Genomic DNA, 57671 nt, shown 5'->3' on the forward strand with positions numbered 1-57671 from the left:
CTTGGCCTCTGTGCCTGCGCCCCTGCGGCGATGCTGGATGATCGTGTGGTTGGCCGGATGGACGGCGTCCGGATGGACGCTCTCTTGGCGGAGGCGGGCGCATGAAGATTTATGTTCCCATGGACAGCGCCGCCAAGGCGCTAGGCGCTGAAGAGGTCGTGGCTGCGATTCGTGCCGCCGCACCTGCGGCCGAGATCATCCGCACCGGCACGCGCGGCATGATCTGGCTGGAGCCGTTGGTGGAAGTTGAGATTGACGGGGTGCGCCATGCCGTGTCTGCCACAACCCCGTGCTCCCATGCCGGAAAGGGCATGCTCTCGGCGGCGATGATGCCATTGAAATAGGCCGGATGCGGCTGGCCTGGGTCGAGCGTGGCAGTGGCTGGGTCGATATCAAGTTCCTCGGCGATCAGCATGGCCTGAGTCGAAGCGATGCCCTGTCCGACATCGGCGCGCGGCACGATCAGCGTGATACCCTGCGGCGTGATCTTGACGAAAGGGGTCAGCGCCGCCTCGCCCTCTGGTAGATCATTCAGCAGAGGGTTGGGCGTGGGGCGGGTGACGTAATACGCCCCAAAGGCGACTCCCCCGACAATGGCGGCGGACCCGATCAGGAAACTGCGGCGGGTGATTGTTCTGGCGCGTCCCAAGTCTCAGGCCTCCCGCATCGCGCGGGCCGCAGCGTGGACGGCGGCGCGGATGCGGGGATAGGTCCCGCAGCGGCACAAATTGCCCGACATCGCCGCGTGGATGTCGTCGTCGGTCGGCTTTGTGTTGCGGGACAAAAGGTCGGCTGCCTGCATGATCTGACCAGATTGGCAGTAGCCGCATTGCGCAACCTGGTGCTCGATCCAAGCGGCCTGAATAACATGCAAGGAATCGGGTGTCCCCAACCCCTCAATCGTTGTCACATCGTCCCAGACATCGCCCAAAGCCACCTGACAGGAGCGTACGGCATCGCCGCCAATATGGACCGTGCAAGCGCCGCATTGTGCGATGCCACAGCCGTACTTCACACTCGTTACGTTCAGCCCGTCCCGTAATACCCAAAGAAGGGGCATGTCGGATGGCAAGTCCACATCATGACTGGTGCCGTTTACCGTGAGTAGCATGTTTCGCTCCAGTCGGTTTGTGGACGTGGCGTGACACCGCGCGCGCTCAAAGAGTAAATCCATGGGTTCACCAGAGCGATATACATATGTGGTCAGTTGAATTCAGATTGGGTCAGTCGGCATTCAGAGTCTGGTTCTGCCCATCCACCCATGGCATTTAGGCAAGGTAGTTGAAAGCTTAGGTCCATGGTCAATTCACAGACATACTCCAATTTCATGGCGACGGATGTGGCATGCCGCATCCTTGGCGTTGATCCGCAGGTCATGCTCGAGACGGCAGGCCTTGGTGCGTTAGCTCGCAGTCGAACAGAGGTGCGTGTGACGGCGCAGCAGTATTTCGACTGCTGGAACACGATGGAGGTGCTGTCGCCGCGCCCCGACTATGTGCCCCACCTTGGTGTTGCGATATCCCGCGGGCCGGTGATCCCGGTCTTTTTCACGCTGTCCTGCGCGCCCGATATGGAAACTGGTCTGATACGTCTGGCGCAGTTCAAGTCGTTGCTCGGCCCGACGCTCATGCGAGTGTTCTGGGATGGCGGGCTGCTGCGATTGGAGTTCGACAGCGTCGATGCCCGCGTGCCCATGCCTCCGAGCCTTGGCGCCCTTCAACTTGTGGTCGCGGTGGAGAACATTCGCGGGGCTGCGGCCCATCTGGTATGCCCGGTTGCGGCGGGCTTCGATGGATCGGAGGAGGAGCGGCACATGATCGCCGGTCAATTGGGGATCATGCCGGAGCGGTCGCATGCCGCCTATCTGGCCTTCTCGCCCGAGGATGCGAAACGTCCGTTTATTTCCGAAAATCCCGCCCTCTGGGCTGATATCGAGGCCGACCTCAAGCTTCAGCTGGCAGCCCAGAACGACCGTTGGCCTGTCGCCGAGCGGGTGAGAGGCGCCTTGGTCGATCTGATGCCAGCAGGGCGGACGGGGGCCGAGGACGTAGCCCTTGCGCTTGGGATCAGCCGAAGCACACTGCAGCGGCGATTGCGCGAGGAAGGGACGTCATATCAGACGGTCCTCGACGTCACGCGGCACGACATAGCAACCCGGTATCTGACCAAGACCACCTTGCGCGTCGAAGAGATCGCAAGCGTGCTCGCCTACCGCGATGCCAACAGCTTTTCGAGAAGTTTCCGCAGGTGGACGGGACAAGCGCCAGTTGCCTTTCGTCAGGCCATGGCGCTTTCGAAGGGGCAGGTCGGAAAGCCGGAATGATTTCGAAGTCATTGCGGCGCGCGTATCGAATGAGGGCAGAACTTCGCACATCAGCTCCACGCCTTGAATTCGTTGATCACCTCGCGGCGGAAAAGTAGCCCGAGCGCCACGAGTTGCGCGGCCATGGCCAAACCGATCCCCAAATAGACTGTCGCTGCCGACGCCATCTCAACCGGCATAGGGCTGATCGCCTGCGTGATCAGGCCCTGCGAACAATCGAAGCCCCCCGGCATTTTAGGTAACAAGCACACCCCAGACTACCACGCTACGCCGCGTCCAGAAGAGGTAGAGCATTACCGGCAACATAAACCCGATGATTGTGTCGCCAAGCCATGGACCGAACCAGCCATTGGGGGCAATGCCGCCGAGCATCTGCACCTGCGGCAGGAACAGGATGGTTTGTGCGCGAAAAATCGTAATGCCCATCAGTGCGGCGATGGCTCATCGGGTGGCTGGTTTCATTAGGAACCCCCACTGCTATCGGCTTTGGCTTACTGAACCGGCGTGAAATCCGCAGGCTCGTCGAAGACGGTGAAGTCTTTGCAGATTTCCGGCCCCAGGCAATCCTCGGCATGAAGGCACTCCGCCGGGCTGGAACCAGTTGGAGCCGGGCAAGAGGTCCGGCCCACGGTTCGGCTCGGACAATTCCCAGTGCTGCATCCGCCCCTTCACGACCATAGCCCAATAGCAATGCGTGTGGGTATGCGGCAGGACTTCGTAGATGGCCGGGTCGAGCAGCGATGTCGTCGCTGTCGGCTGCCCAGTCCCAACCCCGCCGTAAAGCGCGGCGCTGCGAACGCCGGGGCGGGAAACGGGACGAAGACGACCTGATCTGCGGGACTGCGGATGCTCGTATCTGGCCCTTGCGGGGCTTGCGCTTGCGCTGCGGCACCGAGCCCTGTGACGAGCATGAGGGCAGGCGCCGCGTGCGTCATTAGATGGCGGATCGTCCGTGGCGTTGTTCTCGGATTTTCGTTCCTTGTTGCAGGGGGCAGAAGCACACGTCTCCGGCGCCTGAGGAAGGACATGGCCGTGGACAGAACGCCAGAGCGTACGTTTTCGGATTTGTTCAACAACTCGCGCGCGGCGTGAGCGACAACGGGATGCGGGCGATCACCGAGATGGGGCGTGCGCATCATTGCAGTCAGTGTGGCGGCGATGGGACGCTGAGGATCAGGCCGAGCCGCTTGAGCGCGACGCGCGCCAGATCAACGGGTTCAGGAGAAATGTCGAGCCCGTGCACGGCTGCCGCATGGGTAATGATCATCTCGATCACGCCGATATCGATCCCGAGGGTCACCGGTCCGGCGCCTTGGTCTGCACGCATCTTGCCGTAGTCGATCAGCTTCTGCCGATCGAGGTGACCGATCCGTTCCTTCCCAAGATCGCGCTTCAACGTGGTGAGTGTCGCGGCCTTGCTGCGACGCGGCGGTTTCCCTACCTCGCACATATCGGTTATATGAAGATCAATGAGGTCGCCAAAGGTCTGGAGGCGGGAGACGGACGACTTGTTCGGCGCCAGCCCCTGATCGACCCGGGTCTCAGCTTGGCGGGCCCAACGATGGGCGTCGTCGCGGCGGAGGAACGTCTCGCTCGCGTAGCGGCCCTTTCGTCTGATCTGGACCCGGTATGCACCGGAGGGGACCTTGGTGATGGAGGCCATTTTCGTGTGCGCTGTGTGTGCAATGAGTCGTCGTAGAGGGGCAAATTCGGGGATATTGGGGCGTATTCCTGCGTAGCAGCATCCGCCGCCAACAGTTTGAAGATACACAAAAAATGCAAATAAATCAACACGCTAGATTATCCACGGCCCCTATGATGGATTGTGGCGATTTTTACTTTATTTCAAGTGGTTGAGTGGTGCCGTGTGCAGCGTGTGTTCATGTTTCGATCGCGCCCGGTCGGGCTGTGTCGCACGAGTTGCGGTACTGCTTGTCCGGATGATCCTGAGGTTCCGGCCATCACTTCGTACGGGTTCACACTTCTTCCATCACCTTTCGGGCCACGCGAAAACACTCCAGCGCTTGCGGCACGCCGCAATAGATTCCAATCACGTGGATGATCGCGCGGATTTCATCCTGGGAAACTCCGTTGTTGATGGCGCCGCGGCAATGCGTTTCCCACTCATGCATTTTTCCCAAGGCCCCGATCATTGCCAGGTTCATCATGGAGCGTGTCTTGGGGTCGATCACGTCATCGCCCCAGCCAAAACCCCAGCACCAAGCTGTCATCGCCTCTTGGAACGGGCGGGTGAAATCGTCCGCGGCGGCGAGGTTCTTTTCGACATATTCCGCGCCCAGCGTGGCCTTGCGTTGTTCCAGACCTTTCAGGAAAAGATCTTCGTCGAATACGCTCATGTCAGTGTCCTCTCAGCCGGATCGCGATGTTCTTGGTTTGCACGTAGTTCCAAATTGCCTCGCGGCCCTTTTCGCGGCCATAGCCGGATTTGCCGTAGCCACCAAAGGGCGTTTCAACGCCGCCCGCATACCATTCGTTGACGAAGACTTGACCAGCCCGGAGTTGCCGCGCCGCGTGGGCGGCGCGATCCAGATCGGTGGTAAAGACACCCGCCACCAGCCCGTAGTCTGTGCCATTGGCGATCTCAATGGCCTTTGCGTCCTCGCGGAAGGACAGCACCGACAGGACAGGGCCAAAGACCTCTTGCTGCGCGATGTCCATATTCGGCGTCACACCTGACAACGCGGTTGGTTCAAGGAACGCACCGGGGCGATTGAGCTTGTGTCCGCCTGCGGCGACCTGCGCGCCCTGTTCTTCAGCGCGGGCGACCATGCTCAGGGCACGGTCGCGCTGGCCTTCGCTTACCATCGAGCCCATATTTGCACCAAATTCGGCACGCATGATACCGGGGCCGACGGACAGGGATTTGGCAACCTTTTTCGCCCGTTCGACCAGTTCGTCGTAGCGGCTTTCATGTACAATCACGCGCGACATGGCCGAACAGACCTGTCCCGCGTTGAAGAAAATGCCCCAGCGGATGTCATTCTCAAAAGCGTCGAGATCCGCGTCGTCATGGACGATGGCAGCCGACTTGCCGCCCAGTTCCAGCACACAGGGCACCACGTTCTGCGCGGCTGCGGTTGCGATCGCCACGCCGGTGGGCACAGAGCCCGTAAACACAATCTGGTTGACGTTCCGATGCGCAGCCAGCGCTGCGCCCGCGTCCCGCCCCAACCCGCAGAGCACGTTGACCGAGCCGGCAGGAAAGCCGGCTGCTTCGGCAGCGCGGGCCAGGTAAGCGTTGGTCAGGGGTGTCAGCTCGGGCGATTTGATCACGCAGGCATTGCCGGTGGCCAGAGCGGCAGAAAGCGACCGGGCGGTCATCTCGACCGGGTAGTTCCATGGGATGATTTGGGCGGAGACACCAAAAGGTTCGTATTCAGTCCAGTCCATGTAACCCGCGCCGAGTGGTATCGACCGGCCTTCGACTGTACTGGCCTGATTGCCGTAATATTCGAAATAAAGCGCGGCCCCTTCGACTTCGATCATCGACTCCCAAAGGGGTTTGCCCTGTTCAAGGGTCAGCACGCGGGCAATCTCGTCCTTGTGTTGCAGCAGATAGCGCCCCATCGCCTGTACCATCCGCCCCCGTTCGATTGGCCGCATCGCGGTAAGCGCGCCGGACTGATGGACGCGCTTGGCCACCTGAACGGCGCGGTCCACATCAGCGGCGTCGGCAAGCGCGTGCTCAGCGATCCGTTCTCCCGTAGCAGGGTCGGTCACGTCGATCCGGCCAGCACCGCCATCAACCCAAGCGCCGTCGATGAAATTCTGCCAGAAAGGTTTCACATCAACCATCAACGGCCTCTCGCATCCAGCGCTGCAAGTGTAGGATCGAGTGCTCGGAATTCACGCCGCAACCGGGATCGACGACCAGAGGCCCCGGCACGTACCCGCGTGATTTCAGCCCGCGCTGAACGGATTCAACAAGGTGGATGTCTTCCTCTACAGTGGTTGCGCGATCTTGTTGCGCCATGCGGCGAACCGTTTCGTCGTCGTAGCCTCCGACCGAATACCAACCGCGCCAGACCACCACGTGATCGGCATCCACCGCACGCCAATGGTAGGTGTTCAGAAGATTGCCCGGATAGACCTGGAAGGAGAACATTGGCCAGAGGAACCAGCTCGAATAGCGGTCGTTGTTCGCAAAGCCGCTCTGAATGTCGTAGGTCATCTGGCTGAGGTCATTGCATTGCGTGGTGTGGCGCAGGCAGAACCCCTGCGGCTGGATGTCATAGGTCTCCGGGCGGATCACCCCGGTGGCGAAGGTCGGATGGTTCAGCGTGCAGTGATAGCATTCGGAATAATTCTCAACCGAGACCTTCCAGTTGCAGTTCTCGGGGATTTCTACCCAGTCAAGCGGCTTCAACTCGGCCCAGTTGGGAACAAACTCTTCAAGTTCGGCCCGCACATTCGGAAACCATGTGTCCATCGGGTCCGCGTAGGGGTCAAGATTGACGAAAACGAAGCCAAGGAACACCTCGGTCCGCACTTCGGTCAGACAGATTTTCGAGGCGTCGAAGCCCGGCACTGATTTGGCATTGGGTGCCGCACGCAGCTTACCGGTCAGTTCGTAAGTCCATGCGTGATAGGGGCAAACCACGACGCGGGTGCTGCCCGCGCCGCTGACAAGCTGATGAGCGCGGTGCTGGCATACGTTGTAGAAGGTGCGGATTTGACAATCCCGGCCCTTTATGGCGAAAAGGCTTTCGTCGCCCAGATCGAACGCGACATAGTCGCCGGGGTTTTCCAATTGGCTCGCATGGCAAGCAAATTGCCATGTACGCGCGAGAAGTCCGGCTTTTTCGGCCTCGAAGACCTGCGGATCTGTGTAGTACCGCGCGTCAAGTGACCGCACGAGGCCTGTTTCATCCTTCATTCCGGCTCCTCCATATAGATGCCAAGCTGATGTCGGCGGCGGTGGAATTGCTCAACCCGATCGACGATCTCGTCGCTGGCCACGGCGATCACGAAGCTCAGCAGCGTCTCAAGCAGCGCGATGGTGGACACGGAAGACGGGAAAAACTGCGGTGTGTCGACGGCAACGACAAAGCCATGATCTGCGGCCCGGATGATCGGACTGGCGGGGCTGTCGCTGAGACCAATGATGGTCAGACCCTGTTCGCGGGCCACCTCGATGGCGGCGACGACTTCGGCGCGGTAGGGGCGCATCGACATGGCGATCAGGACATCGCGCTTGTCGGCCCAGGCCAGATCGTCCGTCGGGGTGGACCCTTCGCGCGGTATGGCGTGAAATTGCACCATGCCGGTGGATGCGAGGTAGGTAAAGTTGCGCGCATTGGCATTGTTCACGCCAACGCCCAGCGTAAAGACCTGACGGCTCGACCAAATCGCCTCGGCCGCGGCTTTAAGGGTGTCCGCATCGATACCGGCAAAGGTCTCTTCAAGATTGCGGATCGCGCCTTCGACCATGTCGGCATAGAGCCCGCCCAGATCGCCCGACTTGCGGATATCCTGCAGCCAACGCGCCCGGTCGGGAAAGCTGACGGCTCCCTTGCGGATCGCCTCGCGAAACGGGGCGCGGAAATCCTCGTAGCCTTCGAACCCCACCTGACGCGCCATGCGGACAAAGGTGTTGGGTTTCACATTCGCAGCTTCGGCGATTTCGCGCACAGTCGAAACGCCCACGTCATTGGGGTTTTCCAGCACATAGCGCGCGGCTTTCTGCGCCTCGGGGGTCAGGGCGTCCCATTCTTCGGTGAGGCGCTCCAAAACGTGAGATGATACATTTGTTCCATTCATATTTGACATTGGTACAAACATACACTTAGCCTGTCCACAAGTTTCGCGTCTCCCGAGCAAAGGAATCGACAATGTCGGACAATCAGTTTCCCAGCCACGCCCGCGTGGTCATCGTTGGCGGAGGTGTCATGGGGGTCGGCCTTGCCTACCACCTTGGGCATGAAGGTTGGGGAGCAGATACCGTGCTCTTGGAGAAGGCGGAATTGACCAGCGGTAGCACATGGCACGCTGCCGGTCAGATCACGCATTCCACGTCAAGTTTCTCATTGGGCAAATGCGTGGATTACAACATCGGCCTTTACTCGGGCGGGTTGGAGGCTGAGACCGGCCAGGCCGTGACATGGCACGGCTGCGGGTCATTCCGCCTTGCCTATACCGAGGACGAGATGGACTGGCTGCGCCACACGCTGTCGGTTGGCCGGTCGCTTGGGTTCAACATCGAATTGGTCGGACCGAAGCGGATTGCCGAACTGCACCCGTTCTACAATCTCGACGGTGTGCTAGGCGCGCTGCACACCCCCGATGACGGCCATGTCGATCCGACAAACGTGACCATGGCCATGGCGGCCGGAGCGCGGGCCAAGGGCGTGCGGATCATCCGACGGTGCCGCGCCACGAACATCACACAGCAGCCGTCAGGCGAATGGCTGGTGGAGACCGAACGGGGAGCGATCCTCTGTGAGCATGTGGTCAATGCTGGCGGCACCTATGCGCGGCAGATGGGGGAATGGTCAGGGCTGCAATTGCCGATGACGTCGATGACGCACCATTATTTCGTCACGGAAGAGGTGCCGGAATTCCGAGACCTTGAGCGCGAGTTGCCGGTGATCCGCGATGACCGCAAGGTGTCAGGCTACATCCGGATGGAGCAGAAAAAGGGCCTGATCGGGATCTACGAGAAAGCCAACCCCAACACGGTGTGGGAGGATCATTGCCCGTGGGAGGCCGAGAACGAGTTGTTCGCCGCCGACTATGACCGTGTCATGCCGTGGCTTGAGGAAAGCCTCAACCGGATGCCAATCTTTGCGGAGCTGGGTATCAGCCGTGACGTTCATGGTGCCATCAGCCATCCACCTGATGGCAACCCGCTGATCGGCCCCGCGCCGGGTGTGCGCAACTACTGGTGCTGTTGCGGCACGCAGATCGGTATTGGCTGGGGACCGGGTCTGACCCGCGAATTGGCGCGTTGGATGGTGCATGGGGCTGCGGATATCTCGATGCGGGACTACGATCCGCGGCGCTTCGGCTCTTACGCGACCAGGGATTGGCAGGTCATCAAAGCCAAGGAAGACTACTGCCTGCGCCACGAAATCCCGTTCCCGCATTTCAACCGTCTCGCTGGGCGCCCTATCAAACCGTCACCCTTGTATGACACGCTGAGGGCCAAGGGCGCAGTCTTTGAAGAGGTCTATGGGTTTGAGCGCCCGCGCTGGTTTGCGCGGGATGGCGTGGCGCAGAAAGATCACTATTCCTTCCGCCGCACCGTCGTCGACGACATGGTTGCAGCCGAGGTCAAGGCGGTGCGCGAGCGGGTCGGGATTATGGATGTGACTGCCTTCACCAAGGTAATTGTCGAGGGTCCAGATGCCTACGCGCTGCTGGGCCGCCTGACGGCGAACCGGATGCCGCAGAAGGTCGGGTCAATCACACTGACCCATATGCTCAACCATCGCGGACGGATCGAACTGGAAACAACCATCGTGCGGATGGCTGATGACCGGTTCTACCTCGTCTGTGCCGCTTTCTTTGAACAGCGTCTGTTGGATCATCTCGCTGCCCATCGCAACGGTGCGGACGTGACCGTCAGGGCGCTATCCGACAGTTGGGGCGCGCTGAGCCTGAACGGGCCAAAGTCTCGCGATGTTCTTGGCGCTTGTACCGAGGCGCGGCTCGACAATGCGGCGTTCCGCTGGCTGTCGGCGCAGGAGATCATGATTGCAGGACACAGCGTCTGGGCGTTCCGCATATCTTATGCGGGTGAGCTTGGATGGGAACTGCACATGCCATTTGCCGCCATGGAAGCGGTCTATAGCGCGCTCTGGCAGGCGGGTAAGCCACACGGCATCGCTGATTACGGCAGCTTCGCAATGAATGTGATGCGGATGGAAAAAGCCTTCAAGGGCGCAGGCGAGTTGACCAACGAGGTCACCCTTGCTGAGGCCGATGTGCTGCGCTTTGCCCGGACGGACAAGGAGTATCTGGGCCGCGATAAGACCCTGAATACCGACCTGCCCTGGATCTGCGCGTATCTCGAGATTGAACCGGACGGCGTCCGCGACGGGCATGGCGGTGAAGCGGTTATGCTCGACGGCACGGTTGTCGGCTCCACGGCCTCGGTCGCCTTTGGCCACACGGTCGGCAAGATCCTGGCCTTCGCCTATCTCAAACCCCACGCCGCAAAGCCGGGAACCGAGCTTGAGGTTGTCATCCACGGCCAACCGCGCGCGGCGCGCGTACTTGGCGAACCAGCCTATGATCCGCAAAGCCTGGCACCGCGCGCCGACGTCGTTCAGGAGCCCGCCGAATGAACCGGATTACCACGCCTGCGCTGTCAGCAATCAGCATCGCGCAGCGCATCAAACGGCTGCGTCTTTGGCATGTGCCGCTGACCAGTCACACCGCCTACTACATGGCTGAAGGCAAGACGTGTGACACGGTCGAAACGGTTGTGATCGCGGTCGAGACCGATGCTGGACTGAAAGGCTGGGGTGAGGTCTGCCCGATCCCGCATTATCTGCCCGCCTATGCCCGTGGGGTGGCGCCTGCCTTGCAGGAACTTGCGCCAGTGATCCTTGGTGGTGATCCTGTTGGGGCTGAGGCGCTGATGGCCAGCGCGGATGCCTATCTGCCAGGCCATGTCTATGCCAAATCCGCCTTGGACATCGCCTTGTGGGATATCACTGGGCAGGTTGCCGGTTTGCCACTTCACGCGCTCCTCGGTGGTCGCAGACAGGCGGACCTGCCACTCTATCACTCGATCACCTGCGTCGAGCCAGACGAGATGGCGCGGATCGCGCGAGACGCGCAGGCGGCTGGCATCACTCAGTTTCAGACCAAGCTCGGTGCATCCGGTGACTGGCAAACTGACGTTGAACGACTGGTCAAAGTGCGCGAAGCGGTCGGCCCCGGACCACTGGTCTATGGTGACTGGAACTGTGGGGCGACGACTCTGGACGCCATCCGCGTCGGGCGTGCGGTGGCCCATCTGGACGTGATGCTGGAACAGCCCTGCGCCACGCTTGAGGATTGCGCGCGTGTGCAAGCGGCCACAGGTCTGCCTATGAAGCTCGACGAATTGGTGCATGATCCTGCTTCGATGCTCTCCGCGCACCACCTCGGAATCATGGATGCGGTCGCGCTCAAGCTGTCGAAGTTCGGCGGTCTGTCCGCCACGCGCCGGGCACGCGATCTCTGCCTGCATCTTGGGGCAAAGATGTGCATCGAATGCACGTGGGGCAGCGATATCGTGACCGCCGCCGCTCTGCATCTGGGGGCGGCAACTGCACCGTCCCGTGTTCTGAACGTCTGCGATCTGTCAAGTTACGTCAACCCGCGCATTGCCCCTGATGCGCCCGCTCGAACCGATGGCCGCATCGCACCGCCTGATGGTCCAGGCCTTGGCATCACCGTTGATCAAGACTGCCTTGGCGCACCCGACCTGATACTGGATTGACCTTATGAACCGCATTTACACCCAAGCCGATTGGATCAACCGGGCCCGCGAAGTGCTTCCCGCCGCCGGTTTCGGCAATTTCGACGCTTCCATTGTGATCGCGCGGGGCGACGGCAGCCGCGTTTGGGACGAGAATGGCAACGAATATGTGGATTACCTGATCGGTTCAGGTCCGATGCTTCTGGGGCATGGCCATCCGGAGGTGATGGAAGCTGTTCTGGAGCAATTGCCGAAGGGCATGACGTTCTTCGCCAACAACGCCAAAGGGATCGAATTGGCCGAGGCGATCGTCGAAGCCGTTCCGTGCTGCGAGCAAGTACGGTTCGTCACATCCGGTGGCGAGGCCGACATGTATGCCATCCGCCTTGCCCGCGCCTATACCGGCAAGTCGAAAATCTTGAAATTCGAAGGCGGGTATCACGGCATGTCTGCCGAGGCGCAGATGAGCCTTGCCCCTTCGCAACAGATCAACTTTCCTACTGCGGTGCCAGACAGCGCGGGTATACCGCAAGGCGTGGCCGATGAGATGCTTATTGCCCCGTTCAATGATCTTCAGGCAGTTGCATCGCTCTTGACCGAACACGATGACGTCGCGGCGATCATTGTCGAACCGCTGCAACGGATCATCCCGGCGAAACCCGGATTCCTGCAAGGCCTGCGCGAATTGTGCAACCGTCACAATGTTCTGTTGATCTTCGACGAGATCGTTACCGGGTTCCGTCTTGCCTACGGCGGCGCGCAGGAACGCTATGGCGTAGTGCCGGACATCTGCACCTTGGGCAAGATCATCGGGGGTGGCTTTCCTCTGGCCGCCTTGGGGGCGAGCACCGAGATCATGGCACACTTCGACAAGAACGTCGTTGGGCCGGAGAAGTGGCTGATGCAGCTCGGAACACTCTCGGGCAATCCGGTCGCCGCGGCCGCGGGGCTCAAGACGATGGAAGTTCTCCGGCGTCCGGGCCAATATGAGCGGCTGCGCGACCTGGGGCAGACCTTGATGGACATGCAATCCACGGCTCTGACCGAACAGGGGATAACCCACCAAATCTGCGGTGACCCAACGCTGTTCGATATCTACTTCACCGATGCCAATCCGGTCGATTATCGAACCGCCAAACATGGTGATCCAAAGATCAACGAGGTCTGGAACGGCGCCTTGCGGAGCCAAGGTGTGTTCAAGTCACCCGGAAAGCTTTATCCATCGCTGGCATTGACGCCAGCAGACCTGGACTTGACCCGCTCCGCATTCAGCCATGCAGCGATCGCAGTGGCAGATGCTTTGGTATCCCACCGATAGACCTCCCAATGTTTTGAGAACAGCACCGCGCAATCACCGCCCTTCGCCTGTCTTTGCGCGGGGTAGGGTGGCGAAGTGCATGCCCTGTATGTATGGTTCAGTAAACGGGGCCGCTTCTAAGAAAAGCGACCCGAGGAGAACACTTAATGCCCGACAACGCAGCCACCGCGGCCGCGCGCCTTTCTTGTGCCCCTATGATGGATGGTCTTGATCGCGAAACGATTTCAATAGGTTGCGGGGCGTCGTGTGCAGCACATGTTCATGTATCAATCGCGTGATTTCGCGCTGCGTCGCAGCTAATACAGGGCATTTTAAGAGATCGGTTCCTCGATGGGCGAAATTGTATTCAACTCTTAACATAATTTGATACGGACAGGACCTGGGAGCCTAGCCTCATGCGCTCCACATCATTCTGAAATCAGGCAAGGGAACTCAAGTGTCTTCAGGTCCGCCTTGAATTTTTGGTCTGTTGGCGCAAGGGATAGACTGTACGCGGGGAATTCGACGAGTTTGTAAGTGTTCGACCGCCGACGACTGGGAGGTCACCATGCTGAAAGATCCAGAATACGGGAATGATCCGCTCGGCGCGGCGCGGATCCTGATCGTCGATGACGAACCGGGAATGCGGCATTTCCTCGTCAACACCCTGCGCCCCATCACACGGCATGTCGACAGTGCAGAAGATGCCCGTTCTGCTGAAGAGATGCTGTCCACGCACCAATACGATGTGATGGTGCTCGACAACATCATGCCGGGACAGAAAGGGCTTGAATGGCTACTTCAACAACGTTCCAAGGGTGGCTTTACCAACACGATCCTGATCACGGCCTACGCCGACCTTCAGACGGCGATTGACGCCATGCGCGCTGGGGCTTCGGATTTTCTCGTCAAGCCTTTCCGGTCGAACCAAATTCTAAATGCGCTACGCAAATGCCTGGAACTGGCACAGCTGAAAAGAGAAAACGCTCTGCTTCGGCGCGAACTTGATACGGTCGCAAGTGGCAATCGCCGCAAAGAACTGATCGGGGCGTCTCAAGTTATCGCCGAGGTTCGAGCAATGCTGGAGCGAGTGGCACCGCTGTCCACGCCGGTGTTGATCACCGGGCCGTCCGGCTCTGGCAAGGAAGTCGCTGCGCGCCATCTGCATGGGCATTCCGGGCGTGGCGCGGCTCCATTCGTGACGATCCAGTGCGGGGCAATTCCTGCCGACATGATCGAATACGAATTGTTCGGTCACGGTGCCGGAGCTTTTCCTGGCGCCCAAGTTGGACGCGAAGGGCTGCTTGCGCAGGCTTCGGGAGGAACTGTTTTCCTGGACGATGTCAGTGAACTCAGTGCCAGCGCGCAGACGGCTCTTTTGCGTGTGATTGAAGACGGGGTGATCCGGCCAATCGGCACCGGACGCGACGTGCAATTGGACCTGCGCTTTGTCATCGCGTCCAGCAAATCCCTGCAGAAGGCCGTGCAGGACGGCCATTTCCGAGAAGATTTTCTGTTTCGCATTAACGTGATCGACGTGGCCATGCCTCCGCTCAAGGATCGCGGCGCTGATATTCTGGACCTCGCCGAGTTGTTCCGATCCGAGATCGCAATTGCGCTTAACCTTCCGCAGGTCGAGATCACCTCGGCTGTGCGCTCGGCCATGCTGCGCCACGACTGGCCCGGAAATATTCGGGAGCTGCATAATTTCGTTGAGCGCGCGCTGATCTTTGGACGGTTTCCGCTGGAAACACTTGGCGACGTCAGCACATCGGATGACATCGCCCCTCTGGAGGATATGGAAAAACGTGAAATCCTGAAAGCGCTCGACGCGCTTGGCGGTAACCGGAGCGAAGCAGCGCGGCGGTTGGGCATTTCCCGCAAGACCATCGACCGCAAATGCGCGGCCTGGGGGCTGTAGCCGGTGTCGCGTCTGCCCAAGGCTCTGCGCTCCGTTCGGGTGCGCCTGCTGGTGATTGCGCTCTTGCCGATGCTGGTGCTCCTGCCGGTCCTTCTGGGAGGCACTGTCTGGCGGTGGTCGGGCAAGGTGGACGCAATTCTGGTCAACAAGGTCACAGGGGACCTGACCATCGCGGATCAATATCTTGCTCGGTTGATCGAAAACTCGGGTGAGCGCGTCGATGCGGTCGCGCGCTCTGTGGCGTTGCAGACCGCGCTGGAAGACGGTGCAATCGACGCCTTTCTTGAGAAAGAGCGCGATCGGCTGGGTCTCGATTTTCTGCATGTCTCCAGAGACACAAAATGGCCCGTCATCGAGGACGCGCTTGGCGGAAACTGGCGCAGTACGATCGACGTGTTCGACACCGAAACACTGGCATCGCTGTCGTCGGACTTGTCGGCGCGCGCCAAAATACCCCTTGTTCCCACCCGCGGAGCAGTGCCGACGGACCGAACGGACGAGACGCGTGGGATGGTCATCCACTCCGCTGCACCGCTGATCCTTCCGGATGGGACGAGGGTGGCCTTGGCAGGTGGCGTGCTACTGAACCGAAACCTTGGCTTCATCGACACGATCAACGCACTTGTCTACCGTGCCGAAAGCCTGCCCGAGGGCAGCCAGGGCACAGCGACTCTGTTTCTTGATGACGTACGCATTTCCACCAATGTCCGACTGTTCGAAAATGTTCGTGCTCTCGGAACCCGCGTCTCGGCTGAGGTTCGGGCGCAGGTTCTGGGCCGAGGGGAAATCTGGCTGGATCGCGCCTTCGTGGTCAATGATTGGTATATCTCTGCCTACGAACCCATTTTCGACAGCTTTGGCACACCTGTTGGTATGCTCTATGTCGGGTTCCTCGAAACGCCCTTCAGCGCTGCAAAGCGCAATTCCGTCATCACATTAAGCCTTGCCTTCCTGTTCATCGCACTGGCCTCGGTGCCGGTCTTCCTGCGGTGGGCGGGACATATCTTTCGCCCACTGGAAAGCATGACCCGGACCATCGACCGTGTTGAAAGCGGCGATCTGAGTGCGCGCAACGCGCCAAGCGATGTGGATGGCGAGATCGTTCAGGTCGCGCGGCATTTCGACAGTCTGCTCGACAGGTTAGAACAGCGCGACCGTGAACTGCGCGCTTGGGGGGAGACTCTTGAGCAAAGGGTGGAGGAGCGCACGCATGAACTGCACGCAGCCAAACAGAGGTTGGAGCAGACGACCGAGCGTCTGATCATCTCCGAGAAACTTGCGGCCGTCGGCGAGATAACGGCTTCGGTCGCGCATGAAATCAACAATCCGGTGGCGGTGATCCAGGGCAATCTAGACCTTGCACGCAGCAACCTGGGCGACGAAGCCCAGCGGGCCGAGGAGGAATTCCGCCTCATCGACGATCAGGTCTATCGCATTGGCGTGATCGTTTCGAAATTGCTGCATTTCGCCCGGCCCGAAGACTTCTCCGGTGCCGACAGGAAGGTCGACCCGTCGCAGGTGGTCCGCGACTGTCTTGTTCTGACCCGCCACCAAATTGAGGCGGCGGGCATCGTATGCACCGTAGAGGCAACCAGCACGTCAAAGGTTCATATCTCGCGGACAGAGCTACAGCAAGTTATCGTCAATCTGATCCTGAATGCAGTCCAGGCGATGCCCGCAGGGGGTCGTCTGCGCGTCGCCACGAAAGAAGATGAAGGCCAGATCATCCTGGCTGTCGAGGATACCGGCACAGGGATCGATCCGGACACTCTGGGGCGGATATTCGATCCGTTCTTCACCACCAAGCAGGCGCAGGGAACCGGGCTTGGCCTGTCGATCAGCCGTCAGATTGTGAGTCGCGCAGGTGGACAGATCACCGCGTGTTCGACGCTTGGCGCCGGTAGTCGGTTCGAAGTGCGACTGCCCGCGCAAGAAAATCTCGCTTAGGCAAATTTGGACAGAATGTCCCAAAATCTCGCATTCCAGCGGGTGGGTGTTGGACAGATTGTTCCGAATTTCGGCCCGGCTTCCTCTGAGATCAGACAAAATGCCATTTAAGTATATGATTTAAATAGTAAAAAACGGTTGACGCTTCAAGGTGCCGTCTGCCTTTTCTTGCTTTGCATGCCAGTGCATGCCCCCACTTGTGCTCGGAGGAGGGCGCGTCTTGGGGACATCAAAGGGAGGAAAAACCATGAGCAACGCCTCGCACGGTGCGTTGGGCTTTTTGCACAAGAGCCATATCGTCGCCGAACCAGGATTCAACCGCTGGCGCGTGCCGCCGGCATCCATCGCCATCCACCTCTGCATCGGCTCGGTCTATGCGTGGTCGGTCTTCAACCCGCCGCTTACCCGCGAACTGGGCGTCGTTGCCTCCAGCGCCGATGACTGGAGCCTCAGCTCGGTCGTGTGGATTTTCTCGGTGGCCATCGTCTTCCTCGGCCTCGCAGCTGCTTTTGCAGGCAAGTGGCTTGAGGAAGTCGGCCCGCGCATGGTCGGCGTCGTTGCGGCGTTCCTTTGGGGTGGCGGCTTCATAATTGGCTCATTGGGCATTTCCAGCCACCAGTTGTGGCTGGTTTACCTCGGCTACGGCGTGCTCGGAGGCTGCGGGCTCGGACTGGGCTATGTCTCGCCCGTGTCGACCTTGATCCGTTGGTTCCCGGACCGGCGTGGCATGGCGACGGGTATGGCCATCATGGGCTTTGGCGGCGGCGCGATGATCGCAGCCCCGGTCAAGGGGTGGCTCTTGAGCCTTTATGCCAAGGCGCCTGAGTTCCTTGGCGCGCAGGACGCTGTGACGACCGTGGTTGAAAACGGTCGCGTCTTCGCGGAAACCGCCGCCGGCAAGGTCGAGGTCGTGATCGCATCCGCCGCGCAGGCCGCCAGCTTTGGCGGCGACGCGGGCGTCTATGTCGTCGGCACCGGCGCGACCGGCGCTGCGCAGACTTTCCTGACGCTCGGCGTGGTCTATTTCATCGTCATGATCCTTGCCGCGTTCCAGTATCGCGTTCCCGCGAAGGACTGGAAACCCGAAGGCTGGACGCCGAAACCCGTGGCCTCTGGCATGGTCAGTCAGAACAACGTCCATATTGACCAGGCGCTGAAGACGCCGCAGTTCTGGCAGCTTTGGGTCATGCTCTGCTTCAACGTGACCGCCGGGATCGGCGTCATCGGCGTCGCTAAGACGATGATGTCGGAAATCTTCGGCTCGGTTATGCCGCTGGTGGTCACCGCTGCCTTTGCCTCGACATATGTCCTGATGATTTCGGTCTTCAACATGGTCGGGCGGTTCTTTTGGGCGTCGACCTCGGACTACATCGGGCGCAAGGCGACCTACATGTGCTTCTTCGTGCTCGGCACGATCCTTTATCTGTCGATACCTTATTTCGCCTCGGCCGTGGCCACCAACCCCGCGATGATCTACCTGATCGGCTTCTACGCCGCGACGATGATCATCTTCTCCATGTATGGCGGCGGGTTCGCAACGATCCCGGCCTATCTGGCGGACATGTTCGGCACCATGCACGTGGGCGGCATCCACGGGAGGTTGCTGACAGCATGGTCCACCGCGGGCGTGTTGGGTCCACTGGCGATCACGTCCTTGCGGCAGATGTCGGTGACAAGCGCGATCCAGGACTTGGCGACCAAGATCGACCCGGCTGCATTTGCCGTGAAGTTCGGCGCGCCACTGGTGCAGCTGGATCAGCTGGTCGCGGCCAAGACCGTGACCATAGCCAAGCTGATGGAGATCGCCCCCGAGGGCACGATCGACCCGACGCCTTCGCTCTACAATACGACCATGTATTGCATGGCGGCGCTGCTGGTCGTGGCGTTCTTTGCCAACCTGCTGATGAAGCCGGTCAAGGAACACCACCACCACGACGAACCGGAGCTTCAGGCTGTTCCGGGCGAATGACGCATTCAAAGGGGCACCTGTCGCGGGTGCCCCTTTACGCAATGTTTTGAATTTCTGATTGAATTCAAAAATTTTGATCGAGGTTCTCTATCATACTCGACAAGCTGGAAATGTTCATAGCCCTTGCGAAGGAGTGCCATTTCGGACGAGCCGCAGAACGATTGAACATTGCGCAACCGACACTGTCGGCCGGCATCAAGCAATCGGAAGCGCAGTTGGGTGTGCAGTTGGTTCATCGCGGCTCTCGCTTTGGTGGGCTGACACCGGAGGGGCAGACGGCGCTTACCTGGGCCAAGCGGATTGTCGATGACGCTCGGCAGTTGCGCGACGAGATGCGTATCAGTCGGCAGGGCTTGACCGGAGAGGTGCGGCTGGCCGTGATCCCCACCGCACAGACTTGGGCCGGGCGGCTTTGTACAGCCTTTTCCGAACGTCACCCCAATGTCAGGTTTACCATTCTGTCGCGCAACTCGTGCGAGATCCTGCAGATGCTCGACGATTTCAAGGCAGATGCCGGAATATCATACTTGGAAAACGAGCCGCTTGGTCGGGTCGATACAGCAGAGCTTTATGACGAAAGCTATATTTTCGTGTGTGCCCAAAGTTCGCAGCACGCGAAGAGGGCGAAGATGGCATGGTCTGAGCTGGACGGAGAGACACTGGCACTGCTCACGCCTGACATGCAGAATCGGCGGATCATCAACCAATTGTTTGCTGAAAGTGGCGTAACGCCCATGACCTGCATTGAGTCGAACTCGATCATTGCACTTGTGGCGAGTGTAGCGTCGGGCCATTGCATGACGGTTTTGCCGAGGGACGTGACAAGCTTTCTCTCGGATGGAAAAGACCTTGCGCTTGTGCCGCTCGAAGGGGCGAAGCGATCTCAGAAAGTAGGCCTGATCCTGCCACATTGCGATCCGCGCACGCCGGTTCTATCGGCCCTGCTGGCCGAAGCGAAGCGCCTTCCCTCAACGGTTTGATCCAAAACCCCTATCGACTCACGGAACGCCGTTATTGATCGGCAACCGGTTTGGTGTGCCAAGGTATGCCAAATTGGAGGACGACAGCCACGGCCCAACCCGCCACCGCCATCGACGTCGAAGAGATCGCCCGGATCATCGACGCCCATATCCACCTCGAAGGGCCGCTATTGCCGTTATTGCATGCATTGCAAGAGGCTTTCGGATACGTCCCGGAGCATGCGCATGCTCCGATCTGCGATGCGCTGAACATCACCCGCGCCGAGATGCATGGCGTGATCACCTTCTACCATGACTTCCGGGAAAAGCCCGCCGGGCGCCACGTGCTGAAGATCTACCGCGCCGAGGCGTGCCAGTCGGTTGGCGGCGCGGCCATGGCGGATGCGCTGCTGGCCAAGCTGGGCCTCGATTGGCACGGCACCACCGCCAATGGCGCGGTAACGATCGAGCCGGTCTATTGCCTTGGTCTGCGCGCCCGCCGCGATGGTCGATGACCGGGTCGTGGGCCGCGTCGATGCGGTGAAACTGGACAAGCTGCTGGCGGAGGCGGGCGCATGAAGATTTACGTTCCCATGGACAGCGCCGCCAAGGCACTGGGGGCCGAGGATGTGGTTGCCGCCCTGCGCGCCGCTGCCCCCGAGGCGCAGATCGTGCGCACCGGTTCGCGCGGCATGATCTGGCTGGAGCCGTTGGTGGAAGTTGAGATTGACGGGGTGCGCCATGGCTATGGTCCGGTGACGGTGGGCGATGTCGCGGAGATTCTCGATGGCAGCAGCGCCAAGGCGCTAGGTCCGGTCGAAGACCTTGAATGGATGAAGCGCCAGACCCGCCTGACCTTCGCGCGCGTCGGCGTGATCGATCCTTTGTCGCTCTCGGACTATTCTGCCCATGGCGGGCTGATCGGCCTGCGCCGGGCCATTGGCATGAGTGGGGCCGAGATCGTCGCAGAAGTCACCAATTCGGGCCTGCGCGGCCGAGGTGGCGCAGGCTTTCCCACCGGCATCAAGTGGAAGACGGTGCATGAGGCTGAGGCCCCGCAAAAATACATCGTCTGCAACGCCGATGAGGGCGACAGCGGCACCTTTGCCGACAGGATGATCATGGAGGGCGATCCCTTTACTCTGATCGAAGGCATGGCGATTGCGGGCCTCGGCGTTGGGGCGACGCGCGGTTATGTCTATCTGCGCTCGGAATATCCTGACGCCATCGCGGTGATGCGGCGCGCGGTCGAGATTGCGCGCGGCGCAGGCGTGCTTGGTTCGGATGTGCTCGGTTCCGGTCGCGCGTTTGACATGGAAATCCGCGTGGGTGCGGGGGCCTATGTCTGCGGCGAGGAAACGTCACTTTTGAACTCGCTCGAAGGCAAACGCGGCGTTGTACGTGCCAAGCCGCCGCTGCCCGCGCTCGAAGGGTTCCTCGGGCGCCCGACGGTGGTGAACAACGTAATCAGCCTTGCCACCGTGCCAGTGATTTTCGAGAAGGGCGCGCAGACCTATGCCGATTTCGGTCTTGGCCGGTCGCGCGGCACCGTGACCTTGCAAATTGCGGGCAATGTGGCGCGTGGAGGCCTGTTCGAGACGGCTTTTGGCATCACCTTGGGCGAGGTGGTCAATGATCTGGGTGGCGGTACCTTGACCGGCCGCCCGATCAAGGCGGTGCAGGTGGGCGGACCCTTGGGGGCCTATGTGCCCGTCAGCAATTTCGATGTGCCGCTTGGCTATGAAGAGCTTGACGCCAAGGGCGGGCTCTTGGGTCATGCCGGGCTGGTGGTCTTTGACGATCATGCCGACATGCTGCAAATGGCGCGCTTCGCGATGGAATTCTGCGCGGTGGAAAGCTGTGGAAAGTGCACACCTTGCCGGATCGGCGCGGTGCGCGGAGTCGAGACAATCGACCGCATCGCGGCAGGCGACGGGGCGGCAATTCCGCTTTTGACGGACCTTTGTGAGACGATGAAAGACGGCTCGCTCTGTGCTCTTGGCGGGTTCACGCCCTTTCCGGTCATGTCCGCGCTCACCCATTTTCCAAATGATTTCGCCACCCAAAAGGAGGCTGCCGAATGAAAGATTTCATCATTCCCAATGACCGCGACATGGGCACGCCCGCCAAGATAGGGGTGCCGGTGACGCTAGAGATCGATGGTGTCGCGGTGACTGTGCCCGAGGGCACATCGGTGTTGCGCGCGGCGGCCGAGGCGGGGATTTCCATCCCCAAACTTTGCGCCTCCGACAATCTCGAAGCCTTCGGTTCGTGCCGCCTCTGCGTAGTGGAAATCGAGGGGCGGCGCGGCACGCCCGCATCCTGCACCACGCCTGTGACGCCGGGCATGGTTGTGCACACCGGGTCGGCCAAGGTGCGCAAGATCCGCCGCGGCGTGATGGAACTCTATATCTCCGACCACCCGCTTGATTGCCTGACCTGTTCGGCCAATGGCGATTGCGAGTTGCAGGACATGGCGGGCGCGGTCGGCCTGCGCGATGTGCGCTATGAGGCTCCGATAGATAGCGGCATGGTCAATCATTTCGAGGCCCGCAATACGAGCGGCGAGGCCAATCCGGAATGGTTGCCAAAAGACGACAGCAACCCGTATTTCGACTATGACCCCAGCAAATGCATTGTCTGCAACCGCTGCGTTCGCGCCTGCGAAGAGGTGCAGGGCACCTTTGCGCTGACGATTCAAGGCCGTGGTTTTGAGAGCCGCGTTGCCGCAGGTGGCCCCGCTGACGATTTCCTGAGTTCCGATTGCGTGAGTTGCGGTGCCTGCGTGCAGGCCTGCCCGACTGCGACCTTGCAAGAGAAGTCGATCATCGAAATGGGCACGCCCGATCGGTCGGTCGTGACCACCTGCGCCTATTGCGGTGTGGGCTGCTCTTTCAAGGCAGAGATGAACGGCGACACGCTGGTGCGTATGGTGCCCTACAAACACGGCAAGGCCAATCGCGGGCATAGCTGCGTCAAGGGCCGGTTCGCTTATGGATATGCGCATCACAAGGACCGCATTCTCAAGCCTATGATCCGCGAGCGCATCTCCGATCCCTGGCGTGAGGTCGACTGGGACGAGGCGCTGAACTTTGCAGCCACCCGGATGCGCGGGCTTCAGGAGAAATACGGTAAGAAATCTATCGGCGTGATTACCTCAAGCCGCTGCACCAACGAAGAAACCTACCTGGTGCAGAAACTGGCGCGCGCAGTTTTTGGCAACAACAACACCGATACCTGCGCGCGCGTTTGTCATTCGCCCACGGGCTATGGTCTGGGTCAGACCTTTGGCACAAGTGCTGGCACGCAGGATTTCGATAGCGTCGAGCATACAGATGTGGTTGTGGTGATCGGGGCCAATCCCACGGATGGCCACCCGGTCTTTGCAAGCCGCCTTAAGAAGCGATTGCGCGCGGGCGCGAAGCTGATCGTGATCGACCCGCGGCGGATTGATCTGGTGAAATCGCCGCATATTGCGGCGGCGCATCATCTGCCCCTGCGCCCCGGCACGAATGTCGCCGTGGTCAGTGCCCTTGCGCATGTGATTGTGACCGAGGGGCTGATGGATGAGGAATTCATACGCGAGCGCTGCGATTGGGACGAATTCCAGCATTACGCTGAATTCATCAGCAACCCCCGCCACTCGCCTGAGGCCACAGCGCTGTTGACCGGCGTCGATCCTGCGGAACTGCGCGCCGCCGCTCGTCTTTTTGCCACGGGCGGCAATGGTGCGATCTATTACGGGCTGGGCGTGACCGAACATTCCCAAGGCTCGACAACCGTGATGGGCATCGCCAACCTCGCTATGCTGACCGGCAATATCGGTCGGCCCGGCGTGGGGGTGAACCCGTTGCGCGGCCAGAACAACGTACAGGGGTCGTGTGATATGGGGTCTTTCCCGCATGAACTGCCTGGTTATCGCCATGTCAAAGGCCCTGAGGTGCGCGCAATCTTTGAAGAGGCCTGGGGCGTCCAGATCGACGCGGAACCGGGCCTGCGCATCCCCAACATGCTGGATGCTGCTGTGGATGGCACGTTCAAGGGGCTCTATTGTCAGGGTGAGGACATTCTGCAATCGGACCCTGATACCAAACATGTGGCGGCAGGCCTAGCCGCGATGGAATGCGTGATCGTGCACGATCTCTTCCTGAACGAGACTGCGAATTACGCCCATGTCTTCCTGCCGGGATCAACCTTCCTCGAGAAGGACGGTACCTTCACCAATGCCGAGCGCCGCATCAACCGTGTGCGCAAGGTGATGCCGCCCCTCAATGGCTATGCGGATTGGGAAATCACCCAGATGCTCGCCAATGCCATGGGGGCGGGGTGGAGTTATAGCCATCCAGCGCGGATCATGGAGGAAATCGCCGCCACCACGCCCTCTTTCGCAGGGGTGGACTATGCACTGCTTGAAGAAAAAGGCAGCGTGCAATGGCCCTGCAACGAAGCGCATCCCGAGGGCACGCCGCTGATGCATGTGGACGGGTTTATGCGCGGCAAGGGGCGGTTCATTGTCACCGAATATGTGGCGACAGATGAAAAGACCGGTCCGCGCTTTCCGCTTTTGCTGACCACAGGACGGATATTGAGCCAGTATAACGTGGGGGCGCAGACCCGGCGCACCGCGAATGTGGTCTGGCATGAGGAGGACCTGTTGGAGATCCATCCGCATGATGCCGAGGTGCGGGGCCTGAAGGAGGGTGACTGGGTGCGGCTGGCCAGCCGTGCTGGCGAAACGACCTTGCGTGCCAAGCTGACCGACCGGGTCAGTCCCGGCGTGGTTTACACCACCTTTCACCACCCCGATACGCAAGCCAATGTGATCACCACCGACTATTCGGACTGGGCCACCAATTGCCCTGAATACAAGGTGACAGCGGTGCAAGTCAGCCTGTCGAACGGGCCGACGGACTGGCAGGAGGATTACGCAGCGCAAGCGGAACGCGCGCGCCGCATCCTGCCGGCGGCGGAATGACCATGCGGGCGCATGTCAGCACGCCTGGGCTCGCGCATCGCACCGAAGGCACGCGCGACATCCACCGCGCGCTGCCGGAGGAGGTGCCGGTCGCGCTGGTGTTCAACGGCACGACACAGGCGGTGATGATGGCGACACCGGTCGATCTTGCGGACTTCGCCCTTGGCTTTGCCCTGACCGAGGGCATTATCACTGATCCCGCACAGGTCGAGGAATTCGAGATGGTCGACCATGCGAACGGCATCGAGACGCGATTCTGGCTGAGTGACGACCGGGCGCAGGCCCTTGCAAAGCGACGCCGGACCATGGCCGGGCCGGTCGGCTGCGGCCTGTGCGGCATCGACAGTCTGGAACAGGCCTTGCGGTCGGTGCCGCATGTCATGACTGATCTGCGCCTGAGCGCATCGGATGTGGCCCGCGCCACCGACGGGTTGCGTAACCACCAAAGCTTGCACGATCTGACCCGCGCGACCCATGCCGCCGGTTTCCTGCTGCCAGGCTCTGGCGTGGTGCTGGCCCGCGAGGATGTCGGCCGCCACAATGCCTTGGACAAGCTCATCGGAGCGATCGTTAAGCAAGGCATCGATCCGACCCAAGGCGCGGCGGTCATGACCTCGCGCTTGTCGGTGGAGCTGGTGCAGAAATGCGCCCTTGCCGGTATTCCCGCCCTGATCGCCGTCTCTGCCCCGACCGGCGCTGCCGTGCGCCTGGCCGAAGAGGCGGGGATCACCCTCGCGGCATTTGCCCGGGGCGGTGGCTTCGACCTCTTTTCCCATCCTCAACGTATCAATGACGAGGCCGCCGATGTCGCCTGACAAGATGATCCGCATGGCGAACCAGATCGCCACCTTTTTTAAAACTCAACCGGGCGACGCCGCCCCCGCCAAGGTTGCGGCGCATATTACCGACTTTTGGGAGCCTCGGATGCGCGCCCAGTTGCACGCCCATGTCGCGGCGGGTGGGGTGGGCCTTGACGCGCTGGTGATCGCGGCGGATGCTCGAATAGAGAGGGCCGGGCCGCGCGCCTGAAGTGTCTCAATTGCCTCTGGTTGCCCGGCAATGCTAAAACCCAGCGCAGGCACCACAGGAGAACAAAATGGTTTCTGTCAAGGGCTGCGAGTTCCCAACGGACCGTCATTACGACGTCGGTAACCATGTCTGGTATCTGCCGATGGCGGAGGGCCGGTTCCGGATCGGGCTGACGCAGGTCGCGGTAGCACTGGCATCCCGCCAGATCTTTGCTGTCACCCCCAAGCGTGTGGGGCGCCTGTTCGAGGCAGGACGTTCGGCGGCAACGATAGAAAGTAGCAAATGGGTGGGACCCATGAGGCTTGCTTTCGATGGAACCGTCGAGGCGGTGAACGATACGCTTGCCGAGCGCCCTGCAGTCCTCGCCGATGATCCTTACGGTACGGGATGGGTGATGGTCGCGAACAGTACGACGGAAGAGCCGCTTGCCGGGCTGGCAAGCGGTGACGGGATCGCACAGGCCTATGGCGCCTGGATGGACGCCAATGATTTTCCGGGCTGTCAGTAGGTCAGCACACGGGCGTCCGTTTCCATGATCTCGGCCATGAAACTGGCTGTGCCAACAAGTCCCGAGCATTCGGGGATCATGTCGGTCTCGGTCATGTCATGCAACTCGAGATTGGCCGAACAGCACAGGAACCGCGCCCCAGCCTCATGTGCGTTGCGGATGAAGTCTAGTACAGTCTTGGGGCTGTCAGGCTTTATCCGCAAGGATTCCGCTACGCCTTTTTTCATCAGGGCACCTGCGGCGGCAGTGCAGATTACGTCGACATCGTAATCCATCGCGGCGGCGACGGCGGCATGATAGAGCGGCGCGCCCAGTTCGGGACCGTGGCGCGGATCAGTGTTGACCAGGAGCACGATCAGTCGTCGGCGGTCACTCATGATCTGGCATCCTCAGAAATCGCCTCAGCGATGATGGCGGCAAAGGCCGGAACGGGAAGGGACAGGGTGCCCGCTGGGTTGGCGGCAAAGAATGCATCGGTGGCGTTGGCAGCCTCGGCGGCAGGCAGTCCGCGCAGATGCGCTTCGAGATCAAGAATGATACGCGGCGGCGCGACGAAGAAATCCCCCGTGACGAGTGCTTCGCGGATGCGGCGTCCACCGGGAGGACCTTCAAGTCGTAGATCGGCGCGCAGCGTGCCACCGGGATGGGTGGCCTCCGCTGTGGCGACGTCTTCACCTGCGGGCTCTGGCTCGCCAAAGACGAAGGCGTCCGTGCCGATCTCGGCAGTTAGCTTCGCTTCGGTCAGGGTGCGTTCTTCGGTGTTTGGCGTGTCGGGCGTGGTGATGATCCCGAGATGGCGTTCAAGCCCTGTTCGCACGGCCTCCTGCACGGCGTCCACAGAAGGGGCCTCTCCCAAGAGGGCTTTGAGCGTCACCAGTCGGTCACCCACATCCGCCGCGCCGTGACGCGCCAGCTTGGCGGCCGGCACGTTCAGCAGATCTCGCACGCGGGATGCATCCATGTCGATCAGAACCGTCCCCTGATAGACCATCGTGTCGCCCTGCCAGAACCCGCCTGTGCCCGAAAGCTTGCGCCCGTCCACCTCGATGTCATTGCGGGGCCGAAATTGCGCGTCGATTCCGAAAGCGTCCGACAGGCCACCCGCCACCGCGTCGCAGATGATACGTGCAATGCCGCCCAGATCGGTCTCGGGCAGGGTGCCGCGGCGAAACACCAGCTCCCACCCGACTTGACCCGGATCGAGATAGATCGCACCGCCGCCAGAGACCCGGCGAACAAGACCCACCCCCTCGGCACGACACCGGTCCACCTGAACCTCGCGCTGCATCGACTGGTGTAATCCGATCAGCACAGTAGGTGGAAAGCGCAGGAACCGCAGCGTATCGGGCACGCGCCCCGCCTCATGCAGTTCGGTGAGCGCGGCGTCATAGGCGATCTGGTGGCGGCCATCGGCCACCCCGCTGTCTATCAGGCGAAAGGGTGTCATGGCTCTTCCCACGGGAAAGCGAGGCCGGGATCGTGGCCCTCGAGTTGGGCGCGGATGCGCGCGGTATCATGCGGAGCGGGGGGAAACGGATAAGAAGCGATGTCGCGCGGCGGGCTGTCCCCGTAGGGCCGGTCGCAGGCCGAGATGTCGGCGCGTTCCTTGCCCGGACAGCCCGAAGTGCGAAAGGCCGTGCCTTCGGCGATGATCGCGTCAATCTCTGCGTGGCGCAGGCCGAAATCGGCAACGCGCCCTTCGGTGTCAAAGCGCATGTGTCGCAGGCGCAGGCCTCGAAATTCGATTAGGTAGCGCGCCAGTTGCACGCGCCGCCATTGCGGGCGCGGGGTGGCGGGCAAATGATCCATGAGCGAGCCGCGTTCCGGGTAGAAGCAGAACATGTGACTGGAGCCGCCCATCTCGACCAGGCGCTCGACCAGCCCAAGAGCTTCGAACTCAGTTTCGCCCATGCCAATGATGATATGCGCGCCGAACCGCCCGCGGCCGAAAATCTCGGCGGCATCCATCAGCCGTGCCCAGTAACCGGCCCAGCTGTGGGGCGAGGCCACGCCGCGCCCGCGCGTGGCGTCGAAGATCGCAGGTGTTGCAGCGTCGAGAGCGACAGTAAAGGTCTCGGCTCCGAGGGCGTCCAGCGTCACGACATCATCCCGGGTCATCGTGGTCGGGTTTGACAGGATCGAAACCGGCACATGCGATTGCGGGATGCGGTCGGTCCAGGCCTTGAGCACGGCAAAGGTGTCGGCCTCGGAGCGCGGATGGGTGATCATCGAAATGCACATCCGGTGAAACGGCGTGTCGGGGTCGCCCGACACCCGCTCGATCAGGTCGGCCACTGGCAGCGAGGGCCAGTCCACCCGAATGAAATTGCGGTCGGCATAGTCCGATGCCGCCTCGCGGTGCCGCGCAAGGCCGCAATAGGCGCAATTGGCGCGGCAGCCTTCGGGATAGGTCAGCAGCAGGTTCAGGCATCGCGTGCAGGAACAGCCGAAGAGCGATCCGGGGGCCAGCCCCAGGGTGATCGCCGCCGCGGTCGAGACCTGAACGTAGTCGGGCGACCGCATCAGCGGCGCGACCGGGCTCGAGCGGGGCAGATGCAGCGCGCCGGGCCTTTGTGCCGCATCGCGCACCGGCGCGCCCATGCGCCGGTCGCCCGGCACTTTGGGGGCAGCGCGAGGGCGCATCGCCTCGGGGCGGTTCCAATCGCCCGCGCCGGGGCGGGCCGCAGGCTCGGTGCCGCAGACCATCAGGCGGCGGCCCGACGCAGGGCACCAAGCGCGCAGCAGGTCGGATCGGGATGTATCGGACGACCGATCGCGCGGGCGAGCGTGATCGCCCCGTCCGAGGGAAAGGCGATGGCGTCAAGACCGGCCATCACCGCATAGGCATCCATCCTGCGCCGTGCGGCTCCATGCGGGCGGGCGCAGCCCAAAGTGACCGGCAGGTCGAGGGCCGCCTGCCGCGCCTCGAACAGGAACCGCCCAACCGCATCCGTATCGGGAGTGACAAAGCGACGGTCCTGCCCTGGCTGCGGCATCACCACCACCAGCACCAGCGCCGAGATGGGGTACCTGAGGCAAATCTCCAATGCCTGGTATTCGCCGAGGATCGCACCGAAATGCAGGCCGATGACGATGTGCGGGGCGACTCGCAACCCGGCCGCGCAAAGCGCCGCGAGTGAGGCCTCGAAATCCGCCACGGGCCGGTCGAGATTGTAGACCTCGCGAACAGTTTTCTCGGCCCCGATGATGTCGATCATCGCCAGATCGACTCCGGCTCCGGCCATTGCCTCGGCCCGTGGTGCGTCGATCAGACCGGTGTGTACGGCGATTTCAATGTCTGTCAGGTCGCGCTTGAGCCGCTCGACGGCGGGCCAGTAGCGCGCATAGGGTATCTCGTTGCGCCGGTTCGAGCCGCCCGAGAGTAGAAATCCACGCAGGTGTCGCGTGTCGGCGATGCGCCGAACCTCGCGCTCCAGCATCTCGGGTGAAGTAGCTGGGATCATCGGACGGAGCACCTCAGCGCGGCAATGCGCGCAATCAAGCGCACAGGCCGGGCCGGTGATCGAAAACGTGGGAAAGGCCGCGCGCCCGCAGCCGGGCAGATCGTCGCTGTCATAGCTCAGAAACGACGGTGCCGCACCGGCGAGTGTGCGCGGAGAGAAGGCATACTGCATGTCCGAGAGGAGTCCAGGGTCGAAGACTAGCCCGTCAAATGCCTCGATTCGGGCGATATGATCTTGCCATTCCATGATCAGGAAATAGCAGCGCCCCACGGGCAACTCAACTTTTCTGGACAGCGCCGCCGAACCGGTTAAGATAACAAAGTCGACGAGCCGATGCGCCGTGTGCGCTCCGCCCCATCATCAGGATGGCTTCCGTGCCTCAAAGGTTATCGGAAGAACGGGCAGGGGACTTAAGTCCCGGACTCCTTGTCGCCCAGATCAACCTCAAAAGAATGATCTTCACGCAAGGGAGGAAGACATGCGTGCCATGAAACGGATCGGTGCAGTGTGCGCCGCAATGATGCTGGCTGCGACAGCCAGCGCCCAGACTTTGTATTTTTCTGCCATTCCAGACGAGGACGAGACCGCGCTGATGACGCGGTTTTCCAAGGTGGCGGATTATCTGGAGCAGGAGTTGGGGGTCGAGGTGGAATTCGTGCCGGTCAAGAGCTATCCGGCTGCGGTGACCGCGTTCCGTAACGATCAGGTGCAGCTTGCGTGGTTCGGCGGGTTGTCGGGCGTGCAGGCACGGCAATTGGTGCCGGGGGCGCGGGCGATCGCGCAGGGGTCCGAGGACCCGACCTTCATCACCTATTTCATCGCCCACAAGGACACCGGATTGGTACCGGATGAGGCGTTTCCGATGGCCGCCGAGGGGATGAGCTTTACCTTCGGGGCCAAAACTTCGACGTCAGGCCGATTGATGCCAGAGTTCAACATCCGGGAGAACACCGGCAAGGCGCCAGAGGATTTCTTTGGTCGTGTCGGGTATTCGGGCGATCACAGCCAGACCCTGCGGTTGGTAGCCTCTGGGGCTTGGCAATTGGGTGCGCTCAATTACGCTGTCTACGACAAGGCGCTGGCCGAGGGTGCCCCCGAGACCGAGAGCGCCAGGGTGATTTGGCAAACGCCGCCCTATCCCGATTACAACTGGACGATCCGGGGCGATGTCGATGCACGCTTTGGCGAAGGGTTCGCGGACCGGGTGCAGGCGGCACTGGTGGGTATGACCGATCCCGACCTGCTGGCGAGTTTCCCGCGCGAGGCTTTCATTCCGGCGCAGAACTCCGACTTCGAGCCGATCGCCGAGACCGCGCGCGCACTGGGCCTGCTGGAGTGAACCGGGTGCTGTTGGACCGGCAATCGCTGGGCTATGGGGCCGCGCCGGTCCTTACGGGGGTGAGCTTTGCGCTCGCCCCCGGTGAGCGTGTGGCGCTCTTGGGTTGTAGCGGTGCGGGAAAAACAACGCTTTTGGGCGCGCTCTACGATGCTCTTCTGGCCGAGGGCAACCGGGTGGCACTTGTGCCGCAAGAGCAGGGATTGGTGCCGCAACTGAGTGTGTTGCGCAACGCTCTGATGGGGCGGCTCGACGATCATGGGGCGCTTTACAACCTGACCAACCTTGTGCGCCCGCGCGCGAAGGATCGCGCCGGGGTGGGCGAGGTTCTGAGCACCTTGGGGCTATCTCCGCAAATGGATCGCACGGTCGAGGGGCTGTCGGGCGGTCAGAAACAACGCGTCGCGCTTGCGCGGGCGCTTTGGCGGGGCGGCGATGTCCTGCTGGGGGACGAGCCGGTCTCGGCGCTGGACGAGACCCAAGGTTCCGAGATTCTGAACCATATCGCCGCACGGTTCGACCGTGTGGTGCTGGCACTGCACGATGTCGATCAGGCGCTTGGGTTTGCGACGCGCGTGGTCGGCCTCAAGGATGGGCGCGTGGTCATGGACGCCGCCCCCGCCGAGATTGCGCGCGCGCGGATCGAGGCCCTTTATGCCTGAGCGCCTGAGCCGCCTGCAGGTCACGGCAGGACTGTTTGTTCTGGCGCTGTTGGTGCTCCCCTTCGCCGATCTCACGCTGGCGGGGCACGATCCGCGCGGCGTGCTCTGGCGCATGGTGCAAGGGTTTCTTGCCCCTGATTTCACAGCGGTAGAGCATATCGGCCGTGCCCTAGTGCTGACAGTGATGTTCGCGGTGGCCGGGGTTGCGGCGGGCGGTGTCGCGGGGCTGATCATGGCGCCTTTCTACGATCATCCTTGGCTGCGCGCCTTTTGCATCGCGTTGCGATCGGTGCACGAACTTTTCTGGGCGCTATTGCTGTTGCAGGTGTTGGGCGTCAGTGCGCTGACCGGCGTTCTGGCCATCGCGCTGCCCTATGCCGGTATCTTCGCCAAGGTGTTCGCCGAGCATCTCGAGGAGGCTGATCAGCGCCCCTCCCGCGCCTTGCCAAGGGGGACGGACGGGCTGTCGCGGTTCCTTTATGCCCGTGCGCCGCTGGCGCTGGCGCCGATGCGAATCTATGCGCTCTACCGGCTCGAATGTGGGTTGCGGTCCTCGGCCGTGCTGGGGTTCATCGGCTTGCCGACCCTGGGCTTCCAACTCGACAGTTTTTTTCGTCAGGGCGAGTATGACGCGGCCTCGGCGATCATGATCCTCTATGTGGCGCTGATTGCGTCCATTCGGCTCTGGATGCGCTGGCGGCTGGTGCCGGTCTGGATCTTGGCTGCGGTGGTGGTGCTGACGACGTTGCAAAGCCCACCGATGGGGCAGGGCGCGCTTTGGCGTTTTCTGAGTGAAGACATCGTGCCCGCACCGTTGCGCGATGGCTGGGACGGCGCAGCACTGGCCGAGTGGCTGGGGCACATCCTCTCAGCCGAGGCGCTGCCGGGCCTCATCGCCACCTTGATTTGCGCGCAGATTGCACTGGTGCTGACCGGCGCCGTCGCGTTCTTCAGCTTCGGCTTGATCGTGCCACGGGTGAGCGGGCGCTTCGGTGCGGTTGCGGGCCATTTTATGCTGGTGGTCTTGCGATCTTTTCCCGAATACATGCTGGCTTATCTCTTCGTGCAGGTCTTCGGCCCTTCTATGCTGCCCGCAATCCTTGCCTTGTCGTTGCACAACGGCGCGATCATCGGTCATCTGCTGGGGCGGCAGGCCGAGGCGCTTTGCCCCGAGTTGCGTGCGGATGCGCCGCGTGGTGTCACGCTCTGGGCATGGGAACTGATGCCGCGGCTATACGGTTCGTTTCTGGCACTTTGCCTTTATCGCTGGGAGATCATCTTGAGGGAAACGGCGGTCATGGGTCTGCTCGGAGTGATGACGCTGGGGTTTTACATCGACAGTGCCATGGCCGAGTTGCGGCTCGACCGGGCGATCATCCTCCTTATCATTGCCGGAGGGCTGACGGCAGCGATCGATTCGATGTCGCGTGCAATTCGGCGACGTCTCGGGACGGGTGCGCTGCGGCGGATGCCGCAAGAGACCTTGCTTGGAGAGCGCGCATGACCTTTGGTCCGAAACGAACAACGGCGGATTTTCTGGTTTTGCATCCGTAGTGCCTTTGATTTCAAAGGGTAAATCAGATCACACGATGCGGATGCTTGCACGCAGCCGATGGCGCCCTTGCGGGGACCGGGATCGCCACAAGGCGGTTTAAAGGTGCCGTAGAGACGTTTGCCCCTGAAGGGCGACCGGGATACCAATTTCATCGAGCGCGATGGCGATGGTACGACGGTCAATCGCTGGCTTTCAACCGGCTTTCATGCCGCTGTGCGACCTAGACTGAAACCGGCTGGCTGACTTGGAAATCAGGGCGCGGTCTGGGCCTTATTCTGGTCGATAACCAAGCGCGTACTTGACACGTCCCCATCATTCAAGTCACCGAACGTGGAGAGACAACGGCCATGTCAAAACCTCCTGAATTAGAGACAGCGCGACAGTCGCTTTCAGGATGGAGAGCCTGTGTGACGTTTCAGGCCCGGAGCAGCTGGAGGATGCGGGAGTTGAGGCAGTAGAACACCGTCAAGTGTCGTTACCCCGCAAACAGGCCGCTTGGATGAGCCTGGGAATGGCCGTTTCTTTTGGTTGTGCGAATCGGTGCGAAAGACTACTCTAGATTGATAATTTTTCGGCAACTTCCGGTTTTTTTGGGGGGTAACTGCGCTTTCACAATGAAGACTTTCCCGTAAATACGTGAATTTTGCAGTCCCCTGCCATTTGCAGGCATGGGGTTAATGTTACGAAGAATAATACATAGTCAGACGGCCACAGGAGCTGTTCGCATGATTGCGGTGCTTGCCGCGATGGTGCTGACAACGATCTGGTCAGATCGGGCGATGGCGCAGGCCTTTTGCGGGCCGTCGATCACCGCTTGCGATCTCCAACAGGATCAGCTGTGCCTCGAACGGGTGCTGGCCTGTGGAGAATACGACACGATCATCGCGACTCTTTTCGCAGAGGATGTAGCGCCGAGTCTGGACCAGAAATTTGCTCTCGGCGCGGCGTATTTTGGCAACCATGTTCGCGCAAGGGCGACGGGCGTGCAGTGCCGGGCCGTGGTGAAAGGGCGTGAATGGCTGCGTGATTACCTAGGCACGGTGGACACCGAGTTCAGGCAAAGCGCCAGTTTTGGCACCTTGGCGCAGATGCGCCAGATTTACCACGCGACGCAAATGCTGGGCGAGCTCGACCAGGTGGGCGGCTGCCCGGAAAGTGCGCTGACCCGGGCAAGGGTGCAGGCCATCGCAGCGGCGGAGGCGACGCAGTTTGCAAGGGCGATCTTTCTGACGCCACCTGATGCCGTGGCCGATGTCATGGGTACCCTCAACATCGCGCTGCGGACCTTCGTGTCCCAAGCCTCGGATCTGGAGACAGGGATCGCATTGCGCCGGATCGAAATCGAAGCGGCAGGCCGAGTGCTGGGCAATGTGCGCGGCCTTTTCGATGAGGTGTTCGGCGGGGTGTCTGGCGAGGGCGCGGCGTTGCGTGTCGATAGCGCGGTTCTGGATCAGCTCATGGCCGATGGACGCGCAAGGCTGCGCCGGGTGGAGAACCGTGAGGATGCTTTTCGGGTGGCGCTAGGGGGATTCGGGCCTGCGGATTATGCGGAGGTCAGGACCGAGACGGTACGCACGGCGCAGGGATTCCTGAAAGAATCTGCGTTTCACATCAACATGATCGGGGTGCTGATGCCGACCGATCCGGCGCGGCCGTTTCCACAGCTTGAGGGAATATTAGGTGCGGACAGCCCCGCCAATGCAGCGCGCGATGCGCTGTCGTTGATCCGGGCGGATTGGCGGGCGTTGGGGGATGCGAATGGCAATTGCATGCTGCCAAACGCCACGGAACGGGTGTGGTACTGCAGATGAGACAGCTTTTGTGGATCACGCTCTTAGGAAGCCTTTCGGCGCCGGTGGAGGCGCAGAACGCGGTGCTAGACCGTGCCTATGGCATCAACAAGCTCGACGGGTTCTGGCGGGCGACGTTGGGACGCGAAGCGCCTGACACGGCCGCGTTCGCGATGTTTGAAACTGCGGCAGCTGTGCCCGAGCCGGTGCGCGAGCCGGCAGTTGATTTCGGCGTGCCGATCATTGGCGAGGTGGTTGGAGAGACCGCTCCCGGCACGGGTGGCCAAGGGGCCAGGCTGGCCTTTCCGGTGATCCCCTTAAGAGAGGAAGAGGCGGGGCCGCTGATGCGGCGGCTGGCCTGGGCAGAACTCTATCTGACGCGTGTGGGTTATTACGCGGAGGACCAAGAGGACCCATCGGAGATGGTGGCGGCGCTAGCAGCAAGGCAGAAGGCGGCGGCGCTCGAGGCTTATCTCATCACTGCGCGTCTCTACTTTGCAGCGCCGGATCTGACTGAGAAATGCACAAGACTTACCCGGATGGCGGCGCTCGAGGACAGCGCGCTGGACACGAGCGTGGAGGTCACACCGGCAGAGGGCTGGGCGGTGCTGGAGCCGTTGAGAGCGGCGGCGGCGGAGCGGCTGGGGGGATCGGCGCTTTCCGATCTGGTCTGCGCGTTCGAGCCGGTGCGGGGACGGGCCGAAACCGTTCGGCTGATCGAGGTGCGGGTAAGGGAACGGATCGCACTGGAGGCGCGGGCAAAAGTGGAGGACAGCCTGACGCTGCTCAACGCTGCAGCAGAAGAATTTCAGAGCCTCGTCAACGCGATGGACGTAGAGATCCTGACGGCGGAGATCCTCGAATTGGAGCGTGTTTTCGGCAATGCGGCGGCGAATATCCGTTTGGTGCAGAACGACCAGTTGAAGGCTGAAGAGACCATTTCAGAGCTTGAGGCAGTGGACCTTTCGGCTTTGAACCAGCCGGGCGAGATGTCGGAATACCAGGCGGCTCAGGGTCAGATGGCGGCGATGGTCGCGCTCATGGACGGAGTGCTGACGGAGCTGGCAGCGCTGGCCGAACTACGACCGGATGACGGATTGGCGGATTGCAGGGGACTCGGGTCAGTCTATGACGCGTTGGATATGAACCGCGATTCCTTCGTATTGACGACCGAAATCGAAGGACCTTATGTCGCCTGCCTCGCCCGCGCCCGGGCGTTGGTGGAAGCGGGCACCTCGCCAAGCCTTGAGACAGAATTGATGGCCGAACTTGCCCGGCATGTCGGCCAGATCAGCGCCAATTTGCTGGAGGAATTGCAATGATCCGGCGCTTCTTCCTGATCCTTGTCCTGGCTCTCGCCGCCGCCCTGCCGGGGCGGGGGGCAGAGGCGCAGCAATGCCTCGACGTGTCGGCGGAAGAGGCGCAGTTGCACGCGGCCGAACTGGTCACTTTGCTCCAGATCGCCACGTTCCGGGGTGACCTGAAATATATGTCAGACGTGGCGCCGGAGTTGGAATCCTATCTTGATAGCTGCGGGTCCGATCCAGGCGGGCGGCTGGCGCAGGTCTGTGGGTTTGACTGCCATCTGCAACTGGCGCGCTACCGTCTTTTTCTGGCCTCTGACCTGCCATTCCTTTCCACCGCAGGTGTTCTGAGCCGCGATAGCACGCTGCTGTCGCCACAGAACGCCCAACAACATGCGGAAGACGGGATTGCGGTGGTCGAACGGGGGCTGAAACTTCTTGCCCGGCAACAAGGGAGTGGAGAGGAGGAAGACGCGTTTCGCACCTATACGCGGCAGCTCGTGGGGTTGAGCAGCGTCAAGATCAGGCTGCGCATGACCGTGGGCGATACATGGTACCAGACGATGAGCGAAGCGCGCGTCAAATCGTTGGGTTTTGCCGTCAGTGAGGCGTTAGAGGTAATCCCGGGCGCGGCGCTGGAGGATCAGCCAAACCTGCACAAGGCGCATACGCAATATGAGTTTGCGCTCTGGACCCTGATCGAGACCAAGACCGACATCCCTGCGGAACAGTCCTATGATGATCTGCGCGCCGATCTCGCGATCCTTGAAGGCGAATTGCAGGCAAGGATGGAGAGCCTGCGGCGGGGGATGATATTTCTCAATATCGACCCGGTGGCGTTTACCACGATCCCCTTCGAGGAACTGCAACAGGCGCTCGACCGGACAAAACGCGATCTGGAGGCGGTCGAGGCGCGGATGGAGGCCATTGTGCGCGAATGGTCGGCTGCTTCCGAAGGGCAGGCGACGCGCGCCATCGATGAACGCCGTGTGGTACGGGGGCAAAAGGTCAATCTTCTTGCGCACCAGATCGGCAAACTGGAAACCGAGGCGCAGATTCTGACCGGCGAAGTGCAGCAAGAGGTTAGCGCGCTGGACGCGGAGCTGGACACGTTCAGCCGACGGCAACAGATCAGAAATCTGGAGATCGCGCTGTCCACCAAAATTGCGGAATTTGAGAACCGCCGCCAGCAATTGCAGGAGCGTCAGGCGCTCGATCTTATCGCGATTACAAAGGAAGCAGAGATCGAGCGACGAGCGGAACTGCGTTGGATGCTGAGTTTCGAGATGACGCGAATGAACCTCGATCTACAGGTGTCGTCGCTGGAAAGTCAGATCGGGGAGTATGATAGGCAGCTGGCGCGCAACCGGACGCAGTTGGAAACGTTGGCGCGGCAGCGGGCGATTTTGGAAACGCGGATTGTCGATGCGCAGAATTCCATCGAGGGCGCGCAGCAACGGATCGAACGGATCGACTTGACACAGGTGGAGGTGCACGCGCTGCGCCGTAGTGTGATCCGGGAGGACATTTGCGGCGTTGAAAACCAGCTCGCCTTCATTGGTGAAACGCTGGACTCGCCCTTTACCCCCGCTCTGCCAGGCGAGGAACCCTGCGACGTGGTCAGCCCGTCTTTCACTCGTGTGGAATACCAAGAAACGATGTGCGGCACTGACAGCGAGCCGGGACTGCGAGCCAAGCTTAACGACGCTAGAATTCTTGGCCGAGCCTTTGTGCTGAAATGTGTGATCGGTGACCCGGTGGAACTGGCCGAGCTTGAGCCGATGGCTGAGGCTTCGACCCTGATCGACAGCGGGATGAGCCTTGAGGACGAGCTGGACGCCGTGTCTTGCAATGGCTTTTCGCAAACCGAGGTGGATTTCGCCAAGGGCATCTATGACGCCGAAAAGGCGCTGTTGGAGAAACAGCGGTTTGGGCTGGAGCAACAGCGCGACAAGGTAAACGAACAGCTTGATTTCGTATCGGGCTGGGCGAGTGATTTCCAGAACACGATCCTGGGCTTGCAGACTGGTTTGGCCGTCGTGCAAGGTGCCTATGCGGCACTCGCCGGGGTGCCGGAAACCACAGTTGCCGCTGCCGGCATGGCGAGCGGCGTCTACACCACGATCAAGGTGGACAAGCCCGCCTATGCGGTGATGGAAGCCGCGCGCGTGGCGCTCAATACAGCCCTAGCCTTCGGCAAGATCAACATTCAGACCGAGAGTCAAGTTCGCAGCCTCGCCACGCAGCTGACCAATATCCGTGAGGCAAATGAGCGGATCGATTTCGAGAAGGCCGTGAAGGCACTGGCGCTTCATCGGGCACATTTCCAGTTGGCCGGGAAGCGGGCCGAGGGGCTGCAAGCCATCAAGGAACTGGAGCTTCAGGGCTCGATGGCTGCGGTGGATTGCGACAATGCCCAGCTTGGCATTGATGAACAGGTCGCAAGGCTCAAGGCGCAGCACACCCGGATGTTGGCGACGATGGAGTTGCAGGCGGAGGAAAATGCGCTTCTGGATTTCGATCGCTTGCAGCAGGAGGGGCTCATCGAGCGGTATTTCAACGAAATCGACATTCTGCGACTGGAGTTGGAAAAGCTGGCGCTGAACGAGGCGCAACTGACTGAGGATAACGCGCAGCTGGGCGCGCTTGTGGGTGCCGCTCAGGGACGGATCAATCGGATCGAGGTGACCCGTGCGACCGTCGAGGGGTTGGCCGAGGAAAGCCAGCAGGTGACCACAGTGATTGCCGAACTGCGCCAGAGACAAGCTGATCAACAGTTGGCGATTTCCAATTCCGAACTGGCCTTTGTAGAGGCTCGCATTCGTGGCGAAGAGGGCAATACCGAGCAATTGGTGAACGCACTTGAGGGTTCAATCGGGCTTGTGGGCCAGCGGGCAGAGCTCAAGGCGCAGATCGAGCAGGTGCAGGCGGATATGCTGGGGCAGGTGGCCGAGCAGCGCGAGCAGATGGTCAACCTTGCCAGTGAGATCGACGATCCGGACGAGCGCAGACAGCTCTTCATCGCGAGCCAAGAGACCCTGAGCGAACTCTTGCGTGGGATTCCCGATTACATCTCGGCCAAGCGAACCAGCCTGACTACGGCGAACCGGCTGCTACACCTGATGCGTCAACGGTATTCATTGGTGTTGGGCATCACCGGTCGACGCGAGGATTACCCGCTGACCTACGTCAAGGATGCGGCGCAATTGACGGCGCTGGTTTCAGAGATCGAGGGGCAGAGGTTCTTTGACGAAACCGAGATCCCGATCGAGGTGGCGCGTGTGGTGGTGCCGTCGCAATCGGGATTCGTCAAGAAACTAGCGCTCGACGAGGAAGTGACCTTTGAAATCTCGCCCTTTGCAGGCAGCGACGACGCCATGCGCGAAGCCGGGTTCTTTGTTATCTGGGACGACAAGTTTCGCGAACGCAAGACGATGACGCTGATCGATGTGCTGATCGGGGCGCAATACACATGCACCGGTGCGCAGTGGAATACCTATACGCTGAGACATCTGGGGTCCGGCACGGTGTTCCGGGCCGCTGGCCGAAGGATCGCCCGTGACGGTGCCGGAACGGATCATCGGGCCAAGCAGGGGGGGGCAGCACACCTTTTACAACATGGCCGCAAACGAGGCCGATCTGAACAGGGTGCTGAGCTACTGGCAGTTCAACCGCTTTGCCGCGCGGAAATTCCCGCGCATGCCCGGGCCGCCGAACGATCAGGACGCGATTTTGCCTTTCCTCGGCGCGCCGGTTTACGGGACCTACAAGCTGGCCGTGAACCCATCCGATTGCCCGTTTGAAGGCGCGGTTTTCACGCTTCTCTTTCTGTTTGCGAGCACGCCATGAGCCGGATTGCCCCTCTGACGGCCCTGGCCGTTTTGATCGCTGCACCAGTTGCCGAGGCAAGGGATACCGCGCGCAATTCGATCGACGACTATGTGATCGAACGTGCCGTGATTGAGGCACCGAATTGTGAGGGTCCTGCGTTTGACGATGTGCGGATCGAGGCGTTTGAAAAAGGCGTCTGTCACTTCCATCAGCCCGCCCGGTCGGCAGCACAGCTGGACCGCGTCCTGAAGCTTCTCAACCGGGCGCAGGTGCAGGGATTGCCGGTGGTGCATCAGCAATTGGCGGGGTTCCTGACCGGGCTGGCGCATTGCGCGAATGCAGAACGCCACCTCGAGACTTTTCGTGGATCAGGCAATGCCGACCTGACCGCGCGGGACAATTTCTGCGCTGCGAGGATGCAGAGTCAGGCCGAGTTGAACGCGATGCGCTGGGACTTTGCGCTCTTTGACTATGCCGAGGACCTAAGTGTGCCAAATACGCTGGACACGCGGCTGGGCGAAATGGCTTCGTGCTATTCCGGCGTCCTTGCGCCTGGGTTCGACGCGGAATGCGGGCTGATCACCAACATCACGGAAACCGAGCTGAACGTTTTTGTCGATGAAGCCACTGACGCCGTTGTCCAGACCTATTTCGCCGGCGTCGAAAGCCCCATCACGGCCATGTTCCAACGCAAGCGCGAGCGTGCCGAAGGCGTTCTCGAAATGGCGGGGGCGTCAATCGAGGGGCTCAAGGACGGCGCATCTGCGGTGAATGCGGAATACACGGCCTACCTCAGCGCCTACGAGACAGAGCGTGACGCCAAGATGACGCCAATCTACGAGAATTACCGCGAAAGCATCCTGCGGGCGACGGCCATCCTTGATGAGTTCAACCGCTGGAAAGAAGGACTCTTCATGACCAGCGACAACGTCAACTTGTTACCCAAGATCGTGGAACGAGGCGTGGAACTGACCGAAGAACTGGCCCGTGTCGAGACCGATGATTATGCGGCCCGGGCGGGAAAACTGGTGAACGATGTGCGCGCGGTCGTGCAGTCCGAGGAAGAGCATCGGGCGCTGATAGGCCAGCTTTGCCGCGTGTATTTCTGCGAACTTGCCAGCCGCCGCCGGATGATTGCGACCCAGCATGTCTGCCGCCAGCCTGCGCTGACCAATAATCCCCTCTGCCTGAATGCGCAGGGCCAGATGAAGAGCGGCGATTTACAAGTGAACTTTGACGGCGAGCAGAGGATCGGAGTTGCCGATTTCTGCCGCGCTGCAGGGATTGACGATGTGTTCCTGACAGTGGGCCTGTCGCCGTCGACGGCCCTGACCTGCATGGGCCAGATGCCATGAGACGGGGGATGCTCATCATGCTGCTCGGCCTTGTGGCAGGTGCCGCGCGGGCAGAGGAGCCGGCGCTAGCGCGATATGTGACCGACGACAATGTGGATGTTTACGTGGCGCTTTTTGACGGGCAGGCGGTGGAACTTGCCGGTTGCGCAAACGAGGGCGCAGCGAGAGCGCTGATCGAGATGCCGAATGACCGGCCCATTTCGGACCGAACGCAGGTCGATCTGACGGACAGCGCGGCACTTGGTGCTCATCCCTCTATTCCCTGCAACCCGCCGCCTTTGGCCGAGGCCGCCTGGCCCGAGACCGTACCGATTTGGGCCGATCTGGCGGCGAACGGGCGTTATCTGCTGGCCGCGCCGAACGGGGCGGGGTTCTACGCGTTGGATGCGAAATGCGAGGCGATCAAGACCGCTTTGAGCATTCGCGAACGCACACAAGGCCCTGGGTTTCAAGGCTTCGGCCAGCCTGATCCACTTGAGCTTCGTTTGACGATCAATTGCGGTCCGGGTGCGGATGCTGAGGGCCCGCTGGTCACCGATCCCGAGAGCGGTGAAGATGGCTGGACCTTGCATAGTGCAGAGCTTTTCATGAGCGAGGCGGGGCTGCCCGATACGCTCTTGGTTGCCAGCGCTCCGATGGGCGAGGGACGGGGATACTTGCCGATCCGGAGACTCGATGGGGTCGAGATTGCGCCCGTCTTCCTCGAAGGTGGCGCGAGGTTGGAGGCCGCAAAAGCCGCATTGCGGGAGCTCTTTTCGGTGCCCGAAGATGCCGAGGTGTCGCCGTTGGGTTTCGAGGCGCTGGAGGCGGTGCAATCGGCGCTCTTTGCCGACATTTGCACGATGGATTGTGATGGATATGACCACGCGCATGGCTTCTTTGCCGTTCCGGGGATTGACGTCGCGCTCAGCTTTGAGGGCGTGGAACAGACGCCTGCCGCGCTAGACATTCTGGGACGAGACCTGTCTGGCCTGCGTTTTGGTGACGGGCGGGCGCTGTGGCTGCAGGGCTGTGCAGCGGTGGCGAGTGCTCTGGGTATCGTTCCGGGCGAGGGCGATTGGAAATTCATGGTCCGAGCGGCACACTCGGGGTCCAGTCAGGCCGAGGCGATGCGTTGTAGCGCGGCACGCGCGGCGACCTGCATTAGGGTGATCGGGCCAGACTTGCCGCTTGTGCCGGAAGTATTCGAGGCCAGCGGATCCTGTGTTGGCAAGACGCGGCTCGTCGTGCGTCTGCCCGAGGCGGTAACAGCGACAGCACCATTACTGATCGACGCTGAACAGGGATTTGCCGAGGTCGAGATCGCCCCGATGCCGGGGCTTGAGCGGGCTATCTTGACGGTTCCCGCGGACGCTTCCAGGGCGGCGTCGCCCTGCCTTTTGTCCTCGCCTCGGGTGATGATCCATGGCCGAGGCGATCTCAGGTTGATGCTGCGCGACGTCACGCTCCGACGGCGCGTGGCAGAGGTGCCACAAGAGGCGATCGGGCTACATGTCGATACCGGCACACTGGTCACCGATGGGGTGATCATGGTGGCCGATGGCGATGCCGGGCTGCCGCCGGAACGCGGAATTTCACTCTGTTCCGGCGAATATTTCGCGCGCGCAACGCGGGTTCACGCGGGCACCATCGCGGTGCAGGGGTCCAACAGTCGGCTGGCGATCAGTGGGGCACCGGGCGCGCCAACAACGCTGGGATCGGCAAGGTATGCGATTTCGGTCTCTGCCAAGACGGAAATGATTTTGAGCAATGTAACACTGACCGGCCGGGTGGGCGCGTCGCTTTTCAATGCGAGCCTCGATGCCATGAACGTGAGGCTGGTCAGTACTGATGCGCAAAGCGGGTCATCCACAGCGCTGCAGTTCCGCGGCATCTCGGAGGCGCAGCTGATGCAATCGACGGCGCAGGGATTTGCCTGTGTCGGCACATTTTGGACCGCGGGCAGCGCAGCCGTATTCACTCTGCCTGGTAACGATCTGGTCGCGGATAATACCCGACCCTCCTGCGGAGCGGGAGTCGTTCAGATCATTGAATAGAATGAAGGGATTAGGACCATGACGCTACGCTTTATCGCCCCTGTACTCATCGTGTTGGCGCTGGCCCTTCCCGCAAAGGCGCAAGAAGTCAGCGTGGTGTTGGTCACGGATATTCTGAGCGATCGACTGCATTACCCAGTGGTGATTTCTGAAGGGCGGGGATACCGGGTGCGCTGCGAGAGCCAGTCCGATGAAGAGACGATAATTGCCGCGTTGGGGTTCCTGATCCCTTCCAGCCAGATCGTCGATCCGACCGAGCAAAGCATCGTCGATGCGGCCCCGGCGGAGAATCCGCTGCTTTGCCCAAGCTCGGAGAATTACCCAATCACGGTCTTTGCCGCGAACACGTCGCAGGGGCTGATCCATTACCTGCAATTCAAGGCTGATATCGGCAGTGAGGCGGCGCATGACCGGATCTATATCCCCGGCTGTGCGGCGTTGGTGGAGGCACTGAACCTTGATCTCGCCAATGCCACGTCGGGCGACCCGACATTGTTTTTTGCGGGCCGGATTCATGAGATTGCATGCCGGCCGGGGTCTGCCCCGATTGAGACGGCACCCCAGACCTTTGCCGCCTGGTGCACCAAGGGAGACCTGACGCCGGAAGAGGAGGCGACAATGCGCGCGATCCTCAATGGCACACCGGGTGGACCTGGCGCGTTGGGCAATGCGGTGGCCTGCAGGCAAGCGCAGGACTTCCTGACCGCGGTGACAAGCCGGAACCTCGACAATAGCGGCGCTCAGTCGCTGGCACCGCTAGCGACACTGTCGCATCTGAACTCGCTGTCGCTCGCGGGCAACCAGATTTCGGATGTTTCGCCACTGGCGGGGCTGACGGCATTGCAGTTCCTGGATCTCAGCAACAACCGGATCGAAAACGTGGCCGCGCTGGCCACTTTGGTGAACCTCACCTCGCTCAATTTGGGCGGCAATGCTATCGGGGACCTGCGGCCGATTTCGTCGCTGCCGCTGCTGCAACAACTGTCACTACCGGGTAATGTACCCGACACCATTGCGCCGCTGCAATTTCTGACTCAGCTGACCGAGTTGGATTTGGCGCGGAACGAGCTGACCTCGGACGATATAGGTGTGCTGATTGGGCTGTCGCAGCTAACGCTGCTTGACCTTTCCAACAACGAGATCGACGACTTCAGCGCGTTGGCCAATTTCGGAAGCGAGGTGGAATTCAAGCTCTCGGGCAATCCGGCTTCCACGGGCGGACCCACAGATTTCATCACCTTCTGCGTGCAGCTGCGCGATGAGCCCACCCAGACCGGCGCCACAATCCGCGCGATGATCGAAGTCACCGGACAAAGCACCTGTTCGGGCGCGGCAACCGCGCTTAATTCCTCGAACGCGCTGACCATCACTGGCAAGACCCTGTCGGAGCTTGGACCACTCGCGACGCTCAGCCATCTGACATCGCTGAACCTTGCCGACAACACGATCACCGATGTCTCGGCGCTCGCCGCGCTGACGCAAATCATCACGCTTGATTTATCGAACAACGCGATCACCGATGTGCGGCCCTTGGCTGCGCTGGAACGGTTGACCACTCTGAGCATGGCGGGAAATCCGGTGACCTTCGGCGACTACCTTTCGGCCTGTATCCTGCGCAATGAGCCGGAAACGCTGAGTGAGGCGCATCGCGCCGAGATCGGCGCGCTTTTGACAGTATCGCAGGCGCAAACATGCAAGTCGTCGGAAAGTCGGCTGAAGACTATGTCGACGATCAACCTGCGCGACCGCGGACTGAGCACGCTGGATTACATACGCGTGGCTGAAAGCGCGACGAACGTTCTGTTGGATAACAACCCCGTTGGCGAAGTGAGTAGCCTGCGGTTTCTGCAACGACTGCAATTTCTCGATGCCTCAAACACCGGGCTGGATGATGACGACAGCCTGTTGAATTTGCGCGCGCTGCGCAATCTCGACATATCTTCGAACCCGATTCAGGAGCTTTGGGCCCTGCGCAACATGTCGGAGTTGCAATCGGTCAATTTTCGCGACACCCAGATTCGCGACATCCGCGTTCTCGACGAATTGCCAAACTTGCAAAACGCGACGATGTGGAACGCGCCGGTCGTGATGAATTCGATGCTCACCTACTGCCTCGTGCACCGGTTTCAGATCGGGATGCTAGGCGACGCAAGGCGTACGGTGGATGCGATCATGGCGGTGGCCGAGGGCGCAGGCCAGAGCAGCCAGAATTGCCGGGGTGTCAACGATTGGGCGCGTAGCGTCACATCCTTGAACCTCAATGCCAAGCAGATCACCAACGTCACTCCCATCGCCGGGATGCCGGAACTGACAAGCCTGCTTCTCTACAACAACAACATCAGGGATGTGCAGCCGATGCGGAACCTGCGCAAGCTCAAGACGCTGAACCTGGGCAAGAACCAGCTCAGCAGCATTCCGATCGTCTTTTCGCAGGACCTCGAGAACCTCTATGTGACGGAAAACCAGATCGTGAACCCAAGCGCGGTCACCCGGTACTCCAAACTCAAGAGTCTCAATCTTCGCAAGAATCGCCTGACCGTGACCAGCGGGATTTCCGGACTGCCGCAACTGACGTTCCTCGACCTGCGGGACAACAGGATCGCGCAGGTCAATCAGGTCACCCCGGTGTTGGGCAAGAACCCCTACATCAAGGGCAACCCGGTCTGTGGGATGCAAAACACCATTCTGTTATTGGTGCAGCCCTGCCAGCGAGAGCCGCAATTCATCGTCAATTCGAATTTGTTCGATCCCAACTTGGTGATCCGACGCGAATTATTACAGCCGGTGCCGATCATCATCACGCCGTCAAACCCCTGATTGTCGATCCTACGTCCCAACCGAAAGGACCATGTCATGACACGATTTTCCACAGCGATTTCTGTCGCCGCCATGTTCGCAATCCTACCTGCGGGCGGGTTCGCCGCTGATGACAAATCGGCCTCTTCGGTGATCCAGCTTCCATCTGCGGGCGGTACGGTCAGTCGGGAGGAAGGGGCTTTCCAGCTCAATGCCAATACCGGGTCGGCCAACTTCTCGTTGCCGCTGCCGGAGCTGCCGCAGCGCGGCAAGTTCGGTCCGGGCCTGTTCCTGAGCTACAACCAGTTCGCGGGGGACAGCGGGTCGGGGCTGGGGGTGGGATGGTCCTTTACCGCGTCGTCAGTGATCGTGAACCAGGATTTCGGCACCGCCATTCCGGGCAAGAAACCGGATGGCGATTTCTTTCACAGGCTGAGCTATCAGGGCGCGCGGCTGGTCTATCTGGGCGAAGTGGACGGATTGCCGACCTATCGCCCGGAAGTGGCCGAGGAACAAATGGTTTTCGTACGCCGTGATGCACCCTTCGAGGTGGTCGTGCTGGATCGCACCGGCGCGCAGGAGGTAATGACGCTCCCCGCCGGGTTCGAGCTGCGCATGGCGGATGGCAGCCGGATGTATTTCTCTGGTGCCGAGGGTGTGGCCGAGGGCAATTTTGAAATTGCCGAGCCCACAATAACCCGCTGGCCGCTGGTGATGAGCGTCAACACCAACCGCAACGCGGTGCACTATGAATATAAAAAGCACGCAGAACGGTCTTACCTGACCGGGGTGGCCTTTGCCGGGGGGCAAAGCCGCTATGATTTCGATCTGATCGACACGCGCGCGAGCCTTGTCAGCCATGTTGCCGGGGTACGGCAGCAAAACCCAAAGCTCTATGGCAAAGTGACAGCCAGTTTCGCGGGTGATGTCTATGACCAGTGGTGCATGGCCTTTATCGGCCGGTCGCTGAATGACAATACCGAATTTACAGTGCGCACCCATCCCGATTGCCAGGCTGTGGCCGAGGCTGACCTTGCAGGCGAGATCGATCCCAATTCGGTCAATGTGCTCGATCAGCTGCGGGCGGTCTATCGCTTTGGCAATACTGATGGTGCTGTGCTTGCCGAAGATACACTGCGCTACCCCGACCTGCGGTTCGACTATTCGAGCTGGACGGCTGCGGAACTTGCTGAGCGGGAGCTTGTCTTTCCCGCGCCAAATCTGGCCTTTGCGGGCGATATTTCGCCGCAAAACTTGGAACTTGCCGATCTGAACATGGATGCGCTGCTCGACGTGGTGCAGACCAGCGATACCGAAGTGACCCAGGTGTACCTAGGCGACGGGGCACTGGAATCAGCGTTCGAGACCTCGATCCCGCTGGAGTTGACGCGGACGACGGCCTCTGGCCTCACGCGCGAGATCACTCCGAGGTTGGTTGAAAACAGGTTCCATTTCGCCGACATAACCGGTGACACCTATGCCGATATTCTGGAGATCGAGGACGGTCTGCTTCATGTCTTCAACGGCAATGCGGCGGGCGATTTCCCTTATATCGGGCGGGCCGTTCCACTTGACGGGATTTCGCCGTCTCTGTTCTCGGACGGCAATGGTCGGTTCGTGGATGTGAACCTTGATGGTCTCAGCGACATTGTTGCGACACGGCTCGATGCCAATGGCCGGACCGAGGCGCTGATTTATCTCAACCTCACCCGACGCCAGCCGGACGGGGGCCATGCGATCAACTTCGCCCGGGTTTCCAAGGTGTTGCCGATGGACAGCCAGGATGGGGGCCTCTTGGGCCGCCAGTCGACACGGCTGACGGATGTGAATGGCGACCGATTGCCCGATCTGGTGACGATCAACGTCGCCGATCAGGGTTTTTGCATCTACGAGAACCAGGGCAACATTTTCAGCCGTGAGACGGGTGCGCTGCTCTGGGGGGATGCGCGCTTGACTGACCCAAAGTGCGGGGCAGGGCGGTTCACCGCGATCCAGGGCATGAGCCCGTCCGACAACGTTCAGTCGATGTGGTACGTGGATGCCAATGGCGATGGGGTGCGCGATTTTGCCTCGATGGGAAGCCGCACCGACGAGATTCAGATCTGGCTTGGCTTCGGTGACGGCACTTTTGCGGATGAGAGCCTGCGGCTGTCGCTCAACGCCCGGGTGCAGGTGGGCAATGCGCCCAATTCCTTTCGCTCGCGCGTGGCCGATCTGGATGCGGACGGGCAGGCGGAAATTATCGTGTTCCAACAGGCCAGTGGACCTGAGATCGCGCCGGTCGTTGTGATTGATTTCAACCGCACCACAGAGCTGCAACTGGTCAAGGCCAACCTGCTGACGGTGGTGAGTTTCGAGAGTGGGCGGCGGCACGACATCCGCTACGCGACATCCACAGACGAGATGCTGCGCGACCGCGCAGCGGGACGCGAAACCGCGACGCTACACTTTCCGGTGGTGGTGGCAAAACAGATGGTCACTTCGGAAGGTGTGGCAAACGCAGCACGGCGGGATGTGCAGGTGGAGGAGTATTTCTACCACAAGCCATTTTATGACGTGATCAACCGTCGCTTCATCGGTTTCTCCGAGGTCGAGCGCGTCACCTATGGCGACGAATTCGCGGGCGGGGCAGATACTCAGAAATCCTCGATCGCTTTCGAGCAATACTACGCCTTTGCTGATGTAACAGCCGATCTGCACCTCGCTGGCAAGCTGCGTATCCGTCAGACATACGCAGTCGATGCCGATCCCGTGCTGCTTGCCGCAGCCGCCGGGTCCGCATCGCTTGATCCGAGTGCGGTGGGGCTGCATTCGCTGTCCACCGCGACGCGGGCACAGAAATTGCCCACACCCGGCGCGATGCTGTCGTGTGAAAGCAATACATGGAAGACAGCGCCGACCGGGATTGCCAATGTCAGCTGGCTGCGCAAGACCGAGGAAAGGCTGACCGCCGCAGCGGGGCCACAGCACGTCCAGGACCCGAGCGACACGGAGTGCGTGAACCCAGTTAAGACGCGCAGCTTCGCGGAATTCGACGAATTCAACTATGCGGGCCGCGAAACGGAAATCGTGGTCGAATTGACCGGCCCAGAGGGCCAGGTCATGCCCGGCTATGCCCGGGTGACGGAAACCGATTACTCAGAGGCGCGCGCAACGCTGGCGACACTTGGCATCGTCAACGCCGCATCGGCGCGGCGAACCGTGGCGGGCACGCGCCTTCTGTCGCGGGAGCGCTTCTCCTATCTGCCAGAAAATGGCGGGCGGCTCGGGATGCGGGCAATCGACGTATTTTCCAGCCTGGCGGATGTTCCGGCAGAGATCGCCGACCGGCACAGCGCCACCCATACGCTGCTCAAGAACATGGCCTATGACAGGTTTGGCAATGTCGTGGAAATGTCCGACAATCTGTCGAAAATCGAAAGCGTGACCTTTGACGAAACCGGCACCTTGCCAACGGCGCATACCAAGTTCCACGGATCAGACGACAACCTCAACCAGATTACCACGATGGCCTATGATGGCGGGATTGCCGGACGGTTGTCTGGGCAGACCACGCCGATGGGCATGGAAATCAACTACGACTATGACTCGCTGGGCCGCAAGCTGCGCGAAGTGAGCGCGGATGGTTCGGAAAAACGTTATGCCTACCGTTTTGGGTTGGATGGCGCGCCTTCGATGATCCTGACCTCGCTGCGGCGTTACCCCTCGGCCGCCGACACGCCGGAGGGCGAAAGCGAATTCGTGCGCTCACTGGCCGCGTATAACGCGCGAGGCAATCAGTTGGCCGAGATGGAGGATGTAGCCGAAGGCGGTGTTCGGGTTTTCAAATATTCGGAATTCAACCGCAATGAGCTGCTGACCTTCCGCTGGACGCCTTACCTGACAGAATCCATGCCGGATGTCGAAGCAGCCTTTGCCTCTGAACAGGTGCCGGAACCCGAACGTCGTCACGGCAATGCCTATCGCTATGACGGGCTGGGCCGGATGATCGAGGAGACGCACCCGTCAGGCAAACATTCCACCCAGAGTTATGCGCCTTGGGGCATGACGACCATCACCACCTACGAGGACCAGCACCGGGGAGCCATGGAGGTAAGAGAGCACCGGCTGTTCAACGATGTTGGCGTCCACGCAGTGATGATCGGCGATGCACATGGCACCACGCTTGTAACCCGGTTCGACCGCGATGGCTTTGGCTATCTGACCGCGATCCGGCTGGCAGGAGAGGAAACGCCGCGGCGGTTCCGCTTCAATTCCGTGGGAGATATGGAATTCCAGCAGATCCCGGGGCTAGGTACGCATTACTACTTCTACGATGAGCGAGGCAGACAATGGTCCAAGGCACGGATAGCCGAAGATGGCACCACTGATGTAATCGCCTTTGAGTACGACCTTCTGAACCGCAAGTTGGTTGAGAAGGTCAATGGCGAGGACCGAATTCGGTACGCCTATGACATAACCGAGCCGTTGCAGGTTGCGGCGGTCTTCGAAACGCCGATCCCGTTGCCTCTGGGTAAACACACCCGGATTGAGGTCATCGACCCCAACGGGCGCCATGACAGCGTCCAGCGCTTTGGCTGGGATGCCAATGGCCGCATGGTCCAGAACGAGATCGAGATCGCGGGCGAGGTGTTTGCCGAAAGCTTTCACCAGACGCTTGACGGGCGGATCAATCAGGCCACGGGACCTGGCGGTCTGGGCTATGACTTTGCCCTTGGGCCGGACCGGAACCTGCGGCGGGTTGCAATCACCCATCCCGATTTCAATGGGCCGGAAACGGTGATCGAGGAAATCACTTACAATCCCGAAAGTCGGATTGACCAGATTGCCTATCGCGCCGGGGCAGTGACCGAGCTGACCTATAACCGCGAAACGCTCTTCCTCGAAGAAATCGTGACTAGGACAGGTGACGGTGCCGCGTTGCAGGACATCTCCATGACCTTCAACGGCAATGGCTCGATTACCGAGATCGTGGATCGCCTGGCGGCTGGGCCTGCGCCCGCACATGGCCATGTCGACCGGTCGGGCACTTTCCACTACGACTTTCGAAACCAACTGGTGCGGTATGTGCGTTACGGCGAGGATGCGGCGTTTGAATACACCGATGCCGGGGCCTTTTCGCGGAATGACGAAATGGCGGCGGGAGAAACCTTGGTGCCGCCCTCGGACGCCGATACGGAGCTGATCCCGATCGGTGCCTCTGCTGCGCCCTACAGCTTTGACGGTTTTGGCCAGCTGGCCGCGAGTCCGAAGGTGACCGCGACGGTATTCGATGCCTACGGGCGGCTGATCCGGGCGCAGACCTTGGAGCATGACGTGTTCTTTGGCTACGACCAGACTGGACGGAGAACGTACAAGGAGGTGGTGCCGCTCGACGAAGAGGGGACCGGAGAGCTTTACCTCTTTCCCACCGAGACATTCCATCGCGGGCCTAAGGGGGACGAGAGCTTTGTCAATATCGGCTCCACCCGTTTGGTTCGGATGGAACACGAGACGGGGCGCTGGTTCTACTACCTCAAGGACCATCTGGATTCCTCGGATTACGTCATGACGAGTGCTGGCGTGCCTGTGGAACAGATGCTCTACCGCGCCTATGGCACAGAGCATCAGCCCCAGATTCTGTCATCCGATTGGGCCAGCCACGAAGAGACCGTCGCCGACCAAAAGCCGCGTGAAAAGACACATCACCGCTTTACGGGCAAATATCTCGATGATGCGACGGGGCTCTATTACTACGGGGCGCGCTACTATGATCCGGCGCTGGGGCGTTTCATCTCTCCCGATCCGCTCTATCTTAGCGACCCCGAACGCTGCGTAGGCAACACCATCGGCTGCACTCTTTTTGCATATGCCAACAACAACCCGATGTCGTTCATCGATCCCACAGGGCTGGAAGGCATCGTGCAGGGGGATGAGGCCTATAGGCGACAAGTTGAGGAAAGCCTGCAACGCGTCGATCCCACTGCGCGGGTAGATATGGAGACTGGCGAGATCAGCCAAAGCTGGCTCCACGGGCTTTGGCTCGACATAAAGAGCTTTTTTACTGGTGAAACCAATTTCGACACCGGTCGAGAGCTTGTGAGCCGGATCGTAGAGGACCCGCAGACCACCACCATCAGCTTTCAGGCCAATGCGGCTGGGGGGCAGCGAGCGGATGGTCAGCCCTTCACGTCGAGCACGCCGGGTGATATAAACTTGGTGTATGATCCATCCTATCTGCCTGCGTTGCCAGAGTATGACGCGGCCACCGGCACAGTGTCTTACGAGACGCCCGATCCGGGCGTGGTGTTGGGCCATGAGTTGATCCACGCCACTCATGGAATGCGCGGCGATGTCGGGTCGGCAATCGTGAACTACACTGGTCTGGACGGATCGCCGCAGACTGAATGGCACGAGGAGATCCGGACCACAGGTGTGGGCGGCGTGAACAGCCCTGACGACATCACCGAAAACGACCTGCGCGAGATGCTTGGGATCAACCCGCGCAATCACTACTAGCAGGCCGGGCGCCGGAATTGGAGGAGCGGCGCTTGTGCCTCTCCCGGAAAAGGAGTTAGACGATGTCGAGAACCTCAACCAAAGGTCGAAATTGGGCTGCGGCGGCACTGATCGGCGCGGTCGCGCTCGGGCCTGGCACGGGAGGCATGGTCATGGCGACCCCACTTGCCGAACCATTGGACATTTCCGCGGAATTTCTGTCGGACATCGAAGGTGCGCCTGATTGGCTCCGCGGTGCGATGGCGGGCCTGGGGGCGCCCGAGGGCTGGTCGATGACCCGAGACGCCATCGTCGTGAGCGAGGTCGAGGCGCTGCGCGCCCTCAACCGCATCCGTGCGTTTCGCAAGGCAGTCAGGGGCGGCACCGGGGCGATCTGGCTGTCACTGCCGGTGGCCGACGAGATGGGCGCAATGCGTGACTGCGTGACGCCTTGGGCGACGCAACTGATCCCCGACCTAGATGCCAATGACTTCGGCCAGAGCTTTGCCCTGTCGATGCTGCGCACTGATCAACCCGAAGCTTGTCTGATCGACCTGGGTGCCGATAATCCTTGGACAGGGTTAGATCGCGCCGCTCTGCGTGGCTATTTCGATGATTCCGGCGATCTCGCGGTCGACCATGTGAACCTCAACGAAAACGCGGTGTTCGTCCGCGCCCTGATCGAGGCAGGCTATCTCGTCACAAAAGGCAGCGTGTCGGGACGGCTGCGCGTGGAATAGCGCGCAGCATAATGGAGGCGAGTAGGAGAATCGAACTCCTGTACACGGATTTGCAATCCGCTGCGTCACCACTCCGCCAACTCGCCGTTCCGTGTGGTTGGGATGAATTATCTGATCGGGCCGGGTGGCGCAAGTGGGCAAAGCGGGCTTTGAAGGGTCAATTTGCAAGTTGAAATTGTCCCGCGCCTTTGGGTCCTATAGCCGTTGCCGCCGAACGGGTTCTGTGCGAAAACCGAAAGCGACAGGATTCCGAACTTAAGAGCTTAGATCATGACAGACTATGCCGCGCGGCGCACGATGATGGTGGACACGCAAGTTCGCCCGTCTGATGTGACCAAATTCCCGATCATCGACGCCATGCTCTCGGTCCCCCGTGAGGCGTTTGTTCCCACCGCTCTGCGCGAGGCTGCCTATATGGGCGAGAATCTCGATCTGGGCGAGGGGCGGGTGATGCTCGATCCGCGTACGCTGGCCAAGATGCTCGATGCGCTCGAGATTGAGAATGATGATCTCGTGCTCGATGTCGGGTCGGTCTATGGCTATTCTGCGGCTGTAATCGCGCGCATGGCAGAGGCGGTCGTCGCGGTTGAGGATAAGGCATCGGTGATCGTCGAGGCACAGCGCACGCTTTCCGAGCAAGGTGCCGACAATGTGGTTCTGCACGAGGGGCCGCTGGGTGGCGGTGCGCCGGAACACGGGCCCTATGACGTGATAACGGTGCAAGGGGCGGTTGAACATCTGCCTGAGGGTCTCGTGGCGCAACTCAAGGATGGAGGCCGCATGGCGTGCCTTTTCATGGAGGGTGCGCTTGGGGTGGTGCGGATCGGTTACAAGATCGACGGGCGTATCAACTGGCGCTACGCCTTCAACGCGAGCGCCCCGGTACTGCGCGGATTTGAACGGCATGCGGCCTTTACCCTGTGAGGGGTGCGGCGCGGCAAGATAGGGACGACAGGCGCATGAGAGCGGACAAATTGCGGGTCTTGGGCGGTGTTTTCGGGTTGGCGCTGCTTAGCCTTGCACCAGGCGCGGCCAAGTCTGAGACCCTCGCGGATGCGCTCAAGAGTGCTTATATCAACAGTGGTCTTCTGGACCAGAACCGCGCCCTCTTGCGTTCTGCCGATGAGAACGTGGCACAGGCTGTGGCAAGCCTGAGGCCGATCATTGACTGGACATCGGGGATCACCCTCGACTCTACGGACACACGCGCACAGGGCGTCAATCGCAACAACACATCGACGGCGCTCAATCTCGGGATCACCGGCAGCCTTTTGCTCTACGATTTCGGGCGCAGCGATTTTTTGACTGAATCCGCCAAAGAGACTGTGCTGGCCACGCGCCAGACACTGATCAGTGTTGAGCAATTCGTTCTGCTGACAGGCGTTCAGGCCTATATGAACGTGATCCGTAATCAGGAATTCGTGGACCTGCGACAGAACAACCTGCGTTTGCTGCGAGAGGAATTGCGCGCCGCACAGGATAGGTTCGAGGTCGGCGAAGTGACTCGTACCGATGTGGCGCAGGCGGAATCCGCCGTTGCACTTGCACAGAGCGGATTGGCGGCCGCTCAGGGCGATCTGACTCGTGCGATCGAAGAATTTCGCGAGGCGATCGGGCGCGATCCGGGTCGCTTGCAGACACCAAACGATCTGCCGCAACTGGGGCAGAATGTCGATGTCGCCAAGGCGGCAGCGCTGCGTCGTCATCCAGATCTTCTGCAGGCGCAGCACAACGTTGCCGCAGCCGAGTTGAACATCCGCGCGGCTGAAGCAGCGCTGTTGCCTACGCTTAATCTTACGGCGCGTGTCGGGGCGTCTGAGGATATTGACGGATCTGACATGTCGCGCACCGGCAGTCTTGGCGTCGAATTGCGCGGCCCGATTTATCGCGGGGGGCGTCTTACGTCGCAACAGCGTCAGGCCATGGCTCAGCGCGACGCGCAATTGGCTCAACTGCATCTGGCGGGACTTCAGGTCAAACAGGATGTCGGCGACGCCTATGCCAACCTGCGCGCCGCCCGCGCCAGCCGCACTGCCAGCCGCGAGGCGGTACGTGCCGCCCAAGTGGCCTTTGATGGAACCCGCGAAGAGGCGACGTTGGGAGCCCGCACTACGCTGGACGTGCTGGATGCGGAACAGGACCTGCTGGATGCTAAGGCCAATCTGATTTCGGCCAATGCGGATGTGGTGATTGCCTCTTATTCCGTGCTTGCCTCGATTGGTGAGTTGACGGCCCGGGACCTGAACCTTGGGGTGCAGACCTATGATCCGGCGGCCTATTACGAACTGGTCAAGGATGGGCCGATCCAAAGCAGTCCGCAGGGTCAAAAGCTTGACCGCGTCTTGCGGGCCTTGGGAAAAAACTGAAAAGTTTTTGAATCGGTTGTGTGGCGGGGCGTGCAGCGGTAAGCTCTGCGTAGGCAAGAATGGTACAAGAGCATGTCCGACCCCGTAACCAATGTGGAAATCGAGGATGTACTGTCGTCGATCAGGCGGCTGGTATCGAATGGCCAGTCTGAACGCCTGAACGTAACCGTGGCCGCGCCGCAGGGGGCTGAGGTGCAAGGTGCGGATCGTCTGGTGCTGACACCGGCCTTGCGGGTGGATGAGCCCATGGCAGAAGTGCACGCCCACTCGGCAGAAGCCGCCGAGCCTGAGGCTCAGAGCGTATGGACTGATACGGTCGGACCAGAGGCTGAGACCGAGTTTCAGAATGAGGGCACCCCAGAGGGTATCGAGGCAGAGGACGCTCAGGTCGACGACGCGCCTGATGTCCCGTCGGAGCTGAGCGCGCAGGCGGCGGAATTCGAGGCGGTGGTCGCTGGGCGGGACGATCAGTGGGAGCCGGATGGCACCTCTGATGATGATTACGCCGGGGATACTGCGGCATCGGCGCTGAGTTGGTCTGAGATGAACGAGGTTGAGGCAGAGGTTGACGAAGACGAGGCTGCGCCTTCAATTGATCCCGATTGGGACGAGGCTGACGATCTTGCCTCGGACCGCCATGTGCAGGACTGGCAGGATGCTGATGCAGACGCGGAAGCGGTGCGCCCGACACCTGCTGCAGACGCGGACCATGGCGAGGGTCTGCTGATGGATGACGCGGTGCTGGATGAAGAGGCGCTGCGCGATCTTGTGGCCGAAATCGTCCGGCAAGAGCTACAGGGTGCGCTTGGCGAGCGGATCACGCGCAATGTGCGCAAGCTTGTGCGCCGCGAGATTCACAGGGCATTGACCAGTCAGGATTTCGACTGAGCCGCAGTTTCCGCGCTGAGGGACAAGAGTAGGTCCAAATCCATATGCTCCTCCAGATGCGCGGCGAGGGCGTCGAGCGTGTCCTCGACATCTGCCACATAGTGCAGATCGGACGGCGCGTCCAATTCCGCCAAAAACGCCCCGCGAAACGCATCTGAGGCGAAAAGCCCGTGCAGATAGGCCCCGCGCACCCGGCCATTGATTGAGGCGGCACCCTCGGGTCGATCCCCGACTTGCAACCATGCCTGCGCGCAATCGGGGCCGGTGGTTTCCCCCAGATGAATCTCATAGCCTTCGACAGTTTCGCCGCTGGCGAGATAAGTGGCCTGCGTCAATGCCAGGCGCTTTTCCGGCTTCATGATCGTGACCACATCGAGATGCCCCAAACCGGGCACAGAGGCCGGCGGTCCCTCGATCCCCTCGGGGTCGTCGATCCGTTGGCCCAGCATCTGATAGCCGCCGCAGATGCCCAGGACGTGTCCGCCGCGCCGGATATGGGCAGCTAGGTCGATGTCCCAGCCCTGGGCCCGGAAATGCGCCAGATCGGCAATGGTCGACTTGCTGCCGGGGATGAGCACCAGATCGGCATCGCCGGGCAGGGGGGTCCCTGCGCTTATGATCTCGACGGTTATGCCCGGTTCGCTGCTGAGCGGGTCAAGGTCATCAAAATTCGCGATGCGGCTTAGGCGTGGAACCGCAACCTTGAACGC

General features: G+C 60.9%; 40 protein-coding genes, 1 tRNA gene and 4 pseudogenes (1 of these 45 cut by a window edge). 30 read left to right on the top strand and 15 right to left on the bottom strand.

Features of this window, described 5'->3' with window-relative positions:
* Window positions 1–105 (top strand): annotated as a pseudogene (locus ROSMUC_RS21285) (formate dehydrogenase subunit gamma); the annotation flags it as partial.
* Window positions 102–287: pseudogene (locus tag ROSMUC_RS21290) on the top strand (thioredoxin domain-containing protein); the annotation flags it as partial. The pseudogenes ROSMUC_RS21285 and ROSMUC_RS21290, both read left to right, overlap by 4 nt.
* A 275-nt stretch (window positions 288–562) precedes the next feature.
* Here the strand turns inward: ROSMUC_RS21290 and ROSMUC_RS21740 are convergent.
* Both ROSMUC_RS21740 and ROSMUC_RS06770 read right to left on the bottom strand, forming a co-directional pair.
* Window positions 563–649: pseudogene (locus tag ROSMUC_RS21740) on the bottom strand (twin-arginine translocation signal domain-containing protein); the annotation flags it as partial.
* A gap of 3 nt (window positions 650–652) precedes the next feature.
* The gene (locus ROSMUC_RS06770) at window positions 653–1111 is read right to left on the bottom strand and encodes a (2Fe-2S)-binding protein (RefSeq protein WP_037271063.1); all 459 of its coding nucleotides are present in this window, start codon (window positions 1109–1111) and stop codon (window positions 653–655) included.
* Window positions 1112–1297: 186 nt separating this feature from the next.
* Between ROSMUC_RS06770 and ROSMUC_RS06775 the strand changes: the two genes are divergently transcribed.
* Entirely contained in the window at window positions 1298–2323 is a 1026-nt protein-coding gene (locus tag ROSMUC_RS06775; RefSeq protein WP_037270924.1) for an AraC family transcriptional regulator, read from the top strand.
* Window positions 2324–2373: 50 nt separating this feature from the next.
* On the opposite strand, the gene ROSMUC_RS21295 is transcribed toward ROSMUC_RS06775, so the two are convergent.
* From ROSMUC_RS21295 to ROSMUC_RS06810, 7 genes are all read right to left on the bottom strand, one after another.
* Entirely contained in the window at window positions 2374–2556 is a 183-nt protein-coding gene (locus ROSMUC_RS21295) for a hypothetical protein (RefSeq protein WP_245875132.1), read from the bottom strand.
* Window position 2557: 1 nt separating this feature from the next.
* Window positions 2558–2749 (bottom strand): hypothetical protein, encoded by a 192-nt coding sequence (locus tag ROSMUC_RS21300; RefSeq protein ID WP_245875133.1) that lies wholly within the window; start codon window positions 2747–2749, stop codon window positions 2558–2560.
* 718 nt (window positions 2750–3467) lie between these two features.
* Window positions 3468–3986, bottom strand: coding sequence for a hypothetical protein (locus ROSMUC_RS06790; RefSeq protein ID WP_245875134.1), 519 nt, complete (start codon window positions 3984–3986; stop codon window positions 3468–3470).
* A gap of 313 nt (window positions 3987–4299) precedes the next feature.
* Entirely contained in the window at window positions 4300–4680 is a 381-nt protein-coding gene (locus ROSMUC_RS06795; RefSeq protein ID WP_037270926.1) for a carboxymuconolactone decarboxylase family protein, read from the bottom strand.
* A gap of 1 nt (window position 4681) precedes the next feature.
* On the bottom strand, window positions 4682–6139 hold the full coding sequence (locus ROSMUC_RS06800) for an aldehyde dehydrogenase family protein (protein WP_037270927.1): 1458 nt from the start codon (window positions 6137–6139) through the stop codon (window positions 4682–4684).
* Window positions 6132–7220, bottom strand: a complete 1089-nt coding sequence (locus tag ROSMUC_RS06805; protein WP_037270928.1) for an aromatic ring-hydroxylating oxygenase subunit alpha — start codon at window positions 7218–7220, stop codon at window positions 6132–6134. The genes ROSMUC_RS06800 and ROSMUC_RS06805 overlap by 8 nt, the downstream gene beginning before the upstream one ends.
* A complete protein-coding gene (locus ROSMUC_RS06810; protein WP_037270929.1) occupies window positions 7217–8104 on the bottom strand; it encodes a MurR/RpiR family transcriptional regulator in 888 nt (295 codons plus the stop codon). The genes ROSMUC_RS06805 and ROSMUC_RS06810 overlap by 4 nt, the downstream gene beginning before the upstream one ends.
* A 71-nt stretch (window positions 8105–8175) precedes the next feature.
* On the opposite strand from ROSMUC_RS06810, the gene ROSMUC_RS06815 reads away from it, so the two are divergent.
* From ROSMUC_RS06815 to ROSMUC_RS06875, 13 genes and pseudogenes are all read left to right on the top strand, one after another.
* Complete coding sequence (locus tag ROSMUC_RS06815) at window positions 8176–10632, top strand: FAD-dependent oxidoreductase (RefSeq protein WP_037270931.1); 2457 nt, start codon at window positions 8176–8178, stop codon at window positions 10630–10632.
* Window positions 10629–11777 (top strand): mandelate racemase/muconate lactonizing enzyme family protein, encoded by a 1149-nt coding sequence (locus tag ROSMUC_RS06820; RefSeq protein WP_052115273.1) that lies wholly within the window; start codon window positions 10629–10631, stop codon window positions 11775–11777. Before ROSMUC_RS06815 ends, ROSMUC_RS06820 begins: the two co-directional genes overlap by 4 nt.
* 4 nt (window positions 11778–11781) lie before the next feature.
* Window positions 11782–13074 carry an aspartate aminotransferase family protein gene (locus ROSMUC_RS06825; protein WP_037270932.1) on the top strand — a complete coding sequence of 431 codons (1293 nt, stop codon included), beginning with the start codon at window positions 11782–11784 and terminating at the stop codon, window positions 13072–13074.
* Between the two features lie 469 nt (window positions 13075–13543).
* Window positions 13544–14974, top strand: coding sequence for a sigma-54-dependent transcriptional regulator (locus tag ROSMUC_RS06830; RefSeq protein ID WP_342748347.1), 1431 nt, complete (start codon window positions 13544–13546; stop codon window positions 14972–14974).
* A gap of 3 nt (window positions 14975–14977) precedes the next feature.
* A complete protein-coding gene (locus tag ROSMUC_RS06835) occupies window positions 14978–16921 on the top strand; it encodes a sensor histidine kinase (RefSeq protein WP_037270936.1) in 1944 nt (647 codons plus the stop codon).
* Between the two features lie 247 nt (window positions 16922–17168).
* On the top strand, window positions 17169–18890 hold the full coding sequence (locus ROSMUC_RS06840) for an OFA family MFS transporter (protein WP_037270937.1): 1722 nt from the start codon (window positions 17169–17171) through the stop codon (window positions 18888–18890).
* A 92-nt stretch (window positions 18891–18982) separates the two neighbouring features.
* A complete protein-coding gene (locus ROSMUC_RS06845; protein ID WP_037270940.1) occupies window positions 18983–19870 on the top strand; it encodes a LysR family transcriptional regulator in 888 nt (295 codons plus the stop codon).
* A 65-nt stretch (window positions 19871–19935) separates the two neighbouring features.
* A pseudogene (locus ROSMUC_RS06850) lies at window positions 19936–20428 on the top strand (formate dehydrogenase subunit gamma).
* Window positions 20425–21933 (top strand): NADH-ubiquinone oxidoreductase-F iron-sulfur binding region domain-containing protein, encoded by a 1509-nt coding sequence (locus ROSMUC_RS06855; protein WP_037270941.1) that lies wholly within the window; start codon window positions 20425–20427, stop codon window positions 21931–21933. The pseudogene ROSMUC_RS06850 and the gene ROSMUC_RS06855 overlap by 4 nt, the downstream one beginning before the upstream one ends.
* Window positions 21930–24824, top strand: coding sequence for a formate dehydrogenase subunit alpha (fdhF, locus tag ROSMUC_RS06860; RefSeq protein WP_037270942.1), 2895 nt, complete (start codon window positions 21930–21932; stop codon window positions 24822–24824). Before ROSMUC_RS06855 ends, fdhF begins: the two co-directional genes overlap by 4 nt.
* Window positions 24821–25639, top strand: a complete 819-nt coding sequence (gene fdhD / locus ROSMUC_RS06865; protein WP_037270944.1) for a formate dehydrogenase accessory sulfurtransferase FdhD — start codon at window positions 24821–24823, stop codon at window positions 25637–25639. The genes fdhF and fdhD overlap by 4 nt, the downstream gene beginning before the upstream one ends.
* Window positions 25629–25853: a formate dehydrogenase subunit delta gene (locus ROSMUC_RS06870; RefSeq protein ID WP_037270946.1), complete on the top strand. Its 225-nt coding sequence runs from the start codon at window positions 25629–25631 to the stop codon at window positions 25851–25853. The genes fdhD and ROSMUC_RS06870 overlap by 11 nt, the downstream gene beginning before the upstream one ends.
* A gap of 67 nt (window positions 25854–25920) precedes the next feature.
* Complete coding sequence (locus ROSMUC_RS06875; protein WP_037270947.1) at window positions 25921–26361, top strand: biotin/lipoyl attachment domain-containing protein; 441 nt, start codon at window positions 25921–25923, stop codon at window positions 26359–26361.
* Here the strand turns inward: ROSMUC_RS06875 and ROSMUC_RS06880 are convergent.
* From ROSMUC_RS06880 to ROSMUC_RS06895, 4 genes are read right to left on the bottom strand one after another with little or no spacing between them, the layout of a single operon-like run.
* A complete protein-coding gene (locus ROSMUC_RS06880) occupies window positions 26355–26738 on the bottom strand; it encodes a DsrE family protein (RefSeq protein ID WP_037270949.1) in 384 nt (127 codons plus the stop codon). The genes ROSMUC_RS06875 and ROSMUC_RS06880 overlap by 7 nt on opposite strands.
* Window positions 26735–27808, bottom strand: a complete 1074-nt coding sequence (locus tag ROSMUC_RS06885) for a lipoate--protein ligase family protein (RefSeq protein ID WP_037270950.1) — start codon at window positions 27806–27808, stop codon at window positions 26735–26737. Before ROSMUC_RS06885 ends, ROSMUC_RS06880 begins: the two co-directional genes overlap by 4 nt.
* Window positions 27805–29067, bottom strand: coding sequence for a radical SAM protein (locus tag ROSMUC_RS06890; protein WP_102105885.1), 1263 nt, complete (start codon window positions 29065–29067; stop codon window positions 27805–27807). Before ROSMUC_RS06890 ends, ROSMUC_RS06885 begins: the two co-directional genes overlap by 4 nt.
* On the bottom strand, window positions 29067–30071 hold the full coding sequence (locus ROSMUC_RS06895) for a radical SAM protein (RefSeq protein WP_037271072.1): 1005 nt from the start codon (window positions 30069–30071) through the stop codon (window positions 29067–29069). The genes ROSMUC_RS06890 and ROSMUC_RS06895 overlap by 1 nt, the downstream gene beginning before the upstream one ends.
* Before the next feature lie 241 nt (window positions 30072–30312).
* Here ROSMUC_RS06895 and ROSMUC_RS06900 point away from each other — a divergent pair, with 241 nt between their 5' ends.
* The 11 genes from ROSMUC_RS06900 (at window position 30313) to ROSMUC_RS06950 (ending at window position 53707) form a co-directional block, all read left to right on the top strand.
* Window positions 30313–31164, top strand: a complete 852-nt coding sequence (locus ROSMUC_RS06900; RefSeq protein WP_037270951.1) for a putative selenate ABC transporter substrate-binding protein — start codon at window positions 30313–30315, stop codon at window positions 31162–31164.
* Window positions 31161–31823 carry an ATP-binding cassette domain-containing protein gene (locus ROSMUC_RS06905; protein WP_037270952.1) on the top strand — a complete coding sequence of 221 codons (663 nt, stop codon included), beginning with the start codon at window positions 31161–31163 and terminating at the stop codon, window positions 31821–31823. The genes ROSMUC_RS06900 and ROSMUC_RS06905 overlap by 4 nt, the downstream gene beginning before the upstream one ends.
* Window positions 31816–33327 (top strand): PhnE/PtxC family ABC transporter permease, encoded by a 1512-nt coding sequence (locus ROSMUC_RS06910; protein WP_037270954.1) that lies wholly within the window; start codon window positions 31816–31818, stop codon window positions 33325–33327. Before ROSMUC_RS06905 ends, ROSMUC_RS06910 begins: the two co-directional genes overlap by 8 nt.
* 776 nt (window positions 33328–34103) lie before the next feature.
* The gene (locus ROSMUC_RS06915) at window positions 34104–35189 is read left to right on the top strand and encodes a hypothetical protein (RefSeq protein ID WP_245875135.1); all 1086 of its coding nucleotides are present in this window, start codon (window positions 34104–34106) and stop codon (window positions 35187–35189) included.
* The gene (locus tag ROSMUC_RS06920; RefSeq protein WP_037270956.1) at window positions 35186–36490 is read left to right on the top strand and encodes a hypothetical protein; all 1305 of its coding nucleotides are present in this window, start codon (window positions 35186–35188) and stop codon (window positions 36488–36490) included. The genes ROSMUC_RS06915 and ROSMUC_RS06920 overlap by 4 nt, the downstream gene beginning before the upstream one ends.
* Entirely contained in the window at window positions 36487–40275 is a 3789-nt protein-coding gene (locus ROSMUC_RS06925) for a coiled-coil domain-containing protein (protein ID WP_206018432.1), read from the top strand. The genes ROSMUC_RS06920 and ROSMUC_RS06925 overlap by 4 nt, the downstream gene beginning before the upstream one ends.
* 42 nt (window positions 40276–40317) lie before the next feature.
* Complete coding sequence (locus ROSMUC_RS06930; protein WP_037270957.1) at window positions 40318–41658, top strand: hypothetical protein; 1341 nt, start codon at window positions 40318–40320, stop codon at window positions 41656–41658.
* Window positions 41655–43694, top strand: coding sequence for a hypothetical protein (locus ROSMUC_RS06935; RefSeq protein ID WP_146005676.1), 2040 nt, complete (start codon window positions 41655–41657; stop codon window positions 43692–43694). The genes ROSMUC_RS06930 and ROSMUC_RS06935 overlap by 4 nt, the downstream gene beginning before the upstream one ends.
* Window positions 43695–43712: 18 nt before the next feature.
* The gene (locus ROSMUC_RS06940; RefSeq protein WP_037270962.1) at window positions 43713–46511 is read left to right on the top strand and encodes a leucine-rich repeat domain-containing protein; all 2799 of its coding nucleotides are present in this window, start codon (window positions 43713–43715) and stop codon (window positions 46509–46511) included.
* Window positions 46512–46547: 36 nt separating this feature from the next.
* Window positions 46548–52988, top strand: coding sequence for an RHS repeat-associated core domain-containing protein (locus tag ROSMUC_RS06945; protein ID WP_245875136.1), 6441 nt, complete (start codon window positions 46548–46550; stop codon window positions 52986–52988).
* A 62-nt stretch (window positions 52989–53050) separates the two neighbouring features.
* On the top strand, window positions 53051–53707 hold the full coding sequence (locus ROSMUC_RS06950; RefSeq protein WP_037270965.1) for a hypothetical protein: 657 nt from the start codon (window positions 53051–53053) through the stop codon (window positions 53705–53707).
* A gap of 12 nt (window positions 53708–53719) precedes the next feature.
* On the opposite strand, the gene ROSMUC_RS06955 is transcribed toward ROSMUC_RS06950, so the two are convergent.
* Window positions 53720–53793, bottom strand: a tRNA-Cys gene (locus ROSMUC_RS06955).
* 184 nt (window positions 53794–53977) lie between these two features.
* Here ROSMUC_RS06955 and ROSMUC_RS06960 point away from each other — a divergent pair.
* From ROSMUC_RS06960 to ROSMUC_RS06970, 3 genes are all read left to right on the top strand, one after another.
* Window positions 53978–54631, top strand: a complete 654-nt coding sequence (locus ROSMUC_RS06960) for a protein-L-isoaspartate O-methyltransferase family protein (RefSeq protein WP_037270967.1) — start codon at window positions 53978–53980, stop codon at window positions 54629–54631.
* 35 nt (window positions 54632–54666) lie between these two features.
* Window positions 54667–56073 (top strand): TolC family outer membrane protein, encoded by a 1407-nt coding sequence (locus ROSMUC_RS06965; RefSeq protein ID WP_037270968.1) that lies wholly within the window; start codon window positions 54667–54669, stop codon window positions 56071–56073.
* A gap of 72 nt (window positions 56074–56145) precedes the next feature.
* On the top strand, window positions 56146–56961 hold the full coding sequence (locus ROSMUC_RS06970) for a hypothetical protein (RefSeq protein ID WP_037270971.1): 816 nt from the start codon (window positions 56146–56148) through the stop codon (window positions 56959–56961).
* Here ROSMUC_RS06970 and ROSMUC_RS06975 read toward each other — a convergent pair.
* Window positions 56946–57671, bottom strand: the end of a protein-coding gene (locus ROSMUC_RS06975; RefSeq protein WP_037270974.1) for a cobyric acid synthase. Its footprint extends 741 nt past the window's final position; only the last 726 of its 1467 coding nucleotides appear in the window; its start codon lies beyond the right edge, outside the window — the gene reads right to left on this strand; the stop codon is at window positions 56946–56948. The genes ROSMUC_RS06970 and ROSMUC_RS06975 overlap by 16 nt on opposite strands.

Source organism: Roseovarius mucosus DSM 17069, assembly GCF_000768555.3.
GTDB lineage: Bacteria > Pseudomonadota > Alphaproteobacteria > Rhodobacterales > Rhodobacteraceae > Roseovarius > Roseovarius mucosus.

Coding starts and splice junctions, on each gene's coding strand:
- ROSMUC_RS06795 (WP_037270926.1), bottom strand. CDS start 4,680: ATGAGCGTATTCGACGAAGATCTTTTCCTGAAAGGTCTGGAACAACGC.
- ROSMUC_RS06870 (WP_037270946.1), top strand. CDS start 25,629: ATGTCGCCTGACAAGATGATCCGCATGGCGAACCAGATCGCCACCTTT.
- ROSMUC_RS06810 (WP_037270929.1), bottom strand. CDS start 8,104: ATGAATGGAACAAATGTATCATCTCACGTTTTGGAGCGCCTCACCGAA.
- ROSMUC_RS06770 (WP_037271063.1), bottom strand. CDS start 1,111: ATGCTACTCACGGTAAACGGCACCAGTCATGATGTGGACTTGCCATCC.
- ROSMUC_RS06890 (WP_102105885.1), bottom strand. CDS start 29,067: ATGGTCTGCGGCACCGAGCCTGCGGCCCGCCCCGGCGCGGGCGATTGG.
- ROSMUC_RS06970 (WP_037270971.1), top strand. CDS start 56,146: ATGTCCGACCCCGTAACCAATGTGGAAATCGAGGATGTACTGTCGTCG.
- ROSMUC_RS06940 (WP_037270962.1), top strand. CDS start 43,713: ATGACGCTACGCTTTATCGCCCCTGTACTCATCGTGTTGGCGCTGGCC.
- ROSMUC_RS06875 (WP_037270947.1), top strand. CDS start 25,921: ATGGTTTCTGTCAAGGGCTGCGAGTTCCCAACGGACCGTCATTACGAC.
- ROSMUC_RS06855 (WP_037270941.1), top strand. CDS start 20,425: ATGAAGATTTACGTTCCCATGGACAGCGCCGCCAAGGCACTGGGGGCC.
- ROSMUC_RS06925 (WP_206018432.1), top strand. CDS start 36,487: ATGATCCGGCGCTTCTTCCTGATCCTTGTCCTGGCTCTCGCCGCCGCC.
- ROSMUC_RS06920 (WP_037270956.1), top strand. CDS start 35,186: ATGAGACAGCTTTTGTGGATCACGCTCTTAGGAAGCCTTTCGGCGCCG.
- ROSMUC_RS06820 (WP_052115273.1), top strand. CDS start 10,629: ATGAACCGGATTACCACGCCTGCGCTGTCAGCAATCAGCATCGCGCAG.
- ROSMUC_RS06805 (WP_037270928.1), bottom strand. CDS start 7,220: ATGAAGGATGAAACAGGCCTCGTGCGGTCACTTGACGCGCGGTACTAC.
- ROSMUC_RS06960 (WP_037270967.1), top strand. CDS start 53,978: ATGACAGACTATGCCGCGCGGCGCACGATGATGGTGGACACGCAAGTT.
- fdhF (WP_037270942.1), top strand. CDS start 21,930: ATGAAAGATTTCATCATTCCCAATGACCGCGACATGGGCACGCCCGCC.
- ROSMUC_RS06840 (WP_037270937.1), top strand. CDS start 17,169: ATGAGCAACGCCTCGCACGGTGCGTTGGGCTTTTTGCACAAGAGCCAT.
- ROSMUC_RS06800 (WP_037270927.1), bottom strand. CDS start 6,139: ATGGTTGATGTGAAACCTTTCTGGCAGAATTTCATCGACGGCGCTTGG.
- ROSMUC_RS21300 (WP_245875133.1), bottom strand. CDS start 2,749: ATGGGCATTACGATTTTTCGCGCACAAACCATCCTGTTCCTGCCGCAG.
- fdhD (WP_037270944.1), top strand. CDS start 24,821: ATGACCATGCGGGCGCATGTCAGCACGCCTGGGCTCGCGCATCGCACC.
- ROSMUC_RS06815 (WP_037270931.1), top strand. CDS start 8,176: ATGTCGGACAATCAGTTTCCCAGCCACGCCCGCGTGGTCATCGTTGGC.
- ROSMUC_RS21295 (WP_245875132.1), bottom strand. CDS start 2,556: ATGCCGGGGGGCTTCGATTGTTCGCAGGGCCTGATCACGCAGGCGATC.
- ROSMUC_RS06825 (WP_037270932.1), top strand. CDS start 11,782: ATGAACCGCATTTACACCCAAGCCGATTGGATCAACCGGGCCCGCGAA.
- ROSMUC_RS06885 (WP_037270950.1), bottom strand. CDS start 27,808: ATGACACCCTTTCGCCTGATAGACAGCGGGGTGGCCGATGGCCGCCAC.
- ROSMUC_RS06910 (WP_037270954.1), top strand. CDS start 31,816: ATGCCTGAGCGCCTGAGCCGCCTGCAGGTCACGGCAGGACTGTTTGTT.
- ROSMUC_RS06950 (WP_037270965.1), top strand. CDS start 53,051: ATGTCGAGAACCTCAACCAAAGGTCGAAATTGGGCTGCGGCGGCACTG.
- ROSMUC_RS06880 (WP_037270949.1), bottom strand. CDS start 26,738: ATGAGTGACCGCCGACGACTGATCGTGCTCCTGGTCAACACTGATCCG.
- ROSMUC_RS06790 (WP_245875134.1), bottom strand. CDS start 3,986: ATGGCCTCCATCACCAAGGTCCCCTCCGGTGCATACCGGGTCCAGATC.
- ROSMUC_RS06775 (WP_037270924.1), top strand. CDS start 1,298: ATGGTCAATTCACAGACATACTCCAATTTCATGGCGACGGATGTGGCA.
- ROSMUC_RS06945 (WP_245875136.1), top strand. CDS start 46,548: ATGACACGATTTTCCACAGCGATTTCTGTCGCCGCCATGTTCGCAATC.
- ROSMUC_RS06935 (WP_146005676.1), top strand. CDS start 41,655: ATGAGACGGGGGATGCTCATCATGCTGCTCGGCCTTGTGGCAGGTGCC.
- ROSMUC_RS06930 (WP_037270957.1), top strand. CDS start 40,318: ATGAGCCGGATTGCCCCTCTGACGGCCCTGGCCGTTTTGATCGCTGCA.
- ROSMUC_RS06965 (WP_037270968.1), top strand. CDS start 54,667: ATGAGAGCGGACAAATTGCGGGTCTTGGGCGGTGTTTTCGGGTTGGCG.
- ROSMUC_RS06900 (WP_037270951.1), top strand. CDS start 30,313: ATGAAACGGATCGGTGCAGTGTGCGCCGCAATGATGCTGGCTGCGACA.
- ROSMUC_RS06895 (WP_037271072.1), bottom strand. CDS start 30,071: ATGGAATGGCAAGATCATATCGCCCGAATCGAGGCATTTGACGGGCTA.
- ROSMUC_RS06915 (WP_245875135.1), top strand. CDS start 34,104: ATGATTGCGGTGCTTGCCGCGATGGTGCTGACAACGATCTGGTCAGAT.